This is a genomic window from Streptomyces galbus (assembly GCF_005280195.1).
Lineage (GTDB): Bacteria > Actinomycetota > Actinomycetes > Streptomycetales > Streptomycetaceae > Streptomyces > Streptomyces galbus.
This window is the reverse complement of sequence record NZ_SZPR01000012.1, coordinates 611,601-667,160: the sequence shown is the minus strand read 5'-3', so window position 1 is coordinate 667,160 and position 55,560 is coordinate 611,601. Positions and strand designations below refer to the sequence as shown.

Here is a 55,560-nt window from a genome sequence, read left to right as displayed (position 1 = left end):
GGTCATGACCAGGTCGTCGAGGCCCCAGTCCGCCACCTGGCGGGTCGCGAGGGCGCGCATCTCGGCGACGGCGGCCGGGTCGGCGGGCACGTCCCAGGACACGACCTGGTCGGCGCCCAGCACGTGGGTGCGGGCGAGCAGCAGGGCGACGTCGTCGGGCTGCGGCTCGGGCAGCAGCCGCCGTACCGCGGACGTGCACAGGGTCCGCAGGTCGGGCTCCGGGCGGGACAGGGCCTCGGCGAGGCGGGCCATGCCGTGCTCCATGTCGCGGTCGCCGCCCTCGACCAGGCCGTCGGTGTACAGGCCGAGCAGGCTGTTCTCGGCCAGTTCGATCGTGGCGGCCTCGAAGGCCATGCCGCCCAGGCCCAGCGGGGGGCCCGCGGGGGGCTCGGGGAAGGAGACCTGTCCGTCGGGGGCGACCACGACCGGCGGCGGGTGGCCGGCGCGGGCCATGGTGCAGGACCCGCTGACGGGGTCGTAGACGGCGTAGAGGCAGGTGGCGCCGAGGAAGGCGGCGGTGCTCTGCCGGGCCGCCTCGTCGTCGGTCATCTCCTCGCTCAGCCGGAGCACCAGGTCGTCGAGGTGGGCGAGCAGTTCGTCGGGGGGCAGTTCCATGTCGGCGAGGGTCTGCACCGCGGTGCGCAGCCGGCCCATGGTGGCCGCCGCCGTGATGCCGTGGCCGACGACGTCCCCGACGACCAGGCCGACGCGCGCCCCGGACAGCGGGATCACGTCGAACCAGTCGCCGCCGACGCCGCCGCGGGGGTCGGCCGGGAGGTAGGAGGAGGCCACCTCCAGGGCGGTGCCGCCCTGGAGGGCCTGCGGCAGGAGGCTGCGCTGGAGGGTGACGGCCGCGGTGTGCTCGCGGGTGTAGCGGCGGGCGTTGTCGACGCACAGCGCGGCCCGGGCCACCACCTCCCGGGCCGGCAGGACGTCGTCGGGCTGGAAGGAGACGGGGTTGAGCGACCGCATGAAGGTGGTCAGGCCGAGGACGGTGTTGCGGGCGCGCATCGGCACGCAGATCAGCGAGTGCAGCCCGAACGCCCGCAGCCGCTCCGCGCGTTCGGGCTGTTCGGTGACCCAGAGCTCGTCGGCGGGGTCGAGGACCGGCAGGAGGACCGGCTCGCCGTCGATGAGCAGCCGCGCGTCGTGCGGCGGCGGGAGGAAGTCCACCGTCTCCCCGAGTCGCGCCACGGCCTCCGGGCAGCCCTCGCGGATCGAGCGCAGGCCGGCCCGGCGCATCACGGGCCGGGTGGGTGCCGGGCCGGCGTCGGTCAGCCACGTCCCGTGCCCCTCGGTGCTCAGGACGTGTTCCAGGAGGTCCACGACGACGAAGTCGGCGAAGCGGGGCACCGCGAAGTCGGCCAGCTCCTGGGCGGTGCGCATCACGTCCAGGGTGGTGCCGACGCGGGTCCCGGCCTCGTTGACGAGGGACAGCAACTGGCGGGCGTTCCACCGCTCGGTGACGTCCAGGACCATGTAGCAGACGCCGGTGACGGTGTCGTCGGCGTCGACGAGCGGGAAGAACGACGTCGAATAGGCGTGCCGCCGGTGCGGGTCGGCCCAGCTCCAGCCGCCGTACTCGTAGTCGGTGACCGGTGCGCCCGTCTCCAGGACCTTGCGCATCAGGCCCTCCAGGGTCTCGGCCTGGAGGCCGGGCAGCAGGTCGCTGAGCCGCCGGCCCAGCCGCTGCTCGCGGGGCACGCCGCCGAGGCGTTCGAGGGTGTCGTTGAGCCAGACGAAGCGCAGGTCCCGGTCGACGACGGCCATGCCGACCGGGGAGCGGGTCAGGAACCCGTCCAGGAAGGACCGGTCCATCGTCCAGCGCTCGCGCCGCTCCCGCGCCGAGAGCAGGAAGCACTCCGCGCCGCCCACGCCGAACGAGGCCGAGACACGCAGGTCGACGTCGAGCCGGCGGCCGTCGCGGTGGCGCAGGGCGGCCGAGCCGCTCCAGCCCATGCCGGCCCGGCACCGCTCGGCGACGCCCGCGGCGCGCAGCGGGTCCGCGGGCGGGTCGAGCAGGTGCGCGGCGGGCCGGCCGACGACCTCGGCGGCCGGGCGGCCGAGGAGTGCCTCGGCCGCCCGGCTCCAGCCCAGCACGACGCCGGCCGTGTCCACCACGGCCGCCGCGTCGCTGGACGCGTCGAAGAACTCGTGCGGTCCGGCGGACGCCGGCGGGTCGCAGCCTTGTCGCGGAGCATCCATGGGCGCCGTCCCTCGCAGGACTGGTACAGGACCATGTTGCTGCCTGGCCGTCCGATCCGCACGGTTCGCCCCGCTCCCGCCCCCTTCCCGCCGTTCGCCTGGTCCCTGACTGGGCAGGGCGCGGCGGCGGGGGCAGCATGGAAGGACCGGCGGTCGGCCCCGGCCCGCGCGCGGCGCGACGGACGCGGGCGGCACGGGCCCGAGCCGGTGCGGGAGGTCGTCCATGGCAGCCGAATCCTTCGAGTACGGCGACGGCCCCGGCGGCCTCGCCGCGTCCCGGCCGACGGGGCTGCTGGACGTCCTCAGCGTCGCGGCGGTCGTGCTGGACAGCGAGGGGCGGATCGTCTTCTGGACCCCGCAGGCGGAGGAGCTGTTCGGCTACACCGCCCAGGAGGCGCTGGGCACGTACGCGGCCCGGCTGTTCGTCCACCCCGAGCACCTGCAGTCGGTGGTGAGCCTGTTCGCGGAGGTGCTGGAGACCGGCCGGAGCTGGGCCGGGACGTTCCCCGTCCGGCACAAGGACGGCAGCACCCGGCTGACGGAGTTCCGCAACATGCGGCTGCAGGACGACCTCGGGGACATGTACGCGCTGGGCATCGCCGCCGACCACGCGCTGCTCCAGCGCGTGGAGACCGACCTGGCCCTGTGCGAGCGGCTGATCAACCAGTCCCCCATCGGGCTGGCCCTGCTGGACCCGGACCTGCGCTACCTGCTGGTCAACCCGGCGCTGGAACGCATCGACGGCATCCCCGCCGAGGACCACGTCGGCCGTCACCTGAGGGAGACGCTGCGGTTCCCCGACATCGACACGATCGAGTCCGCGCTGCGCCAGGTGATCACCACCGGCACCCCGCTGCTCGACCAGTACCACGTGGGCCGGCCGGCCGCCGATCCCGACCAGGAGCGGGCCTGGTCGCTGTCGTTCTACCGGCTGGAGGACCCCGGGGGCCGGGTGCTGGGCGCGGCCGCGTCGGTGGTGGACGTCACCGAGCGGCACCGGGCGGCGGCCGAGGCGGACCGGGCGCGGCGCCGGCTGGCCCTCATCGCGGACGCCTCCACACGGGTGGGCACCACGCTGGAGGTCGACCGGACCGCGCACGAGCTGGCCGAGATCGCCGCCGCCGAGCTCGCCGACGTGGTCGCCGTGGACATCCTCGACTCGGCCCTGGCGTGCCGCACCTCCCGCCGGCCGGACAACGGTCCGGAGCTGTTCCGGGCGCTCGCCCTGACGGCGGCCCACCCGACGGTCGCGCTGGAAGCCGCCGACGCGCCCGGCGACCTGGCCGCCTACGACGGGGACCGGCTCGTGACGCTGTGCGTGCACACGGGCCGGCCGGTACTGGTCCGGCACGTCGGCGACCGGGACCTGGCCCGCATCGCCCGCGACGAGGAGGCGTCCGGGCTGCTCGCCCGGGCGGGCGTGCACTCCTACCTGGCGGTGCCGCTGATCGCGCACGGCGAGGTGCTGGGCGCCCTGGACCTGAAGCGCACCCGCAATCCCCTGCCGTTCGACCAGGACGACGTGGTGCTGGCCGGTGAGCTGGCCAGCCGGGCCGCCGTCGCCATCGACAACGCCCGCTGGTTCCAGAGCGTCCGCAACACCGCGCTCACCCTGCAGCGCAGCCTGCTGCCCGAGCACGCCCAGCACCGGACCGGCCTGGAACTGGCCTCCCGCTACCAGCCCGCGCAGGCCACCAGCGAGGTCGGTGGCGACTGGTACGACGTCATCCCGCTCACCGGCGACAAGACCGCGCTGGTCGTCGGCGACGTGATGGGCAACGGCATCGACGCCGCCGCCACGATGGGCAGGCTGCGCACCGCCACCTGCGCCTACGCCGACCTCGACCTCGAACCGGGCGCCGTCCTGGAGCACCTGGACCACATCACCTGCGACCTGGAGCACTACATCGTCACGTGCCTGTACGCGGTGTACGACCCGCACACCCGGCGGTGCTGCATCGCCAACGCCGGCCACATGCCGCCCGCGCTGGTCGGCCCCGGCCGCCCGCCCAGGCTGCTGCGGCTGCCGCCCGGGGCGCCGCTGGGGGTGGGCGGTGTGGGCTTCGAGGCGACGACGGTGGAACTGGAACGCGACGACCTGCTGGTCCTGTACACCGACGGCCTCGTGGAGACCCGGCAGCACTCGATCGACGACCGGCTGGACGTCATGCTGAGCTTCCTCGACGAACCGCGGCGGCCGCTGGAGGAGACGTGCGACCTGCTGCTGTACGGTCTGCGGCACCCGGACGACCACGACGACGTGGCGCTGCTCGTCGCGCGGGCCCTGTAGCAAGATCCGGGTGCGGCGGGAGGTTCCTGGACGAAATCCGCACCGTGCGGGTTTCCGGGCGCCGGCGGGTACGGTGGAGGAAATCGCACCGGGTCGGCGCCCCGCGCCGGTGACCGGGCGCGCACCCCGCCGGGCCGGACGGCCGCGGCCCCTCGCACACCCCTCGACGGAGCAGACATGCCGCACCCCTCCGCGGGGCCGGACAGCGGATCCGACGCCCTGTTCGACCTGGACGCCCTCGGGAACCCCGTCCCGGACGACAGCGGCGCCGGCCGGTCCCCGCAGCCAGCGGCCACGGACGGCACCCTGTTCCGGGACAGCGCCACGGCCCGCCGTCTGCTGCCCGTGCGGACCGTCTACGCCGAGCCGGCGGCCGCCGCGTCGCCGCGCGGCCGCGCGGTCCTCGCCCGCTTCCCGCAGGCGGAGGTCGTCGAGGTCGACTCGCACTGGCGCATCCCGGGGCTGTACGGCAACGAGGGCAACCTCGAGCGCTGGGTGCGCGTCAAGGGCGAGACGCTGGTGCTGGGCGAGCGCAAGTCCCTGGCCACGCGGCCCAACGGCCGCTCCGCGGACTGGATCGCCCCCGGCCCCTCCAACGGGTGCGCCCTCGCCTGCGCGTACTGCTACGTGCCGCGCCGCAAGGGCTACGCCAACCCGATCACCGTGTTCACCAACATCGACCGGATCATCGGGCACCTGGGCCGGCACCTCGCGCGCCTGGGACCCAAGCCCGAGCCGAACCAGTGCGACCCGGCGGCCTGGGTGTACGACATCGGCGAGAACGGCGACTGCTCGGTGGACGCCCTGATCTGCGACAACACCGCGGACCTCGTCCGGGCCTTCCGGCGGTGGCCCACCGCCAAGGCGTCCTTCGCCACCAAGTTCGTCAACCCCGACCTGCTCGCGCTGGACCCGCGCGGCCGCACCCGCATCCGCTTCTCCCTGATGCCGCCGCAGGACTCCCGCCTGCTCGACCTGCGCACCTCCCCCGTGGACGAGCGGATCGCCGCCGCGGCCGACTTCCTGGACGCCGGGTACGAGGTGCACTTCAACCTCTCCCCCGTCGTGCTGCGCCCCGGCTGGGAGGAGGACTGGGCCGAGCTGCTGCGCCGGCTCGACGACGTGCTCCCCGAGCGGGTCAAGCGGCAGGCGGCCGCCGAGGTCATCATGCTGACGCACAACCGGGAGCTGCACGAGGTCAACCTGGGCTGGCACCCGCGCGCCGAGGAGCTGCTGTGGCAGCCGGACCTCCAGCAGGGCAAGCGCTCGGAGAACGGCGCCCTGAACGTCCGCTACCGCAACCAGGTCAAGGCCGACGCCGTGCGCCGCGTGCGCGAGCTGGTCGCGGCCCACGCCCCGTGGCTGCGCATCCGGTACGCCTTCTGACGCGCCCGTGACCGGGGCCCGGGCCCACGGGGGCTCAGCGGTTCCAGGACTCCGGGCCGCCGCCCCGCCACTCGATCCACTCGGCGTCGGCGACGTCGCGCGGCTCCACGTCCTCCAGGCCGGCCGAGCGCAGGAATTCGACGACGTCGAGCGTCGTGTAGGCCATGCCGACGAAGTGCTCGCCGACCCGGACACGACGGCCGCCGTCGGCTGCGGGGGGATGCACGACCACCTGAGGCATGACGCCCACCCTCGCCCGGGCCGCGGCCCCACGCACGCGGGGCTCACCCGGACGGGTCGGCGGGCCCGGCGGGTGAGCGGCGGCGGGGAGGGTACCCCGGTCGCACGGTCGACGAGAGGGACACCATGAGCCGTGCGATCCGTCACGAGCACCTGCGCCGGCAGGGGCGGCCGCGGCGTCCGACGGGCGCCTGGGCGGCGGGCGCGGCCGCGGCCGGGTTCCGGGCGCTGGCCCGCCGGCGCGGCGGCCCCGCACTGCACCCGCACGGGCTGACCTGCACCGCCGACCTGGAGGTCGTCGCCGACGGAGGCGGGCCCTGGGGCGTGCGGTGGCTGGACTCCCCGGCGCGGTACGCCGCGACGGCGCGTCTGTCCCGGGCCGGCGGCCTGCCGGTACGGCTCCCGGACGGGCTCGGGCTGGCCGTGCGGGTCCAAGAGGGTGACGCCCTGGACGAGCCGGTGGACCTGCTGCTGACCAGCTGCGGCCGCGGCCGCCTCACCCGTCACCTGCCGCTCCCGCGCGCCGACGCGCTCGGCGGGCCCTACGGCAGCCTGCTGGCCTACAGGATCGGCGACCGCTTCGGCCTCCTGGCCGCCGTCCCCCGCCGCACCGGCCGCAGTGCGGGTGCGGCGCACGGCGACCCGGAGAGCCTGCGGGCGGCACTGCGACACGCTCCGCTGGTCTTCGACCTCCGCGCGCAGACACCGCGCGGCGCGTGGCGGACGTTCGCCGTGCTGACCGTACGCACGGCGCTCCCGCTGGGGCGGACGCAGAGCCTCGGCTTCGACCCGTACGAGCACAGCGCGCCCGGGTTCGCACCGGGCCCTGCGCTCGCCGCGGTCCGCCACGCCGCCTACCGTGGCTCCCGGGCGGGCCGGTCCCGGTCCACGTGACCCACCGGATCGCGGCGCGGGAGGACTGACATGCCCGGTACGGGATACGCACGGGCCACCACTGCCGCGCCGCGTGAGGACACCGATGGCCACACACACTGAACCGGTCGCCCCGGTACCGGCGGCCGCGCGCCCCGGGGGCAGCCCGGGCCGCATCGTCATCAGCTGGCTGACCACCACCGACCACAAGAAGATCGGGCACCTCTACCTGATCACGTCGTTCTCCTTCTTCCTGGTCGGCGGGCTGCTCGCCATGGCGATCAGGGCCGAACTCGCCCGGCCCGGGCTGCAGTTCCTGTCCCAGGAGCAGTACAACCAGGCGTTCACCATGCACGGCACGATCATGCTGCTGCTGTTCGCGACACCGACGTTCGCGGGGTTCGCCAACGCGGTCATGCCGTTGCAGATCGGCTCCCCGGACGTCGCCTTCCCGCGGCTGAACATGTTCTCGTACTGGCTGTTCCTGTTCGGCGGCCTGATCGTGCTGGCCAGTTTCCTCACCCCGCAGGGCGCGGCCGACTTCGGCTGGACCGCGTACACCCCGCTCAGCGGCGGGGAGCGCACCGCGTACGTCGGCGGTGACCTGTGGATCATGGGGCTGGCGCTGGCGGGGTTCGGGACGATCCTCGGCGCCGTCAACTTCATCACCACGATCATCTGCATGCGCGCCCCCGGCATGACCATGTTCCGCATGCCGATCTTCACCTGGAACGTGCTGCTCACGTCGGTCCTGGTGCTGCTCGCGTTCCCGGTGCTGGCCGCCGCCCTGTTCGCGCTGGAGGCCGACCGCAAGTTCGGCGCGCACGTCTTCGACCCCGAGAACGGCGGCGCGCTCCTGTGGCAGCACCTGTTCTGGTTCTTCGGGCACCCCGAGGTGTACATCCTGGCCCTGCCGTTCTTCGGGGTGATCACCGAGATCATCCCGGTGTTCTCCCGCAAGCCGATCTTCGGCTACATGGGCCTGGTCGGCGCCACCATCACCATCACGGGGCTGTCCGTCATGGTGTGGGCCCACCACATGTTCGCCACGCAGGCCGTGCTGCTGCCGTTCTTCTCCCTGCTGAGCTTCCTGATCGCGGTGCCGACGGGGGTGAAGTTCTTCAACTGGATCGGCACCATGTGGAAGGGGTCCGTGTCCTTCGAACCGCCCATGCTGTGGGCGTCCGGGTTCCTCGTCACGTTCCTGTTCGGCGGGCTGACCGGGGTGCTGCTGGCGTCCCCGCCGATGGACTTCCACGTCACCGACAGCTACTTCGTCGTCGCCCACTTCCACTACGTGCTGTTCGGCACCATCGTCTTCGCCATGTTCGGCGGCTTCAGCTTCTGGTGGCCCAAGATGACCGGCACCATGCTGGACCCGCGCCTGGAGAAGGTCCACTTCTGGACGCTGTTCGTGGGCTTCCACACGACGTTCCTCGTGCAGCACTGGCTGGGCGCCGAGGGCATGCCGCGCCGGTACGCCGACTACCTGGCCGCCGACGGCTTCACCGCGCTCAACACGGTCTCCTCCATCGGCGCGTTCCTGCTGGGCCTGTCCACGCTGCCGTTCCTGTACAACGTCTGGAAGACCGCCCGGCACGGGGAGCGGATCGAGGTCGACGACCCGTGGGGGTACGGCCGTTCGCTGGAGTGGGCCACCTCCTGCCCGCCGCCCCGGCACAACTTCACGGCGCTGCCGCGCATCCGCTCCGAGTCGCCGGCCTTCGACCTGCACCACCCGGAGATCGCGGACGCCGAGTACGGGGAGCACGGCGGCCGTCGGGACGCGGTGGACGCCGAGGGGCACCGGGGCAAGCCGCGCTGAGCACCCGGCACCGACCGACGGCCGACGGCCGACGACGAGAGGGCCCTGGCGGGAGTGCCCGCCAGGGCCTTCGGCGCGTGGTCGTCAGGGGGTCAGGTCAGGAGGAGCGGCCGTGTGCGCGGTGCGCGCCGGTGCCGCGGCCCTTGAAGTGCGGCCGCCACCCGTCGGCCGACCGCGGGTCGTCGCGGCGCAGGCGGATCTCGACGTGCCCGTCGACCTCCCGGGTGTCGAAGGCCGGCTGCGGGGCGGTCGCCGGACCGCGGACGTTCCAGCCGTCGGAGAGGCGGAAGACGCTCCCGTGCCAGGGGCAGGTGACGCAGCCGTCGGCCACCGTGCCCTCGGCCAGCGGCCCGGCGAGGTGGCTGCACCGCTCGGCCAGCGCGTGGACGGCCCCGCCCGCCTCCCGCACCAGCAGGACGGGCACGTCGTCGACGAGGCGGCGTTCGGGGCGCCCCACGGGAAGGTCGGCCACGGCCGCGACCCGGTGCCAGCCCTCGCGCACGACGTGCGGGACCTCTTCGGCGTGGTTGGCGCCGGACGCCTGCCGGTAGGCCAGGTGACCGCCCAGCAGGCCGCCGAGCGACACCGCGGTCATGCCGAGGAAGCCGAGGGTGCGGCCCGCGGCGTCCCGTCCCCGCAGCCGGCAGGTGAGCGAGGCGGCGTACAGGCCGACGCCCGCGACGTTGGCCAGCGCGTGCACCAGACCCACGCGGGCCTGCTCCGGGCGCAGCTCCGCCCAGTCCACGGCGCCCGCAGCGGCGGCGGGGGCCGCGGCGGCGAGGCCGACGCCGACCAGCAGGGTCGCCTCGCGCGAGCGGCCGGGCCGCACGTCCAGGACGGCCGCCGACAGCCAGCTCCCGATGGGCACCTGCACCATCAGCGGGTGGACGGGGTGCCCGAGCCACCGGCCGTGGAGCAGGTCCCGGCCGGCGCCGAGCGGCAGCTTGTGGACGCCCGACCGCAGTGTGTCGATCAGCGGGTCGGCGCGCGGCTGCCGTTCCAGGCGGTCCAACAGCCACAGCATGCGGTTCTGCTTCATCCGGCGGCGACGTACCGATGCGCTCATGCGCCCCTGGGTTCCCCGCCCGCCCTGTACAAAACGGGCGCGGGTGGAGACGTGCGTCCGGTGGGCGCGGGGGTGCGGGTGTGTCCGGTGAGGCGAGGGGGGCACTCGGCGGGCATGCAGACTCCCCGCCGCCCCTGGGCGGATCACACGCTGCCCCTGCTCGCCGAGGGCTACGCCTGGTTGCCCAACCGCATGCGGGAGAGCCCGGACCAGGTGGTCCGCACCCGTCTCATGGGCCGTCCCGCGCTGGCCGTGCGCGGTCCCGAGGCGGTGCGGTTCTTCTACGACGAACGGCACGTGCGCCGGCACGGCGCCCTCCCGGAGCCGGTGCGGGGCACGCTCTTCGGCAAGGGCGCGGTGCACACGCTGGACGGGGACGCGCACCGGGCGCGCAAGTCGCTGTTCCTGCCCCTGCTGCAGGTGGAGCGGATCGCCGGGCTGGTGGAGGAGGTCACCGCGGCGTGGGACGAGGCGGTGACCTCCTGGACCGGGCGACCCGGCGTCGTCCTCTTCGACGAGGCGGCCGTGGTGCTCACCCGCGGCGTGTGCCGCTGGGCCGGGGTGCCGCTGCGCGACGACGAGGCGGAGCCGCTGGCCCGCGATCTGGTCGCGCTGGTCGACGGGTTCGCCACGGCCGGCCCGCGGCACTGGCGGGCCCGGCGCGCCCGCGGCCGGCAGGAGGCGCGGCTGGCCGCGCTGGTGGAGGACGTCCGCTCCGGCGCCGTGTCCGCTCGCGAGGACTCCGTGCTCGACCGGGTGGCCCGGCACCGCGAGGCATCGGGCGAGCTGCTCGAACCGGGGACGGCGGCCGTGGAGCTGCTCAACGTCATCCGGCCCACCGTCGCCGTGAGCTGGTTCGTCGCGTTCGCGGCGCACGCGCTGCACCGGTGGCCGCAGCACCGGGAGCGGCTGCGGGCCGGCGACACCGCGTACGCCGCCGCGTTCGTGCACGAGGTGCGGCGCTTCTACCCGTTCGCCCCGTTCCTCGGCGGCCTGGCCGTGACCGACCTGACCTGGAACGGCGCGCACCTGCCGAAGGGCGGGCTCGTCCTGCTGGACGTCTATGGGCAGAATCACGACGAGAAGCTGTGGGAAGACCCGTACACGTTCCGTCCGCAGCGGTTCCTGGAGCATCCGGTGGGGGCCGACGAGCTGATCCCGCAGGGCGGCGGCGACCCGCGCACCGGGCACCGCTGCCCCGGCGAGGGACTGACCATCGGGCTGCTGGAGGCCCTGGCGGTCCGCCTGGCCCGCCTGGAGTACACGGTGCCCGCCCAGGACCTCACCATCTCGCTGCGGCGCATCCCGACACGGCCCCGCAGCGGTTTCGCGGTCACCGGCGTCCGTACCCCGGTGCCCACGGGCGGCTGAGGCGGCCCGTCGCGCGCCCCCCGTCCGCCTCCGGGCAGGCGGGGGGCGTCCGGCGCGCCCGTCCGCGCACGGCGCCTCCGGCGCGTCGCAGGCGGCGGCCGGCTGCCGTGTACCAGCCCACGGCCAGCACCAGCGCGAGGGCGACCTCCACGGCGTCGCCGCCGTAGTACATGACCTGTGCTCCGGCCCGCAGGTCGGCGGCGGTGAAGGCGGTGCCGGGCGGGCCCGTGGCGTACAGGGTCTTGGCCAGCACCGCGTGGGCCGTCCCGGCGACGAGCAGGGTGGTCGCGCGCAGGGCCGTGCTCCGGCGCCGCCGTACCGGGTCGAGCTGGCAGATCGCGGCGCCGAACAGCAGGCCCGCGGCTGCCATGTGCAGGTGCAGGGCGCCGTCCAGCCAGGGGTGGTGGTGGGCGGCGGCCGCCAGACCCGTCCGGTACAGCACCCACAGGCTGCCGACGTCCACGGCGGCGGCGACCGGCGGGAGCAGCAGCCAGGCGGCCGGCGGGGAGTGCGCCACCCTGAGCAGGCCGCGTCGCAAGCCCCCCGGCGGCAGGAGCCGCAGCGTCAGGGTGAGCGGCCGTGCGACCACGAGCAGCGCAGGGCCCGCCATCCCGACGCACACGTGCCGCAGCGCGTGCCCGGTGAACGGCCCGCCCGGCAGCGCGCCGGACAGTCCCCAGGCGAGCACCGCGGCACCGGCTGTGAACGCGCAGTCCCGCGGCCACGGCCAGGCGTCGCCCCGGCGCCGCAGCCGGAGCGCGCCCGACAGGTACGCGGCGCACGCCAGGGCGCAGGCGAGGACCGCCGCCGGCCCGAAGGGCGCGTCGCCGGCGGTCACGGGAGCCGCTCGCCCCGCGCACCGGCCCGGCCGGCCCGGACGACCAGCACCGCGCCGACCAGCAGCAGGGCGAGTCCGGCGAGGTTCCACGCCCAGTCGTACGGTGTCACGTCGACGCCGTAGCGGATCTGGTGCACCCGCAGCACCTTGTGGTCGACGAGCCCGTCGAAGACCTGGAAGGCGCCCAGGCCGAGGAACAGGCCGCTCCACGCGTGGGCCGGCGACAGGGCGCGGCGCCGTCGCAGATCGGCGAACAGGAAGAACCCGGCGACCAGCGCGAGCAGTTCGGCGGTGTGCAGCAGCCCGTCCGACACCAGGCCCGCGGCGGTCGTGGAGCGGTCGTAGAAGTGGTGCCAGTGCAGGATCTGGTGGAAGACGATCTCGTCGACGGCCGCCATGACGGCGGCCCCCAGCAGGGCGCACACCAGCAGCGACCGTCGTGCGTCGGGGTGCTGCGGGTCCGCGTCCCGCTCGGGTGTGCCCACGGTCGACCTCTCCTGCGACGGGTGACGGGCTTGCTGCGCCGCGGGCCCGGGGTGGGTCCGGACCCGCGCGCGGGCGGCCTCAGCCGTTCTTCATGGCCTTGCGGACGGCGTCCTTGGTGCGGTCCATGAGGGCGGCGACGGGGCCGAGGGCCACGTTGGCGGCGGCGGACTCGACTCCGGGGTGGGGCCGGGTGGGGGCCATGGCCTCGGCGGCCTTCACCGCCTTGGCCATGGTGGCGAGGTTGGTGACGTCGGTGCTGCGCCGGATGTGCGTGAACTCGTAGCGCTCCTCCGCCCGGGCGTGCTCCTGCACGTCCGTGCGCAGCGCCCGCAGCTTCGGCAGGAACTCCGGGTCGTCGGTGTCCAGGTCGTCCAGCGCGGAGAGGGTCTCCTTGGCCGCCCGCTCCTCGGCGAGGCGGTCCTCGACGACCTGCTCCCCGCCCTCGAACGCGCGCCGGGCGAAGGGGTGGACGACCTCCTCCTCGGCGGTCTCGTGCACGGCGAGCAGCCGCACCAGGCGGTGGAAGGCGTCGCGGCGCTCGTCGCCCTTGCTCTGCTCGACCTCGTCGAAGAGGTTGCGGATGTCGCCGTGCTGGCGCATCAGCAGGCCCACGACGTCGAGATCCGGGGCGTGGTCGTCGCCGGCCTGGGGGGTGTGGAGTTCGGACATGGTCGGCGGCCTCACTTCTCGCGCATCGCGGGGTCGGGGTGCTCGCCCTCGGACTGCACGCGGTACTCGCGGCCGAACATCTCGTCGTGCTCGGCCATGACCCGGTCGCTGGGCGGTTCCTCGCCGCCGTGGATCTGCTCCTGCATCTTCTCGAACCGCTCGTGGGCCTCGCGGACGTAGCCGGCGCCCAGCGTGGTCAGGTCCATCTGGGTGTCCAGCAAGTGCCGCAGGTACTGCTTGTTGGGCTCGAAGGTGAGCACGTTCGGCAGCTCCGGCGCCAGGACCTCCTGCGGCTCGCGCCCGTCGTGACGGCGCATCAGGTCGCAGGCGATGTGCAGGTGCTCCAGCTCCATGTTCAGGTGCAGCTCCCAGATGGCCTTCACCTTCGGGTCGCTCTCCTGCTCCATGAAGGAGTAGTACAGGTAGCACTCGTTGTACTCGTGGTTGACGAGCTGCTCCCACCACGTCTCCCCCGGGTCCACCAGGGACTCGTAGTGGGTGACGTGTTCCTCCTCGATGAGCCCGATCTCCTGGTAGAGCTGGCGGGCGATCGGCTCCATGTACTGCGGGCCGACGTTCATGTAGAAGTTCATGGTCTGCTGCTCGGCCGACATGATGGTCAGCGCGTGCAGCTTGGACAGCGGGTTGGTCGTGTCCTTGTCGTACGGGTCGCGCACGTTGTCGACGGGGTCGCGGTGGTGGAACCGGGTCGGCCGGCCCGGCATGACCTCGGTGAGGTTGTCGACGATCGACTCCGCCTTGCGGTGCTCGATCATCTCGTAGAGGTTGGCGTACCGGTACAGGTGGTCGAAGTCCTCCAGCACGCCGAACTCGTACGCCTGTTTGAGGTAGGGGTCCGGCTCCATCCGGGCCACCCAGCCGGTCAGGTCCACCGCGACCTGCTCGTAGGCGATGGTGGTCTCCAGGACCGAGGAGACGCCCGGCAGCAGCCAGTTGACGACCTTCTGCTGCTGGGCCTCGATGTACCGGGTCCGGGCGAGCTGCCGCTTGACCTCGGGGTCCACGGTGTTCCGGGCGAGCTGGTGGCTGAACATGATGGCTTCGACCTCGATGCCGTTCATCGTGATGATGCGACATCGGGTGTACGGGTCACAGCGGTCCGGGTCGATCGGCGGGACGTTCAGCTCCCGCCAGCTGCGGAGCTGGCGGTCCAGCGGGATGCCCCGCTGCTCGAGGGGATTGAAGGTCATGGGCGGTGCCTCCTGGGGGGGGTGGTGGAACTCGCGCGTCCGCGGAGTACCCCGCCGAGGACGACGAGCACAGGTCCGACACCGCAGTCTGTGCCGCTACGGCGTTTCCCAGCCACCGCACAGGGCCGTGGGCGACAGGGTTCCCCCTGCTGACCCGCCCGGCGTGACAGTGCGCACGGCATATGGCATGACCGAAAGACGCCCGTGCCCCTCACCCTTCCGCGCCCCCGCGAACAGCCGTACGCACCGGGCGCGGACGATCCCGAGGACGTATGACGCATACCGGGCCGGGTACCCGTCGTCCAGGCGGGTGACCGCACATCTGATCGGAGGCCGCGATGCTGTCCCACTCACTCGACCGGGACGTCCTCGTTCTCACCGTGCACGACGACGTGGACGCCGACGGCCGGGGCACGCTCTACACGCGCATCAGCGACCTGGTCCAGGGGTGCAGGCCGTCCGCCGTCGTCATCGTCCTCGACGGGCAGAGCGCGCTGAGCGCGACCGTCGGCGTCGTCCTGCGCGTGCAGCGCCTGTGCTGCCGGCTGGGCATCCTCCTCTCCGTGGCCGCGGCCAGCGCACCCGTGCGGCGTCTGCTGGAGACGAACGCCGAGGCGTGCGGCATCCGTCTGGTGATCCACGCGCGCGCCGACACCGCCGTGGCGACCGCGTACACGGCGGCCGCCTGACGGCGTGACCGGCCTGCGGCGCCCCGCGCGGCCTCCGGCTACGCCCGGCTACGCGGCGAACCGTACGGGCAGGCTCTGCGGGCCGCGGATCATCAGCCCCTGCCGCCAGGTCAGCGCGGCCGGGTGGACGTCCAGGGCGAGGTCGGGACAGCGTTCGAGCAGGGTCCTGACGACGATGCGGGCTTCCAGCCGGGCGAGGGGCGCTCCCAGGCAGTAGTGGATGCCGTGCCCGAAGGCCAGGTGGCCGCGGGCGTCGCGGGAGATGTCGAAGCGGTCGGGCGCGGCGAAGCGCGTCGTGTCCCGGTTGGCGTCGGCCAGCGCGACCAGGACGAGTTCGCCCCCGCCGGGGATCTCGGTCCCGCCGATGGTGACGGGTTCGGTGGTGAAGCGGTAGGTGGGGGTCTCCAGGGGCCCTTCGTAGCGCAGCATCTCCTCGACGGCCCGCTCGGTCAGGTCCAGGTCGGCGCGCAGCGCGGCGAGTTGGTCGGGGTGGGTGAGCAGGGCCAGGACACCGTTGGCGATGAGGTTGACCGTGGTCTCGTGCCCGGCCACCAGCAACAGCCAGGCCATGCCGACCAGTTCGTCCTCCGACAGGCCGTCCGGGTCATCGCGCGAGCCCTTGATCAGGGCGCTCATCAGGTCCTCGCCCGGGTGGCGGCCCTTCTCCTCCACCAGCTCCCGCATGTACTGGGCCATCGCCTCGGCGGCGGTCCTGCGCACCTCACGGTCGGTGGCGCTGAGCGCGTCGTTCGACCAGGCGCGGAACGGTGCCCGGTCCAGGTCGGGCACCCCGAGGAGGTCGCAGATCACGGTGATGGGCAGCGGGAAGGCCAGCGCCTCCACGAGGTCGGCCCGCCCGTCGGGCGCGGCGAGCATGCGGTCCAGGAGCAGGTCGGTGGTCTTCTGGACGCGCGGGGCGAGGTCGTCGACGCGGCGCGGGGTGAACTCGCGCGCGACGGCCTTGCGCAGGCGCGTGTGGTCCGGCGGGTCGGCCCGGAGCATGTGCCGGCCCGCCGAGACCGCGCCCAGTCCCAGGCGCGGGGACGCCGAGTCCCAGTCCTTGGACAGCCGCGGGTCGGTGAGCGCCGCGCGTCCGGCCTCGTGGCCCACGACGAGCCAGGCCTCGGTGCCTCCCTCGGGCATCCGGATCCGGTGCACGGGGCCGCGGGCCCGTAAGCGGGCGTAGACGGGGAACGGGTCGCGGGTGAAGGACTCACCGAGCGCGGCGAGATCGACGATGCTCATGCGCGGAATCACCTCTCGGGCGGGAATCTCCGCCCATGGTGCCTTTGTCGCGGCGCCGGTCCCGCTCGAACGGCGCACATCGGCCGACTCGGGACGAGGAGTTGGCCGATCAGCACCCTGCCCGGCGGACGACCGCGGTGCACGACCGGTCTCCGTACGCCCGGTCCGGCCCGCCGCACCGGTCGCACCACCGGCCTCCCCGCCCGGCCCCGCGCACCGGTGGCAGTACCGGCCTCCGTCCGCCGGGAGCGGCCCGCGCACCGGCTCCGGTGCTCCGTCCGGCCGAGCCCCGCTCCCCCCTTCGAGGCACGCGGCGGGGCCTCCCCCTGCCGACCCGGGCCGATGATCCGACGATCGTCAAGCAGCAGCCGTACCTGCCGCCCGGCGCCACGGCGTTCCTCGACGGGAGAGTCCATACGTGAAGTGGGTACAGATGGCCGCCGCGGCCGTCACCGGGGTGTTCGCCCTGCACGGAGCGCCCGGGCCGACGGTGCCGTCCGACGGCCCCCGCCCCGTCGCCGCGCACAGCCAGACGCGCGCGGTGCCCGTGGCCCCCGGTGAGCGCGACGCCTCCGTGAGCCTCTCCGAGACACGGCCCTTCAGCCTGCTCGGCGTGACCTGGGACGACCCGCGGGCCCGGCTCACCGGCACGGCCGAGTTCCGTACCCGCAGCGCCGTCTCGGGCCAGTGGTCGGGCTGGTCGCCGCTCGACGCGGACGACGGCCCCGGGGACGCCTCGGCCCGCCGCGGCGGTACGTCGGCGGTGTGGGCCGGGCCGTCCGACGGCGCCGAGGTCCGCATCGCGGCCGGCTCCGGCCCGACGGCCGCACTGCCCGCCGGACTGCGGCTGGACCTGATCGACCCCGGCCGGGACACGCCGGTCACCCCGGCCGCCGGCAGCCCGGCGCAGCCCGCCGGGGGCGGCACGGGGACGCTGGGCGCCGGGCGGCCGGCCATCACCTCACGGGCCGGATGGGGCGCGGACGAGTCGATCAGCCCGGCGGCGCCGCAGTACCTCCCGGGCGGCAAGGTCAAGGCCGTCGTGGTGCACCACACCGCCGGCAGCAACGCCTACTCCTGCGCCGAGGCACCCGCCGTCGTACGGGGCATCTACGCCTACCACGTGCAGCAGTTGGGCTGGCGGGACATCGGCTACAACTTCCTGGTCGACAAGTGCGGCACCCTCTACGAGGGCCGCAAGGGCGGTGTCGACAGGCCGGTGCTCGGCGCCCACGCGTACGGCTTCAACACCGAGACGTCCGGGATCGCGGTGCTCGGGACTTACACCACGGCCGCGCCGGGCGAGGCCGTGACGTCGGCGGTGGCCCGCCTCGCCGCCTGGAAGCTCGGCCAGTACGCCGTCAGCCCCACCGGCACCACGACCCTCACCGCGGGCGCCGACGGCACCAACTACTTCGGCAGGGCGTGGACCCTGGGCACCCGGATCAGCCTGCCGACCATCCACGGCCACCGCGACGGCTACAACACCCAGTGCCCCGGTGACGCGCTGTACGCCGAGCTCACCCACATCCGCACCCTGGCGGCACAGGCGGCGGGCTGACCCCCCGCCCTCAGGTGCTGCTGCCGCACGACGACGAACTCCCGCAGGACGAGGAACTGCTCCCGCACGACGACGAGCCGCTGCCGCACGACGAGATGCTCCCGCAGGACGACGGGGCGGAGCCGCACGAGGAGTGGTGCGAGGAGTCGTGCCCGTGGTGCCCGTGGTGGGACGAGTGGGAGGGCGAGCCGTGCCCGGACGTCTCCGCCACGTACCAGGACGTCGCGAGGATCGCCCCCGTGTCCCCGTCGGCCCCCGACCCCGCCGAGCCCGCCACCCGCGTGCCGTCCGACGGCCAGGTCCGCCCGCCGCGGCGGGCGCTCCCGGCGCCCGCCGGCCCTCCGGGCCGGGCGCGCTTCTTCCAGGCCCGCCGCCAGGACCTGCGCGCCGGCCACATGAGCCCGACGACGGCCGGCAGCACCAGGACCGCTCCCAGCAGTACGAGCGTGAGCACCATGACGTCTCCCCCTTCGCGCCGGGCGTCCGCACCGGCTGCTCCGAGGGTGCCCACCCCGGCTCCCGCCCCAAGCCCCTCTTGAGCAAGCCCAGAGGTTCAGGCGTCCTCAGGCGTCGTCGCCGCTCCCGGTCCCCGGCTCCGCCTGCTTGCGGTGCATCGCCGCCTTGGCGCTGTCCGGGAGGACCCGGCCGGCCAGACCCTGGGCCTTCGTCTTCAGGGAGCCCGTGACGATCTTCTTGCGGCCCTTCATGACGGCGTCGAACGCCTGCCGCGCCACCTGGGCCGGGTCGTCCTTCTCCATGGTCCCGATCTTGGTGTCCTCGTCCATGCCGGCCCGGCGGAAGAAGTCGGTGTCGGTGGGCCCCGGCATGAAGGACGTCACGGCGACGCCGGTGTCCTTCAGCTCGTTCTGCAGGGCCTCGGCGAAGGACTGCACGAAGGACTTGGAGGCGTTGTAGACGGGCTGGAAGGGGCCCGGCATGGTGGAGGCGATCGACGAGGTGAACACCAGGTGCCCCGCGTCGCGGGCGACCATCTCGCGCAGCAGCGGCTTGGCGAGCCGGACCGTGGCGGTCACGTTCAGGTCGATGACCGACTGGTCGTCGGCGAGGTCGGTGTCCACGAAGGCGCCGCCCTGGCCGACCCCGGCGTTCAGCGCGGCCACGTCGAGCCGCAGCCCGGTGGTGGCGGCGACGAGCCGGTCCACCTCGGCGGGGTCCCGCAGGTCCGCCCGTACGGCACGCACGGCGACGCCCGTCTCGCGCAGTCGCTCGGCGGCGAGCTCGAGACGGGCGTCCTCGGCGTTGATCACCAGGTCGTAGCCGTGCTCCGCGAACTGCCTGGCCAGTTCGTACCCGATTCCGCTGGATGCCCCGGTCACCAGGGCGAGGGGCTTGGTGTCGTCCATGGGACCGGGGTAACCACGAGGGGCGGGCCCAACCGCCCGGTGGCGCGGCGCGCGGACCTCACCGCGTGACGACGTGCCGTTCGTCGGGGACGCAGTGGGTCATCGTCAGGCCCTCCACGTCACGCGGCGGGTTCTCGCCCAGGTTGGCGAGCCGCTTGCGGTCGTCCTCGGAGAGGTCCTGGCTGGCCAGCGGCTCCAGGTGGGCGACGTCGGCGGGGGCGATGCCCAGGCCGTCGCCGACCCTGCGGCCCAGGTCGTTCTCGACCAGCAGGAAGTGCCAGACCATGCGCTCCTGCACGGGCCGGTCGCACTGGGACAGCATGGCCGTGAGGTTCTTGACCAGGTCGTCGCGCTCCCAGTCCTCCATCAGCAGGTAGCGCTGGCCGGCCTGGAGGTAGTCGTTGGTCAGCGGGATCCGCTTGCGGGTCAGCCGGCCCCGGATCTCCGGGCCCTGCTCGTCGTGCGTGGGGTACTGGGCCTCACGCAGCCCGCCGGTGATCGACGGCTCGTAGTTGACGATCGGGTTCTCGCCGCCGCCGTCGACGTGGTAGGTCATCTGGCCGTCGCGCTGGTTGGTGCGCACCTCGGAGTTCTTGGCCTGGTTGACGGGGAGCTGGAGGTAGTTGGGGCCGACCCGGTAGCGCTGGGTGTCGCTGTAGGAGAAGGTGCGGCCGACCAGCATCTTGTCGTCGGAGAAGTCCAGTCCGTCGACGAGGACGCCGGTGCCGAAGGAGATCTGCTCGTTCTCGGCGAAGAAGTTCTCCGGCATCCGGTCGAGCACCATCCGGCCCACGGCCTTGGGCGGGAAGTCCTGCTCGGGCCAGGTCTTGGTGTCGTCCAGCGGGTCGAAGTCCAGCTCCGGGTGCTCGCCGTCGTCCATCATCTGCACGAGCAGTTCCCACTCCGGGAAGTCGCCGCGCGCCACGGCCTCGTACAGGTCCTTCGTGGCGTGGCCGAGGGAGTCGGCCTGCACGTTCGCGGCGTCCTCCTCGGTCATGCTGCGCACGCCCTGCTTGGGCATCCAGTGGTACTTCACCAGCTTGGTCTCGCCCTGCTGATTGACCCACTTGTACGTGTTGACGCCGAAGCCCTGCATGTGGCGGTAGTCGGCGGGGATGCCGCGCGGGCTGAACAGGTTGACCAGCATGTGCATCGACTCGGGCGTCTGCGACATGAAGTCGAAGATGCGCCGGGGCTGCTGCTCGAAGGTCACCGGGTCGGGCTTGAGGGCGTGGATGACGTCCGGGAACTTGATCGCGTCCCGGATGAAGAAGACGCCCAGGTTGTTGCCGACCAGGTCCCAGTTGCCGTCCTCGGTGTAGAACTTCACCGCGAAGCCGCGGGGGTCGCGGGCGGCCTCGGAGGAGTCCCGGCCGCCGATCACGGTGGAGAAGCGGACGGCCAGGTCGGTGCGCTTGCCGCGCTCCTGGAAGAGCTTGGCGCGGGTGTAGCGGTCGATGGGCTCGTCGCCCCAGGCGCCGTACGCCTCGAAGTAGCCGTACGCGGTGACGCCGCGGGCGTGGACCACCCGCTCGGGGATGCGCTCGCGGTCGAAGTGGCTGATCTTCTCCAGGAACTGGTAGTTCTCCAGGGTGGCGGGGCCCCGGGCGCCGACGGTGCGCTGGTTCTGGTTGTCGTAGACGGGGTGTCCCTGCCGGTTGGTGAGCACCTTGCGGTCGTCGCCGTGGGCGGGACCCTGGCTAGATACGTCCGTCATGAGTGCGGACTCCTTCGGCTCGTCCCCACGGGCGCGGGGTGCGGGGCCACTGGGGCAGTGGCCGCCGCCTGGTCACAGCGGGAGTCACGGGTACCCGTTCGCCGCGCGCGAGTCACCTCGATCGGCATATTCCACGCGATCGGCGGGCGGTACGGGACCCGTCACGCCTCCAGCGCCTCGCTCACCGTGCGGTAGCTGGGGATGACGCTGTCCAGGCCGACGAGCTGCATGGTCCGCAGGACCGCCTCGGTGGGGGCGGCCAGGCGCAGCCAGCCCTGGGCACCGCGGGCCGCCTGGTCGGCGCCGATGAGGAGGTTGATGCCGGTGGAGTCCATGAACGTGACGCCGCTGAGGTCGACCACGGTCCTGGGGGCCGTCGCCTCCCGGGGCACCGCCAGGGCCTGCGCCAGGGGTGCGCAGCTCGTGAGGTCGATCTCCCCGTGGGCGGCGACGATCAGCACGCCGTCACGGCTCCGGCGGGAGACGGCCAGACCGTTCGCGTCTGACCCTTGGTGGTTGTCTGCCACACTTTCCTCGTCAACGACACTCGGTGAATCTCCGGCCAGTACGTGCCGGTCGTAAGACTGCCCGCATCGTAGAGGAGATGCACCTGAGTGGCCCCGCCATGTGCGCGGGACGTGACGGGAAACGTGCCAGGGACGTCGGCGGCAGGGAACGGGGTGACGAGGCGGTGGGGATGGAGCCGGTTCTGCTCGGAGGGGACAGGGCCCCGGAACCCGGTCCGCCGCGGATGACGGCCGCCCTCGAACCGGGCGGCGGACGCATCGCCCACGCCCGGCACCTCACGGCCGAGTTCCTCGACCGCGTGCGCGACGAGCACGGCGTGCCGGTGTCCCCGCGCGCCTCGCAGACCGCGGTGCTGGTGGTCAGCGAGCTGGTCACCAACGCGCACAAGTACGCGCCCGGACCCGTCCTGCTGGACCTGCGGGTCACCGGTGACGCGGTGGACGTTGCGGTGTGGGACAGCGACCCGGTGCTCCCGGTGGCCCGCGACGCCGACCCCGGCCGGGTGGGCCAGCACGGGCTGGAGATCGTACGGGCCGTCGCCGACGCCTTCGACGCACGGCGCGAAGGAGCCGGCAAGCGGGTCGTCGCCCGTGTCCGCCTGGTCGAGGACGCCGACGGGGGCGGGAACGGCGGCGCGCCCTGACGGGATGCGGCGCGCCCTGACGGGAGGCGACGAGCCCTCACGGTCGCACAGGACCCGTACGGCCCGAACGGCCCGTAGGGGCGCCTGCGGCCTGTGCCACGCGCCGCGCGGTGGGTACCCGGCGGTGAGCCCGGGGACCGGAACGGCCCCGCGGTCCGCCACGACGAAGGGGCACGCCATGACGGACGTGCAGACCTCCCGCACCGCCCACCGGGACCGCGCGCACGGCGGCGGTCCCGACCTGCTGGGCATCTACCTCAACGACCACCTCATGGGCGCCACCGCCGGCGTGGAGCGCGTCCACCGGCTGGCCCGCACGGCGCGCGGAACGGACCTGGGCGCCGCGCTGGAGCCGGTCGCCGCGGAGTTCGCCGAGGACCGGGCGGCGCTCCTGGCGATCATGCGGGACCTGGACGTCCCCGTCCGGCGCCACAAGGTCGTCGCGGGCTGGGCGGCCGAGAAGGCGGGCCTGCTGAAGACCAACGGCCGCCTCGTCCGCCGGTCCCCGCTCAGCACGGTCCTGGAACTGGAGGTGCTGCGCGCGGCGGTGGAGGGCAAGGCGGCCGGCTGGCAGGTCCTGCGCCGGCTGGCCGAGTCCGACGCCCGCCTGGACGCGCACCGCCTGGACACCCTCCTGGGACGCGCGGCACGCCAGCGGGAGACCCTGGAGGAGTGGCGGGTCCGCCGCGCTGTGGAGGTCTTCGGCTAGACCGTGTCCGCAAAGTCGCTCCCCCCGGAGGGGCCCCAGCCCCGCGACGCCCGGCACGCGCGCTCCCTGCAGGATCCGTGACGTCTCGACCGCGTGGGCGACGAGCGGTCGGTCCTCATGATCGTCGAGCTTGCGAACGGTAGCCGGCGCCTCCGGCAGGTTGCGTCCCTTGGCGCCAGCCCTGCGGAACCGGAACGGTCGGGGGTCAGAGGGCCGACTACGACGCTGACGATGACGCCCGACAAGGGCAAGACCGACGTCCAGCGCGATGAGGAGGGTCGAATCGTCGGCGTCGGCGCAGAGGGAGCCGGCGAGGACCGCGAGCAGGACGACACCGACGCCGCTGCCGAGTCCGCCCTGCTGCACTTCTCCAACCCGCGCGACGCGGCGCCAATCGATCACGCCGCAGGAGCCAGGAAGTTCGGGTTCGGACGCCTGCTCCGGGCCTCCCCTGCCCTGTCAGGTGCCGCCCACGACATCAAGGCGCGCACCCACGGCATCATCGCCCACCCTGGAGAGTTGGCGGCTCCCGCGCAAACTCCGTTGCGGTACCACCCGCATCACCGACATCGTCAACGTCGTCCTGACCCTGCACCGCATCACGGCAACCTGAGATCGCTGCGGTCGAGGGCATCGACGAAGCAGCGCCACCATCAGCGACAGCAAGGAAGACCCCTCGTTATGACAGATGTCAGAGTCACCTATGACAAGACTGTCAACGCAGCGTACGTATACCTGACCGAACCGCGAGCGCGCGTGAAGTCCGCGCGCATGTACCCCTGCAATCCGGTGGATGTCGACGGCATGATCAACCTCGACTTCGACGAGCAGGGCCGCCTCATCGGCATCGAGGTGTTGGCGGCCAGTTCGAAGCTGCCCGAGTACCTGCTCCGGTCCGCGGAGCGACTTGACGCCGAAGGTGCATGACCAGCCGAGCACCACGCTCGCGGCGAAGAGGTCGGAGGCCCGGAGCCACAACCCCGCCCCACCGCTCGTCCGTTCACCCCCACACGCCATAATGATCACCTCATCAGCAGCTCCCAGGGGGGATCATGGGCTTCATCAACAACGCCAAGGCCAACGAGGCGACCAGAGCAGCCGAACAGGCATACACCGAAGGCCGACAGGTACTGACCTTCAAGATCATCGAAGCGAACTCCTCGAGCCGCCACACCGGTGTCATGACCGGTGTCGGTGAGCAGATCGAAGCCATCGAAGCCCAAGGCTGGACGCTGACCAACATGGCCGCAGCAGAGAGCAAGGCGCTGACCGGCGAACGCACCGGCCTCATCTGCCTGTTCCGCCGACGCTGACCACCCCCACCCGTACGGACAGGGCCCGCTGCAGCGCAAGAACGGCTGGACGCACCGAAAACTCCCAGATCAGCGTCTTCCTCGCCTACGCCACGAGACGTGTCCAGGATGCCGAGGGCGCCGTTCGGGAGCGAGCGGCAGCAGCGGGATCCTGCAACGGCTTGGCCAGGGCGACGAAACTGAGCCCGTCCGGGTCCGGGCCCTCTTAGGCCGCCAATGCCTCGAACAGCGGCCTCACTCTCTCCCAGCCAGGACCCGATGTGATGGTGCAGCTCCTGGATGCCGGGGAGCGAACCGAACGGACTCTGCGCCGGCTTCATGCGGGTGTCGGCCCCGACGTGGGGGTGGATCAGCTGCCCCTCCGCGCCACCGGGTGCGGCTGGGCGCCGCCGGTGAAGCGGACGGAATCCGGCGAACCTGCCTGGCAATCGGTCCAGCTTCAGTGTGAGAGGACACCGCGGCCCCATAGCGGGCCGGTCAGCCAGGACGAAGACGAACAGGCACACCCAGAAGGTGTGCACCCGACCAGGTCCACGCCGAGAGCGTCAGCACTTCTCTTTCCGCGCCTGCTGGATCAGCGGCTCGGCTTTGTCCAGCGTGAAGGTGACCTGCCAGGTCTGGGCCGCGCGATGCAGGGTGTCGGCGAACTCCTGGTAGCCCTGATCCTGTTCAGCCGCGTCGCCGGCGCGGTTGATCGCCGTATACAAGTACTGCTCGGCGGTCTGGTAGTAGGGATCGGTCAGATTGGACGGCCGGGGGCGGGCGAGTTGATCGGTCAGCTGCTGCAGGGAGGCGCAGGCGGACTTGGCAGACTCGCGCGCCGCCACCGTGGCCTTGGAGGGCGTCGAGTCGCAGGCCGCCAGGGTGAGCGTGGACGCCAACACCAGGTGCAGGGGCAGTAACAAGCGATGTATCAGCCGACGTCGACTAGTCATGGGTCAATGCTAGTCAGCATGACGGCCTGATCATCCGGATATCGGGTGGGCTCGCAGCCCCCAGCCCGCCTCTAAGCCTTGTCTGCTCTGGCCTGGTGTGCTCTGGCCTGCAACGCGGCCATCGACCACGGCACCGCTTCCGCCCACTCTCGCCTCAACGCCCGCGCACCTCGGCGGGTTCGTCACCCGCGACGGTAGGAGCCAGCTACACGATCCCCTGCCAAAACCCCCGCGTAGCACCCCAGCGAGGAACCACGCCCACCTAAATTCACCCGGATGCACTGGGCCGGACGGTCCCCCCCGTTCCCCCTCCTCCCCGGCGGCCGCTTGAGTGATGCGTCCCCGCGACCACGCGGGACCCAGCCCGTCATCCGGCGCCACTGGGCGCCGTCAGGACGGCCGCCAGGCGCACAAGAGGGTGTCCGTGGCGGAGGAGTTCCAGCTGCCGACTCTGACCTGCGGACGGGTTAGCCCCACAACCTTCGGGAGCGTCCGTGCAAGGTCGCACCGGGGCGTCGGCCGACACGTGCCTCGCGCTCAACCGTCTTGACCTCCCTACAACCGGTCCCCCGCGCTGGGTGGTTCCGGCGGATGCATCCCGCCACCGTCCTTGACGTCCACTTCACAGGTGCGTCGGTCGTACGACTGATCATTGGGGATCAGCAACACTCCGGCCACCTGCTCAGGGTGCTCAACGGCGAGCCAGTCGTCGCCCGTCAGGGGACCGTCGGCCGGCCCGAACGCTTGTGACGAGGAGATCGTCTGACACCCCAACGCCACACGCTCCCTATCCACCGCGCAGGCGTCCACTGCGGGGTCGGAATACCCGTCGGCGCCCTCGAAGCGGAAGTGGAAATGGACCCGGTCGCCCTCGGAGGGCACCTGCGGGTGAGGCCCAAGGCTCCAGTCAGCAATCGCAGCGGTGACGCCGAGAGGCTGCCCATCCGTGTCCACGACCTGCACCCTGTCAGCCGCCTCACCGCGCTCCGCCATCGTGTCGGTGCAGCCCCAGGAAGCGCAGCCGGAGAGGGCGAGGATCATCGTAGCCAGCGGGGCAATGGCGAATACCCGTGCGGGGAACACTGAGATGACCTCCGGTGGGGCGGGGCGGGGAAGTCTATCCCGGGGTCTGACAGCTACGGTGACGGCGGCGATGCCGTAGCGTGCTCTCTGGCCGCCGTGCACGGGTACCTTCTCAGCCGTACCGTACGCGTGCCCCATCGATGCCCAGTCGATGCGATGAAGTCCCTTGAACGGCCCGGCGCATGCTGAGAGGCACGGCGGACCGTGCAGTCCGGAGAAGCCCCGGCTTCTGCGGCGGACGGTCGCCGCGCTTCGACCCGGCGGACTAGAGATCGCCGTCCGCTGTGACACGAACGACCGTCCTGTTTGCCGCCGTCAGCGAGTAAGTGTGGCCCTCGGTCGTCGCACGACGGGATCCACGCTCCACCTCGCGGGCGTCTCCGCCTCACCGTACGGTGTCAGCACGCTGGTCCCTCGTACACGGTTCCTCCGAGATATGGGACAAGCCGCAGACGATGGCTTGATCGGCGTTGTCCGTAGGCTGTGCCCACGGGCCTCAGGGTTGACACGGTCTGGCGGATCTGTGGGCTGGATGTCGGCGAGGGGCGGTTCGACGGGGACGGCTTGTCGTTGTTCGTGGTGTGCGCGTGCTGCGGCAGCGAGGCCGGGATCGAAGACAGCACCGCGACGGCGGTCCGTCGGTACAGCGAATCTCAGATCCTAAGGCGTCCGTGCGGCGGTCGTCGCCGTCGGCCGGCCGCCGGGCGGGGAGCTGAGTGCTCGCTTCCTCAGATCGGCCAGCTCGGCCACCTGCCGGCGCGCGGACGCGGGCAGGGCGGCCTCCGCACGTTTCTGGGCGGCGCGCACGGCCCCGGCCAGGTCGCTCCGGCGTTGGCAGGCCGCGTCCCGCTCGGCGAGCCGGAGTTCACGGCGGCCGACGGCCTGCAGAGCGACCCGGTCGCTCCCGGCCCTGTTCGCGGAGTCCTGGATCGCCCCGCGCGCATCCTGCAGCGTCGCGAACGGCTCGCCGTCGGCCCGCAGGCAGTCGGCCCAGGTCCGCTGCGCCCGGCGGAACCCGGGGTCGGCGAGGACTCGGTCGATCACCCGCGCGGTCAGCCCCGTGACGGTGAGTCGGGCCTGCTCCCACTCACTGCCGTACATCGCCCGCCGTCCGAGGTACACGCAGCCGTCCGTGTTGATCCGCAGGTCGGGGCTGTTCGGTGCGCTGAGCGTGCGCACCTGCTTGCCCGTTCCCGTCAGCGCGTCGCGCCAGGCGGCGCGGCGCCCGGGATCCAAGCGGGCCAGGAGCTGCGCGTTGGGATCGGGGGGCGGACCGGCCAGGAGGTCGGCGGTGAGGCCGTACCCGTCCCTCGCGGCCTGCTCCTCGGTCAGCAGTCCGTACGGGTTGTCCGCCACCGTGCGACCGACGGGAACCTCGCGGTAAGGGAAGCCCCGCTGCCGCATGCAGGCGGCGACGGCCCGCTCCTCGGACCGGTGGAGGGACTTCGCCTGCTCCACGGAGGCAACGGCCGCCCCGCCGAACGGCGCGGGCGGCGGGTCGTCGCCCCGGTGGGCGGGTGCCGGTGAGCACCCGCCCACCGCCAGCAGGCACAGAGCGATCACGACCGCTGGTCGGGCGCGCATGCCATCAACACCAGTGGTTGGAGGCGATGTTCTTGTAGAACGGGGTGCCGGAAAGGTTGCCGTTGCCGTAGCCGCGGGGAATGTCCATATGGCTGCCGGACCTGCTGAGACCGCTGTAAATGGTCACCGTGCACTGGGTACCGGAGTTGGACACCGACACCGCGTTGTTGAACTTGGTGTACTGGAGCAGGTTGTCGTTGTTGCCGTACACCGTGCCCGGGTCGCCCGCATAGTTCGCGGACAGGTACGCGCAGAGCGCACCGGAGGGGCACGTGTCGGCGGTGGCCGTCGTGGCTGATCCCACGGCCAGGCCCAGGGCGGCTGCCGCGATCGCGGCTCCGCTCGCCATGACCTTTTTGAACATGCTCATCTCCCGTTTTTCCGCCGGGACTTCCGCCCGGCCGAGCGGTCAGAACGGAGCCATCATGTGCGCACAATTCTTACGTGTACCAGTCAATTACCGGTCACTCGCTCAGCACCCTCGAGTACCGGCCATCTGCTTCTATTCCAGCCGCTCCCCGGGCGGTCTTTTCCTGCGGTATTCCAGCCAGAACGGCTGGACCCCGCGGTCCGAAACGAGCCGCCGCCTAATGCGAGCGAAGCCCCCCCGGGGCTCCCCGGGCGGACTGCCACCCGACCTCCCCACCCGACCCTTGTTGCGCATAGTATGCAACAGCTTTCGATCATCAATAAGGGTGGGACGTCATGACGGTTCGACGGATACGGACAGCCGCCGCCACGGCGGCGATACTCACGGGTGTCTCAGCGTGCTCGGCCCCCGGCAGCAGCACCGGCAGCGGTGCGGGGGCCGATTCCGTCGTGATCGGGGTGGCCTCCGAGCCGGACACGCTCAGCCCGCTGCTCGGCTACGGCAAGGACGGCAACTCGAAGATCTTCGACGGCCTGCTCGCCCGCGACGCCGGCCTGGAGTTGAGACCGGCCCTGGCAAAGGCGCTGCCCGAGGTCGCCGCCGACGGCCTGACCTACACGTACACCCTGCGCCAAGGCGTGAAGTTCAGCGACGGCGAGCCGCTGACCTCCGCCGACGTCGTCTTCACGTACGACAAGGTCCTCGACGCGAAGACCAACAACACCTACCGCAGCGAACTGGACGCCATCGAGGACGTACGGGCGGACGGCGACGACAAGGTCGTCTTCACCCTGAAGTACCCGTACGCGCCCTTCGCCGGGCGGACGGTGCTGCCCATCGTCCCCGAGCACGTCGCGGGCGAGCAGGACCCCAACACCGGCTCCTTCCACACCGAGCCGATCGGCACCGGCCCCTACCTGCTCACCTCCTGGAGCAGGGGCGAGAAGCTCACCTTCGAGGCCAACCCCGGCTACTGGGGCGGTGCGCCGGAGGTCAAGAAGGTGACCATGGCGATCGTCAAGGACGACGACGTGCGGGCCACCCGGCTGCGCTCCGGCGACCTCGACGGCGCGGTCCTGCCGCCCCGCCTCGCCGCCACCTTCAGGAACGACGAGTCGAGGAAGACGTACGACGCGAAGACGTACGACTTCCGCGCGGTCGCCCTCCCCCAAGCGAACGAAGTCACCGGTGACCGCGCCGTCCGCCAGGCCCTGGACGCGGCCGTGGACCGGCAGGCCATGGTCGCCGAGATCCTCGACGGCGCCGGGCGTCCGGCGTACGGGCCGCTGCCCGTCGACGACCCATGGTTCGCCCGGGGCATCCAGCGCGGGCAGGACCTCGCCGAGGCCCGGCGCATCCTGGACCGGGCGGGCTGGCGGAGCAGCAGCGAGGGAGGCATCCGCGCCAAGGACGGGCGGCGGGCGTCGTTCACCCTGCTCTACCCCTCCGGCGACAAGGTCCGCCAGGACCACGCCCTCGCCTACGCCTCCGACGCCAAGAAGGCCGGGATCGAGGTGAAGGTGGAGAGCGCCACCTGGGAGGTCATCGAGCCGCGGATGAGGACGGACGCGGTGCTGGCCGGCTTCGGCAGCAGCGGCGACCCCGACTACGGCCTCTACACCCTGCTGCACTCCTCCCTCGCCGGCGACGGCTTCAACAACATGGCCCGTTACGACGACCCGGCCGTGGACGAGGCGCTCGACACCGGCCGCCGCACCTCGGACGAGGCGACCCGCAAGGCCGCCTACGACGGCCTCCAGCGCGAGCTGGTGAAGGACCCCGGCTACACCTTCCTCACCCACATCGACCACGTGTACGTCCTCGCCGACCGTTGGCAGGCCCTGGCCACCCAGGTCGAACCGCACGAACACGGCTTCTCCTCCGGGCCGTGGTGGAACCTCCAGGCCTGGCGGCCGAAGAAGTGAACATCTCCCTCCCCTGGGCGGCGATGGCACGACTGGTGGGGCGACGGCTGCTGTTCGCCGCCCCGATCCTGCTCGTCGTCACCTTCGGCGTCTTCGCGATCGCCGCCGCGTCCCCCTTCGACCCGGTCAAGGCGTACGCCGGCACGGCCGCCCTCGGCGCGGACGCGGACACGCTGGCACGGCTGCGGGAGAACCTGGGCGTGGACCGGCCGTTCACCTCGCGCTGGTGGCACTGGGTGACCGCAGCGGTCACGGGCGACCTCGGGCACTCCAGCGTGATGCGGCAGCCGGTCTCCCAGGTCATCGGCGAACGGCTCGCCTGGTCCACGCTGTTGTGCGCGGTCGCGTTCGCGGTGGCCGTGTCGGCGGGCACGGTCCTGGGCGTGCTGGCTGCCCGGCGCCCGGGATCGCTGTTGGACCGGGCCGTGACGTCGCTGGCCTACTCGCTGGAGGCGGCGCCCGTCTTCTGGCTGGCCCTGCTGGTCGTCTGGCTGTTCGCCCTGCGGCTGGGCGTGCTGCCGGCCGGTGGCCTCACCGACACCGCGAGCGAGCAGGTCTCAGCCGCCCAAGTGGTCCGTCACCTCGTGCTGCCGGCCGGAGTCCTCGCCGTCTCCCAACTGCCCTGGTTCACCCTGTACGTCCGTCAGGGCGTCGGCGACGCCCTCGTCGAGGACCCCGTACGCGGAGCCCGCGCACGGGGGGTGAGCGAGCGCACGGTCCTGCTCGGCCACGCCCTGCGCTCCGGCCTGCTGCCGGTCCTCACCCTGGTCGGCTCCCGGGTGCCCGAACTCATCACCGGCGCACTGCTGGTGGAGAGCGTCTTCAGCTGGCCCGGTATCGCGGCGGCCACCGTCCAGGCGGCCACCGCCGTGGACTTCCCGCTGCTGGCCGCCCTCACCACGCTCGCCACCGCCGCGGTGCTCGCCGGCAACCTCCTCGCCGACCTCCTCTACGGCCTGTTCGACCCGAGGGTGACGTTCGATGACATGTGACCCCGCGACCACGGCCGAACCCGCCTGGCGGTCCCACGGCACCGAGCGCCGCTCCACCCGGGCGGTGCGCGTACGCGTCTGCGTCGTCCTGGTGGCCGCGACCGTACTGGCCGTGCTCCTCGTCCCGCCCCTGGTGCGGCTCGACCAGCAGGCCGTCGACCTGTCCTCCAGACTGCTGCCGCCGAGCCGGTCGCATCCCTTCGGCACCGACGACCTCGGCCGCGACCTCCTCCTGCGCTGCGTCTACGGCCTGCGGGTGTCCCTGCTGGTCGGGGTCGCGGCGGCGCTCACGGCCACCGTCATCGGCACCGCCGTCGGAGCGACCGCCGGTGCGCTGGGGGGCTGGGCCGACCGCGGTCTGATGCGGGTCGTCGACACGTTCTCCTCCGTGCCGCACCTGCTGATGGGCATCTTCATCGTGGCCATGTTCCGGCCCGGGGTGTGGCCGGTGATCGTGTCCGTCGCGCTCACCCACTGGCTGTCCACCGCCCGGATCGTGCGCGCCGAGGTGCTGTCCCTGCGCGCCCGCCCGTACATCGACGCCGCCGTCTCCGGTGGCGCGTCCCGGTGGCGGGTGACGGTACGGCACCTGCTGCCCGCCGTCCTCCCGCAGGCCGCGCTGGCCGCCGTCCTGATGGTGCCGCACGCCATGTGGCACGAGTCGGCGCTGTCGTTCCTGGGGCTCGGCCTGCCCACCCACCTGGCCAGTCTCGGCAACCTCATCCAGGCAGCGCGGGGATCGCTGCTCGCCGGGCAGTGGTGGCCGACCCTCTTCCCGGGCCTGCTCATCATCGTCCCCACGCTCGCCGTCGCCGGCCTCGCCGGTGCCTGGCGGGAACGGATCAACCCGCGCCGCCGATCGGAGCTGATGCTGTGACCGACCGAGAAGCGGTCCTGTCGGTACGGGGGCTGTCCGTGCGCTTCCTGATGCCGGGCGGGCGGCGGATCGCCGCCGTCACCGACGCGCACTTCGACGTGGCGGCCGGCGAGTGCCTCGCCCTGATCGGCGAGAGCGGCTGCGGCAAGTCGGTCCTCGCCTCCGCCCTGCTCGGCCTGCTGCCCGCCAACGCCCGGACGGCGGGCGAGGCCCGGCTCGGCGACCTGGACCTGCTCGCCGCCGGCGAACGGACACTGGCCCGGACGGTACGGGGTCGCCTGGTCGGCCTCATCCCGCAGAGCCCCGCCGCCCACCTCACGCCCGTGCGCACGGTCTGCTCCCACCTGCGGGAGACCGTGGCCGCCCTGACCGGGACGCGAGGACGGGCCGCCCTGCGCGCGGCGGCCGAGGCAGCCGCCGCACGCGCCGCCTTCCCCGCCGATCACCTCGACCGCCACCCGCACCGACTCTCCGGCGGCCTCGCCCAGCGCGCCGCCACCGCCCTCGCCCTCGTCGGCGACGCGCCGCTGCTCCTGGCCGACGAACCCACGACCGGCCTCGACCGCGACCTGGTCGACCCCACCGTGGACGAACTGCGCCGCCACGTCGACACCGGCCGTCGGAGCCTGCTCGTGATCACCCACGACCTCGCCGCCGCCCGGCGCATCGCCGACCGCGTGGCGGTGATGTACGCGGGCCGGATCGTCGAACTGACCGACGCGCGGACCTTCTTCGGCACGCCGGGCCCCCGCCACCCGTACAGCCGGGGTCTCCTCGAGGCCCTCCCCGACCGTGCCTTCGCTCCCCTGCCCGGCATGCCGCCAGAACTCGGCAGCCTCCCCCGAGGCTGTGCGTTCGCACCCCGCTGCGACCGGGCGACCGACGCCTGCACCGCCCTCCCCCGGCTCGCCGACGGCGTCGCCTGCCACCACCCGCACCTTCCGGAGGGCCTCCGTGCTTGAACTGCGCGACATCACCGCCGGATACGACCCGGCCGCCCCCGTCGTGCGCCACGCCACGCTGTCCCTCGCCCCCGGCGAGAGCGTCGGCCTCCTGGGCCCCAGCGGCTGCGGCAAGTCCACCCTCGCCCGGGTCGCCGCCCTGCTGCACCGCCCCGACACCGGTACCGTGACGCTCGACGGCAGCCCCGTACGCGGCTGGCGCCACCGCGCCCCCCGCGCCCAGCGCACCGCCGTCGGCGTGGTCTTCCAGCAGCCCCGCCTCTCCGCCGACCCGCGGCTGCGGCTCACCGAGCTGATCACCGAGCCCCTGCGCGCCACCCACCGCCGGGACGAGATACCCCGGCGGCTGGCCGAACTGGCCCCGGCCGTCGGCCTGACACCCGACCTCCTGGACCGCCGGCCCCACGAGGTCAGTGACGGCCAGCTCCAACGCGCCTGCCTCGCCCGTGCCCTCGTGCTGCGGCCCCGCTGGCTGGTCTGCGACGAGATGACCGCCATGCTGGACGCCTCCACCACCGCCGCCCTGGTGGCAGCCGTCGAGGACTACCGCGCCGCCACGGGCGCCGGTCTGCTCGCCGTCGGTCACGACCACGTGCTCCTGCAGCGCTGGTGCGAACGCACACTGCACTGGAACGACGTCACCAGGACACGGGACCCAGCACCGCTGTGACACCGGGGCGGGAGACCGACGGCAGCCCGCCGTCCGGCCCCGCGGCGGTGGACGCGCGGCAGGTCACCGCGTGGATTCCTGTCGGCCGTCACACTCGGCGTCCCGCCGCACGGGAAGCGCCTGCTCGATGTGTCGGGCCAGGCTCTCGGGGTCGTGGGCGTGCGCGAGGTGGCCCTGGCCGGGCATCGTCACCACGCGGGCCCGGGGCAGGGCCGAAGCGAACGAGGCGAAGGCGTCACCGTACGGCGGGACGCCCTCGTTCTCGCCGCCGAGCAGGAGTGTGACGGGCACGTCGAGCGTGCCCAGCTCCGGCAGGTCGGCGTGGTGCCGGTCGAGGGCCGTCAGCTCCCGGGCCAGCGGGACAGCCAGTCGCCGCAGCACGTCCCACACCGCGCTGCGGCGCAGTTGCGCTACGTATTCCGCGGAGAACCCCGACACGTCGCGGTTCACGATCTCCACGGCCCGGTCCAGGTCACCGGCCTGGTCGGCTTCCCACAGCGCGGGGAGCACGTGACGGCCGAAGGGCCGTACGACAGGCTCGTAGAGGGTGAGCGAGTGCATGGCCGAGGGGCGTCGCGCCGCAGCCTCCAGCGCGACGAGCCCCCCGAAGCTCCAGCCGAACAGGTCCAGCCCGCGCTGCGCACCCTCGGCGGTCATGATCTTCTCGACGACGTGGTCCAGGTCGTCGATCTCGGTGCGCACCGAGTAGTCCGCACCGAGCTCACCGCTGGGCCGACGTCCGCGCCGGTTCAGTACGTAGACCGGTCCGGCCACCTCCAAGGCGTCCACGACCGGCTGCCAGGCTGCGGCATCGGCCATGACCCCCGGCACGATGAGCAGTGGCCGGCCCGCGCCCTCCCGCCGGGTGAGAGTGATCCGGACGCCGTCGCGTTCCACCTCGAGCACGGTGCTGTGCCTCCCAGCTCGCCGACTGGCCGTAACTCTGACAAGGCGTAACTGCCGCACGGGCCCCCCGACTTCAGCCGTGCCGGGTCCCCTCGCGCCGTCCGATGTGTGCCGGCACAGGGGTGTCCGGGGGCAGCAGCGGGTCGGGGACGGGGGCGCCCCAGACCTGGGTGAGGGGGAGGGTTCCGGCCCACAGACCCAGCTCGGCGTCGGGGCCGTCGCCGTCGTCGGGCGCGCCGGTGCGGATCTTGACGGAGGCCTCCTCCAGGGAGACGGCGAGCAGGGTCGTGGCAGCCAGTTCCTTGCGGTTGGGGCGGCGCGCGTACGACCACTGGCCCGGTGTGGCGTGCTCGGCGAGCCGGCGCAGGCCCTCCAGCTTCTCGTCGGGGTCGGCGACGGTGCGGGCCTCGCCGTGGATCACGGCGCTGCGGTAGTTGACACCGTGCTCGAAGACGGAGCGGGCGAGGACCAGGCCGTCCACGTGGGTGACGGTGACGCACACGGGAGCGGGGCCGGCGAGGCTGCGGCTGGCGACGGAACCGTGGACGTACAGCCACCGCTCGTCGCGGCCGTAGACGGTCGGTACGACGAGCGGCCGTCCGTCGATCACCACCCCCAGGTGGCAGATGAACCCGGCGTCCAGGATCGCGTCGAGATCCGCCCGGGCCAGGCTGCCCTGCTCCCGGAGACGGCGATGCCGGGTGCGATCGGTGAGCGGGAGGGCGGAGGGAAGCGGCTGTGGCGTCATACGAGGAAACTACCGAATGCGCATGCCTTCGACGACACTTGCGACTAAATCTGTGGTTCGACAACCGACGAACAACGAAATCAGTAGCGCAGGCCGCCCTCGGCGCGCGTCACCAGCACGAGCCTCAGGAGCCGACGGGCAGTTCCTGGTCCAGGGCGTGGAGGAAGTCCGTGAGGATCCGGGTGTACTCCTCGGGGCGTTCGAGGTTGGGGAAGTGCGCGGCGTCATCGATCACGGCCGTCCGGCCCCGTGGCGCACTGCGGGCGATGGACTCGGCCATGGCTCGCAACTCGGGTGTGTCCTGTGCGCCGTTGAGGGCGAGGACGGGGACGGCGATCCGGTCGGCCCGGGCAGCGAGGTCCTCGACCGCGACGTGGTGGTCGGGTTCACCGGGAGTGTGCTTGCCGATGGTGCGCTGACGCATCTCGCGAAGACGGGTGTAGATCTCGGGCCGGACGGCTTCCCGCGGTCGCTCGGGGCCGTGCGCCCAGGCGTCGCTCGCCCGGTGCCACGCCTCGATGTCACCGGCAGCCAGGGCCCGGAACTGCGCGGCCCCGGCTTGCCTGGCCCACGGCTCGGTGAGTTCGCGTTCGCCCGTGCCGCCGCCGGAGATGACCAGGGCCCGGACCAGATCGGGGTGTTCCAGCGCGGCCCCGACGGCGATCACCGCACCCATGGAGACGCCGACGAGCACGGCGGGTCCCACGCCCAGGTGTCGGAGCAGCTCGGCGAGGTCGTCCTCCTGACGGAACGGGCGGCTCGCGTTGGCGGACCGTCCGTGACCGCGAACGTCGGGCGCGATGACGCGGAACTCCCGCGCGAGGGCCGGGATGCACTCGTCCCACATGGTGTGGTCGAGGAAACCCGCGTGCAGCAGCACGACGGGGGCGCCCGGGCCACCGGTGTCGCGGTAGGCGAGCCGACCGTCGGCGGACGCGAAAGAACGGAGATCGGAAGCTTCTCTCATGACAACCAGGTTGTCATGAGAACGAAAGGATGACAACTCGATTGTCATTTATCATCGGTGGATGAGTGATGGAGAACGCCTGCTGCCTCCCGACGAGGCGGGCCCGCGGCTCATGGAGGTCTTCGCCCTCGTGGGACCGCTCTACCGGCGGGTGCAACGCAAGATCGAGCAGGACGCCCCGCGGCAGGGTCTGTCGGTGGGAGTGCGCGCGGTGCTCGATCTGCTGCGCGAGCACGGACCGATGACGGTCCCCCAGATGGGCCGAGCGCAGTCGATCAGCCGTCAGTTCGTCCAGCGGATGGTCAACGACGCCGCGGCGGACGGCTTGGTGGAGGCCGTGCCGAACCCCGCGCACGCCCGGTCCTCGCTGATCCGCCTGACCGACGCCGGCCGCACCGCGATCGAGGCCGTCGTCGCCCGCGAACACGCGCTGCTGCGCGAGGCGGCGGACGTCCTCACCGCAGCGGATGTGGACGCGTGCGTCCGGGTGCTCAGCCGGATGCTCGCCCTGTTCGCAGATGCCGAGGACAACAGCTAGCCGACAGCTCGGGCCGGATCAGGCCGGCGCGTGGGCCTCGGCCCGGGTGAGCGCCTCTCCCCGCCCCGTCCTCACCGGGTGCCGATGCCGAACTAGTCTTCGGGCCATGGCCTTGCGACCTGACGAGTTCCACGACCACGCGCTGACCGCTGCGGACGGTGAGCGTCGGCTCCCGCTCGCGCGCATGACGGGGTGGGACATCAGCCCGTTCGAACCGGACGGCCTGCGCGTCGCGCCGCTGCGCCCTCCCGTTCTGCCCGAGCCGCCGCGACACGGCGAGGACCCCTCGAACTGCGACGCGTGCCGTGACCGGGGCGACGGAATCTGGTTCAACGACCAGTGGCGGCTCACCCGGATCACGGGTGTCGGTGTGCCGCTGGTGCTCATGCTGTATCCGCTCGAGCACCATGACATGGCCGACCTGCCCGACGAACTGGCAGCGGAGCTGGGGGTCCTGTCCGCTCACATCGTCCGTCACGTGCAGGGCCTGCCCCACATCTCGCGAGCCCACATCTACCGCATCGGAGACGGAGCCGCACACCTGCACATCTGGTTCTTCGCCCGGCCCGAGGGACAGAGCCAGCTCCGCGGGTCATGGTTGCCCGTCTGGGACGACCTGCTGCCGGAGTACCCGGCGGAGGCCGCAGAGGCGGACGCGGCGGTCGTGGCGGACGCACTGGTCGCCTCCGTCGGAGGCCGTCGCTCGGCCACCGGTGCGTCGCCACGCGACTGAGCGACGGTCAGCAGGTGCGCCGGACAACCCCGCAGCGCTTCTGCGTCGTGCGCGTCGATGCAGGGAAGAGGACCATGTGTCGCCGGCCCGGACGGCCAGGGCGGCACCCCAGGCGAGGACACACGAGGGTGCGCCCCCGCCCCGAACGCAAGACAGGAGGCCGTCAGTGACCGCCGTTCCCGAGGGCCGCGACTGGACCCGTATGAGGCGGGCCGACTTCGACGACTGCGCCCCGCTCGACCTGGTCGACGAGGAGGACGCGGCGCTCGGCCGTCCCGTGCCCGCCGTGCCCGACGCGTGCGGGACGCAGGCGCTGTTCGGGAAGGCCCCGCAGCCGCCGCGCCCCCGCCGCACCCGCGCGCCGGCCCCCGCTCCGGCCGAGGACACCGACCCCCTGTTCTGAGGCCCGGGGTCCCGCACCCGGTCCGCCCAGGGCCTCGGACCCAAGTCGCGGTCCCCCTCGAAGACTTGCGTCTGGAGACGCGTCCGCCGGGCATACGGGTCTCACGCGAACGACCTTCACTCCCCTACCCGTTCGCGTGGAAGGAGCCCGAGATGCTCGGCATCGTGGCCGCAGTCCTGTTCTTCGTCAGCTTCCTCGTCAACGCCGCGGACATCAGCACCAACGACACCTTCTCCTCGGTGAACATCATGCTGCTGGGGCTGACCGCGCTCGCCCTGCACGTCGCGGGGATCGGTTCCGGCTGGGCCCGCAGACGGTGACCCGGCGTGCAACGGCGGCCCGGGTGTGCACCACCCGGGCCGCCGTTCCACGTCGTGCCGCGCGGTGTCGTGACGCGCGGTGTCGTGACGCGTGGGTCAGCGTCGTCCCGACGCCGCCTCGGTCGCCCGGTAGAGGCGTCCGGACGTGGTGATCAGGTCCTGCTGCTCCTGCTTCGAGCCGACCATCGGCTGCGAGCCCTTCAGCGGCACCTGGGCGCTCTCCGGCAGGAAGCGGACCGTCACCAGCCCGATGACGCCGGCCGCGATCAGGTAGTACGCGGGCACCAGGTCGTTGCCGGTGGCGTCGACCAGGGCCGCCGTGAACAGCGGGGTGGTGCCGCCGAACGCGGCGACCGCGATGTTGAAGCCGATGCCCATGGCGGCGTAGCGCACCGCGGTGGGGAACAGCGCGGGCAGCGTCGCGGCGCTCGGCGCGGCGAAGCCGGCCAGCAGCGTGGCGAGGATCAGCACGCCGAGGATCGGCAGCCACGTCCCGTGCGCCTTGAGCAGCAGGAACGACGGGACGGCGAGGAGGATCATGCCGATCGCCGAGACCGCGTACACCGGACGCCGTCCGACGCGGTCGCTGAGCCGGCCGACGAAGGTGATGAGCACCACGATCCAGACCATCGCCACCAGCACCAGCACGTCGGCGGAGCCGCTGGAGCGGCCCAGGGTCTCCGTCTGGTACGTGGGCAGGTAGCCGGTGACCATGTAGTTGGTCACGTTGTAGAGGAGCACCAGCCCCATGCAGACCAGCAGGGGCCGCCAGTGCTCCTTGACGATCGACCGCAGCTCGCTGCCCGCGGACGCCTGGGCCAGGCTCTTCTCGTGGCTGTCGAGCTGCTGCTGGAAGGCAGGCGACTCCTCCAGCTTGAGCCGCATGTAGAGGCCGATCACGCCCAGCGGTCCGGCGATGAGGAAGGGCACGCGCCAGCCCCAGGCCAGCATCTGGTCGTCGGTGAGCGCGGCGTTCAGCGCGGTGACCAGGGCCGAGCCGAGCGCGTAGCCGACGAAGGTGCCGAAGTCGAGCCAGCTCGACAGGAAGCCGCGCCGCCGGTCCGGCGAGTACTCGGCGACGAAGGTGGTCGCGCCGCCGTACTCACCGCCGGTGGAGAAGCCCTGCACCATGCGGGCGACCAGCAGGAGGATCGGCGCGGCCACGCCGATCGTGGCGTAGCTGGGGATCAGGCCGATGGCGAAGGTGCCGACCGCCATCATGATCATGGTGGTGGCGAGGACCTTCTGCCGGCCCAGCTTGTCGCCGAGCGGCCCGAAGACGAGACCGCCGAGCGGGCGCACCACGAACGCCGCGGCGAACGTGGCGAAGGACGAGATCACCTGGGCGGCGGGGGACGCCCCGGGGAAGAACACCTTGCCGAGGGTGGCGGCCAGGTAGCTGTACACCCCGAAGTCGAACCACTCCATGCAGTTGCCGAGCGCCGAGGCGCCGACCGCACGGCGCAGCAGGGGGCGCTCCACGACCTGCACGTCGTCCTCGCGGAAGGCGCGCTTGTTGCGCCTCAGCCTCCGCAGGAGGTCGGTGCGTACCTGTTCGGGGAGTTCCGCCGGATGTGCGTCGGCCACAGCATGGCGCCTTTCGTGTGGGGTCAGGTGCACGTCGGCGCGGGCCGTGGCACCGGCGGGGGGGCCGGTACGGGCCGCGGGGCACGCGGGACCGCGTGCGCGCCGACAAACAACGGGGGCGGCGCAGACCTCCCCAGGCAGCGCCGCCCCCATCTCCGTTCGTGCGTGTGCCCACCCTTACCCGGACCACACCTGTGTCTGTGGTCACATGATCCAGGTCACCTCACACGGCCGCCGGGAAGCGTTCCCAGACCCGGTGCGCGCCGAGCAGGCGGAGGACCTGCTGGAACGCGTCCGTGCCGCTGTCGGCCAGGACCACACCGGGCGCGTCGGCGGGCACCCGCGCCGCCTCCAGCGCGGCCTCGGCCCCGTGCCAGGCGCCGATGGCCTTGCCGTGCCGGAAGGCCTCCGACAGCAGCAGCCCCACCCGCGGGTCGGTCACGCCGACCGCGCCGATGCCGAAGCCCGCCTTGGCGTCCCGCGCGCCGTACGCGTCGGCTCCCGCGCCGGGCAGGCCCGCGACCAGCAGCGCGTCGAACTCCACGGACCGCGCGGTGGCGTAGGTGCGCTGCACGGTCAGGGCGTCCTCGCCGGTGCCGAGCTTGCCGCCGGCCGGGGCGATGACCAGGGGCACCATGTCCGCGGCGAGGACGGCCTCGCGCACGGCGCGCACGCCCTCCAGGTCCCCGTCGGGTCCGGCGACGATGCCGACGATCCGGCCGTCGACCGGCCAGGTCTGCCCGAGCTGCGACAGGGCCGGGCTCGGCTCGACGTCGGCGAGCGGGACGGTGGGCTCGGGCGCCGGCAGGCCGAGGCCCGCGGCGACCTCGGAGCACAGCACCGGGTCGATGTTGGCGAGGACCTGCAGGGTGCGCTCCTTGACGGCCTGCTCGTAGCATTTGCCCAGCTCGAAGGTGTAGGCGGCGATGATGTGCTCGCGCTCCACCGGGGTCATGCTGAGCCAGAACCGGCGCGGCTGGCTGAAGTGGTCCGCGAACGACTCCGGCGCCGCGCGGACCTTGGTCGCCTCGGGCACCGGGACCGGCGTCTCGACGTACGCGCCCGTGTCGGCGCCGGCGGTGAACGGGCAGCCGCCGTCGAGCGAGTTGGGCCGGTAGGGGGCGACGCCGCGGTGGACGGCGGTCTGGTGCATCCCGTCGCGCAGCATGTCGTTGACCGGCGCGTGCGGGCGGTTGATCGGCAGCTGCGGGAAGTTGGGCCCGCCGAGCCGGGTGATCTGGGTGTCGAGGTAGGAGAAGAGGCGGCCGGCCAGCAGGGGGTCGTCGGTGACGTCGATGCCGGGCACCAGGTGGCCGACGTGGAAGGCGACCTGCTCGGTCTCGGCGAAGTAGTTCGACGGGTTGCGGTTCAGGGTGAGCAGGCCCACCGGCTGCACCGGCGCCAGCTCCTCCGGCACGAGGTTCGTGGGGTCGAGGAGGTCGATGCCCTCGAACGTCTGGTCGGGCGTGTCCGGGAACGTCTGGATGCCCAGTTCCCACTGCGGGTAGGCGCCCGCCTCGATGGCGTCCGCGAGGTCACGGCGGTGGTAGTCCGGGTCCACGCCGTTGATGATCTGGGCCTCCTCCCACACCAGGGAGTGCACGCCCAGCTTGGGCTTCCAGTGGAACTTCACCAGCGTGGTGCCGCCCTCGGCGTCCACCAGCCGGAAGGTGTGGACGCCGAAGCCCTCCATCGTGCGGTACGACCGGGGGATGCCCCGGTCGGACATGTTCCACAGGGTGTGGTGGGTGGCCTCGGTGTGCAGGCTGACGAAGTCCCAGAACGTGTCGTGGGCGCTCTGCGCCTGGGGGATCTCCCGGTCGGGGTGCGGCTTGCCGGCGTGCACGATGTCCGGGAACTTGATCGCGTCCTGGACGAAGAACACCGGGATGTTGTTGCCGACCAGGTCGAAGACGCCCTCGCTGGTGTAGAACTTCGTGGCGAACCCGCGGGTGTCGCGGACGGTGTCGGACGAGCCGCGCGAACCGAGGACCGTGGAGAACCGGACGAACACCGGCGTCTCGGCGTCGGGGGCCAGGAACGCCGCCCGGGTCACGGAGGAGGCCGTGCCGTAGCTCTGGAACACACCGTGCGCGGCGGCGCCCCGGGCGTGGACGACCCGCTCCGGGATGCGCTCGTGGTCGAAGTGCATGACCTTCTCGCGCAGGTGGTGGTCCTGCAGCAGCACGGGGCCGCGCGGCCCGGCCTTCAGCGAGTGGTCGGTGTCGTACAGGCGGGTGCCCTGGGCGGTGGTGAGCCGGCTACCGGACTGGGCGACGTCGGCCTGGTCGGCGCCGGTCGGGTGGCCGGTCGGCGACATGGTGGCCGGGCCGCTCTGGTCGGGCTTGGGCGGCAGCGGTTCGCGCGGTTCGGTGGGCTCCGTCACCGACGGCGACTGCGGTCCCGGCTTGCCCGGGACCCCCTCCTCCGGCGCGGCCATGCCCTGCAGGGTGTCCGAGACCTTCCGTACGGCTCGCTTGAGGGGGTTCTCTTCCGTCATGACCGTCGTTTCCTCGCATCGGATCCGGGGGCGGGTGGGCGGATCCGCTCGGCACGGGACGCCGCACGTCACGGCGGGCACCGGGCGAGCGGCGCGAACGCCCCCGCCGGAGCACGCACGGCGCGGGCCCGGTCCTCACGGACCCGCGACGCGTACCCAGGCTCCGATGATCAAAGCCTCGGGGGGACGGAATCACCCGGCCGCCCGGCCCGACTTGCGCACCCGCCCTCCATATTCGGCCGTGCCGACCCCTGGCTCTCGCGACCTACCGGCCGGTATACATGCGCAGTCGAGCGTGCGCGGCCCGCCCCCGCGTCCCGGGGGCGTGCCGCGCCGCGACCCGATCGAGGGGGAGGACTGCCATGGCAGACGGCACAGCGGACACGGGCGGACGGAGACGGGGCCGACGGGCCGCCACCTGGACGGCCGCGCTCGGGGGGTGCGTCCTCGTGGCGGCCTCCACCGCTCCGGCGGCGGCCCACGGCCCCGGCCGGACCACCGACTACACGGCCCTCGGCGACTCCTACACCTCCGGGCCGCTCATCCCCCGCCAGGTGGACGCCGACTGCGCGCGCTCGGACCACAACTACCCCTCGCTGGCGGCCGCGACGCTGCCCGGCGTGGTGCTCAAGGACGTGAGCTGCGCGGGCGCCACGACCGAGCACATGGGGAAGGCACAGGGCACCAACGGCCCCCAGCTCGACGCCGTGGGGCGCGACACCGACCTGGTGACGGTGCAGATCGGCGGCAACGACGTGGGGTTCGGCTCCATCATCGCCACCTGCGCGCAGGTCGCCGCCCAGGACCCGACGGGCGACCCCTGCCGCCGGCACTACGGCGCCGGCGGCGTCGACGAGCTGACCGTGGCCGTCGCCCGGACCGCGCCCAAGGTCGCCCGCGTCCTGCGGGCCGTCCACGCCCGCGCGCCGCACGCCCGGGTGCTGGTCGTGGGCTACCCGGACCTGCTGCCCGACGACGGCAGCGGCTGCGCCCCCACGGTGCCGTTCGCCACGGGCGACTTCCCCTACCTGCGCGACACCGGCAAGCGCCTGAACCTGATGCTCCGGCTGGTGGCGTCCTGGAACGGCGCCGAGTACGTCGACACCTACGGCCCCACGGTCGGCCACGACATGTGCAAGGACCCCGCCGACCGCTGGATCGAGCCGCTGCGGCCGGCCTCGCCCGCCGCTCCCGCCCACCCGAACGCCAAGGGCGAGGAGGCGATGGCGGGCGCCGTGCTGGACCGCCTGCGCACGGGCCGCGGGCACCACTGACCGGGCCGTCCGCGCGCCGGGGCGGCCGCAGCGCCCCGGCACCGGCTCACCCTGCCGGGTGGTGGGCGCGTCCCCCTGACGTGCCCCTCCCGTCACGCCGGCACCGCTCGACGATAGGTTGGGCGGCATGAGCGAGAACGTCTACTTCGACATCACCATCAACGACGAGCCGGCCGGCCGGATCACCTTCAAGCTGTTCGACGACGTGGTGCCCAAGACCACGCGGAACTTCCGCGAGCTGGCCACCGGCCAGCACGGCTTCGGCTACGCCGGCTCCTCGTTCCACCGGATCATCCCCCAGTTCATGCTGCAGGGCGGCGACTTCACCGCGGGCAACGGCACCGGTGGCAAGAGCATCTACGGCGAGAAGTTCGAGGACGAGAACTTCACCCTCAAGCACGACCGCCCCTACCTGCTGAGCATGGCCAACGCCGGCCGCAACACCAACGGCTCGCAGTTCTTCATCACCACGGTCGTGACGAGCTGGCTGGACGGCAAGCACGTCGTCTTCGGAGAGGTCGTCGAGGGGTCGGACATCGTCGACCGCATCGAGTCCCTCGGTTCCAGCAGCGGCTCCCCGAAGGCGAAGGTCACCATCGCGGCCAGCGGCACAGTCTGAGCAACGGCCGCCGGGGGGCGTGACGGGGACTACCGCTCCTCGTCCGCCTCCCGGCACCCCAGCGCGCGGAAGAGGCGCAGGGCCTCCTCGCACAGCGCCCGGCCGGTACGGGCGGCACCCCGGCGCAGTTCCGCGGTGCCAAGGTCGCGCAGGGTGCGGGCGCGCCACTGCGGCAGCTCCAGCTTCTCCCACAGGCCGAGCGCCCCGCGCAGGTCCTCGGTCGCGGACCCCTCGTCGTGCACGGCCAGGTGCCACTCCCCGCGGGTGCGCAGCACCAGGGCCTCGCCGAACAGGTCCCGGCGCTCCCGGGTCACCTCCAGGCAGCGGTCCAGGCGGGCACGGGCCGGGGCCGTGCGGCCCCGCCGCAGCTCGACCTTGGCGAGCGCCTGCTCGGCGTACACGACCCCGAAGGCGTCGCCGGTCTCCTCGAACAGGTCCAGCGCCTGCCGCAGCAGCCGCTCCGCGGCGGGCAGGTCGCCGCGCGCCCGGTGGCACAGGCCCAGCCCGCGCAGGGCGAGCGCCTCGCCGTGCCGGTCACCGGCGGCCACGTACAGCCGGTGGGCGCGGGCCAGGGTGTCCCACGCCTCCTGGTGGCGCCCCTGGTCCCGGTACACGCTCCCGACGCCGTACAGGACGTACGCCGTCGCGGCGCCGTCCTCCGGCTCCCGGTACAGGGCGCGAGCGGACTCCAGCAGGGTCAGGGCCTCGTCGAAGCGCGCCTGCTCACGGCGGGCGGAGCCCATTCCGGCCAGCGCCTGTGCCCGGCCCAGGCGTACGTCCCGCTCCTCGAACAGCCGCAGCGCCGCGGCGAAGAAGGCGTGGGCCTCGTCGAACCGGTCCTGTTCCAGGCGGAGTTGGCCGAGCCCGTGCAGCAGCCACGCCTCGCCCTCCACGTCGCCGCCACGGCGGACCGCGGCGAGGGCCACCTCGTGGGAGCGGGACCAGGCCTCGAACTCGTTGTACAGCGCGGCGGAGGCGGCCATCAGGGCGGCGGCCAGCTCGCGGGCGGCCTCGAACAGGCCGTGTTCCGCGCAGTGGGTCACTGCGGCGAGCAGACAGCCCTGTTCGGCGGCGAACCAGGCGATCGGCTCGTCCTCCAGGGCGCCGGGTCCTTCGGCGCCCGCGGCCGGCAGCAGGCGGGACGCGCCCCCGGGGCCCCGGGCGGCGGCGGTGCGGGCCATCTCCCGCCAGCGGTCGACCAGTCGCAGTATCGCCGCGTGGCGCTCGTCGCGGTCCTCGTCGGCGAGGCCGCGCTCGCGGGCGTACTCGCGGGCCAGGTCGTGGATGCGGTAGCGGGTGCGCCCGGTCTCGTCGGTGTGCACGACCTCGACGAAGTGGCAGTCGACGAGGCGTTCCACGGCCTCCTCCGCCTCCTCGGGGGTGATGCCGAGGAGCGGGGCGGCCACCCAGGCGGCGAAGTCGGGCAGGTCCATCAGGGCCAGGCGCCGCAGCGCGCGCTGCTCCTGCGCGCCGAGCTCGGCGTAGCCGAGCCGCAGGCTGGCCCGCACCTCCAGGTCGCCGGCGCGGAGTTCGTCGAGGCGGCGGTGCTCGTCGCGCAGCCGTGCGGCCAGCCGCGAGGGGGGCCAGTGGGGGCGGGCGGCGAGGCGGGCGCCGGCGATGCGGACGGCCAGCGGGAGCCGTCCGCACAGGGTGACGATCTCGGCGGCCCGGGCGGGCTCGTCGGTGGGGCGGTCCGGCCCGGCCACCCGGGCCAGCAGGTCCAGGGACTCGGCCAGGGACGGGACGTCCAGGTCGAGGTGGGCGGCGCCTTCCAGTGCGACGAGCCTGCGGCGGCTGGTGACCAGGGCGGCCGAGCCGCCGCCCGGGGGCAGCAGGGGGCGCAGCAGGGCCTCGTTGACAGCGTTATCGAGGATCAGCAGGACGCGGCGGCGCGCGATGTGGGTGCGGTAGAGGCCCAGCAGGTCCTCCTCGTCGCGGGGCGACGGGTCGGGGTCCACGCCGAGGGCGCGCAGCAGCCGGGCGAGGGCGTCGGCGGTGCGCACCGGGGCGGAGTCGGAGGCGCGCAGGTCCACGAAGAGCCGGCCGTCGGGGAACAGGCCGGCGGTGCGGTGGGCGACGTGGACGGCGAGCGCGGTCTTGCCGGTCCCGGAGCGGCCGGAGATGACGCCGATGGGCGGGGCCGTGCGCCGCGGGTCGCGGACCTCCCCCAGCAGGGCGGTCGCCCAGTCGATCTGCTCGGCGCGTCCGACGAAGTCGGCCACGTCGGGCGGCAGGTGGGACGGTGCGGGAGGGTGGGCGGTGAGGTCCGGCGGGTGGTCGATGGCCCTGCGCGGCGCGGGCAGCACCGCGGTGATGTCCCCGCCGGGCCCGGCAGGGGGCTCCGGGGGCGGGTCCGTGGAGCGGGGGGCGGGGTGCGGCCCGGAGGGCGGACCGCCCGGGGTGCCGAGCACGGCGGTGTCGGAGCGCAGCAGGGCCAGGTGCAGGGCGCGCAGTTCGGGGCCCGGGTCGACCCCCAGTTCCGCCCGCAGCAGCCGGCGGCCCTCCTCGTAGCAGCGCAGGGCCTCCGCGACCCGGCCGGTACGGAACAGCGCGGTCATGAGCTGGCCGCGCGGGCGCTCGCGCAGGGGGTGGGCGGCGACGTGCGCGAGGAGTTCGGCGACGAGGTCCGCGCGGCGGTCCAGGTCGAGTTCGGCGGCGAAGCGGAACTCCTGTGCTTCCAGGCGCAGTTCCGCCAGGCGCAGGGCCTCGACCCGGGCGAAGGACTGGTCGAGTCCCTCGAGCGCGCCGCGTCCGCGCCACAGGCCGAGCGCCGCGTCCAGGAGGTCGACGGCGTCCTCGGCGCGTCCGGCGAGCACGGCCTCGCGCCCGGCGGTGAACGCCGCCTCGAAGCGGCGGGCGTCCACGGCCGACGGGGGCAGGTCCGCGACGTAGCCGGGGGAACGGGTGCGGACCAGGTGCTCGGCCTCGGTGCCCGCGAGGGCGCGGCGCAGCCCGGACACGTGGGAGGCGACGAGGGCGCGGGCGGTGGCCGGGGGGTCCTCCTCCCACACGAGGTCCACCAGGCGGTCCGCGGACAGCACTTCGCCGAGGTGCACCACGAGGGCCGCGAGGATCGCCGTCGGCCGGGCGCCGTTCAGCGGGAGGCGGCGGCCCTCGCTCGCCACCTCGACCGGTCCCAGAAGGCGAACGTCCACCGTGTCCCCCGCATGTCGCGTTGCCGCACGTCGGGGCCAAGATACCGGCGCCCGCGGACCGCCACGCGCGGCGGCGGACCGCTCCCTCGTGCGGCGGCCCGGCAGGCGTGGCGACGTGGCCGGAACGCGTCCGGCGTGCGGTGGGCGGTCCCGCGTGCGACGCGGCGGGCGCACGCCTCCCGTCCCCGGGACGGGGCGCGGCGGGTCGCCGTAGGAGGGGGTGTGGAAGGAACCGCCGTCGTCCGCCACCCGATCGAGTGACGGGCAGATTGGCGTGAAAACCCGTCACCGGTGCGGGTGAACGGGCCTCTCCCCCGGCGGACGTCCGTTCTGCAGTGCGGCCGTGTCGCGCCTGCAGGGGATCTGCGTCGTTCCTGCAGCGGCCCGGCCCACGCTGGTGCGAGACGGACACCATGCGTCCGGCAGCGGGCGGGACCCGCTACGACAAGTCGCCGGCGCGACCACGCCGCGCGACGGAGCAACGGGGGAAGCACACCGTGGAGAGCACCTGTGCCACGGCGACCACGACCACGTCGCCGACACCTGAACCGACCTCACCGACCTCAACCACCTCACCGACCTCATCGACCGGGCGGTGCGCGTCGTTCGCCGTGCGCGCGGACCTGAGCGTCGACGAGTTCGACGCCGCGTTCACCGCCCTCATGCCGAGGCTGCGGCGCCGGCTGCTGGCCCTGGCCGGCAACCCGCACGACGCCGACGACCTCCTCCAGGAGACCTACCTGCGGCTGTCCCGGCGGGCCCGCGCCCGCACGCTCACCCGCCAGCAACAGCCGTACGCCTACACCTGCGCGACCGCGCTGAACCTGCTGCGGGACCACTGGCGCCACCCCGCGCGCCGGGAGCGCTGCACCGACCGGCTGCCCGAGCCCAGTTGGGACGGCGGCTTCGCGGGCAAGGAAGCCGAGGCGGTGGCGACCGCGCTGCTGCGGGCGCTGTCGCCCAAGGAGGCCGCCGCGGTGATCCTCGTCGACCTCGAAGGGCTCACCCACGACATGGCGGGGGAACGGCTCGGCACCCACCGCGGCACCGTGCAGCGCAACCGCATGCGCGGCCTCGCCAAGATCCGTGCCGCGGTCGGCGCACCTGAGGACGACCCCGCGGCCGTCTCCCCCACGCGGGCCGAGGACATCGGCCCGCGTCCGCCCGCCTGACGGTGCGTCAGTCGCGGGCCACCACGCGCAGGGTCTTCACCGTCGGGTCCGCAGCGTCCGAGATGAGGAAGCCGTGGTCGACGCCGCTGCGCAGGTAGTCCACCACCTCGGCGGTGATCACCTCGCCGGGGGCCACCACGGGCACGCCGGGCGGGTAGGGGCTGATCGTCTCCGCGGCGATGCGCCCCACGGCCCGCTCGGCGGGCACCTGCTCCACCGTCGCGAAGAAGGCGTCCCGGGGCAGCATGGCCTGCTCCAGTTCGAGGGCGCCCGGCTGCGGCAGCCGTACCTCGGGCAGCTTCTCCATCTCGCCCGCGTGCTCGGTCAGCGTGCGCAGGGCGTCGGTGAGCCGCTTCTCGGTGATGTCGTCGTCCGCGAAGGTGATCGACGCGCTGATCCGGCAGGTGTCCGAACCGCCCACGTCGGTGTGGCAGTTGGCGCGCAGCCATTCGGCGGCCTGCATGCCGCTCACGCCGAGCTCGCGCACGTCGATGACGATCTTCAGCGGGTCGAAGGAGGCGGCGAGGCCCTCGTCCACGACCTCCTGGCCCATCACGCGCAGGCCGGGCAGGGCGTCGGCCAGCTCGCGGACCCGCTTCGCCCGCACGATGGCCCCCTCCAGCAGGTCGTGGCCCTGCTCGACCATCTGGCGCCGCCAGCCGTCGAGCGACGCGTAGACCAGCGAGGAGGCGCTGGTGGTGCCGAGCAGGTCCTCGCGCTGCTTGAGCACCTCGGGCGCCACCCGGTCGTACTGGAGGTGGAAGACGGAGCTCTGCTCGATGGCCCCGCCCATCTTGTGGACGCTGGTCACCACGAGGTCCGCGCCCGCGTACATGCCCCAGGGCGGCAGCTCGGGGTGGAAGGGCAGGTGGGCGCCCCACGCCTCGTCCACGATGAGGGGCACGTCGAAGGCGTGGCACGCCTCGGCCACCCCGGCGACGTCCGCGCAGGTGCCCCAGTCGGTGGGTGTGATCAGCAACATGCCCTTGGCGTCGGGGTGTTCACGCAGCCGCCGGCGTACGTCCTCCGGCTCGGGCGGGTGGGCCAGGTGCCGTTCGCCGTCGAACTTGGGGTGGACCCAGATCGGTTCGACGCCGTTGATGATGACCGCCGCGATCACCGCCTTGTGGGCGTTGCGCGACAGCAGCAGCTTCTCCCCGGGCCCGGCCACCGACAGCATCGCCGTCTTGACCGAGAGGGAGCTGCCGCAGGTGGAGAAGAACGCCTGCTCGGCGCCCACCGCGTCGGCCATCAGCTCCTGCGCCTGGGAGAGCACCCCCTGCGACTGGCGCCGGTCGTCCAGGCCGTTGAGGCTGAGCACGTCGGAGCGGAAGACGTCGATGCCGAGGACCTCGGCCACGCGGGGGTCCGTGCCCCGGCCCTGCTTGTGTCCCGGCGGCCCGTAGGCGATGTCGCCCCGGCGCCGGAACTCCTCCAGGGCCTCGAGTACGGGTACGCGTGAATGATCCATGGTGCCTCCCGGGGCGGACTCCGTCGTGGGCCGCACCGCCCCATCGGGGGCGGCTCGGCCCAGCCACCGTGTTGCACCGGGCGCGCGGTCCAAACCCCGGGGCGGTGTCGGTGCGGCGTTGTGTCGGTGCGGCGTTGTGTCGGTGCCGCGTTGTGTCGGTGCCGCGTTCGGTGGAACCCGGACGGTGCCGGAGCAGCCGACCCGAGGAGGCCCGTGTGCCGTCCACGCCCGATGCCGTGCACCGCCGCGTCCGCCACGAAGTGGCCGACCGGATGGACCTGTTGTGGGGGGTGGCGAGCGCGCTGCACGCCGACCCCGAGTGCGCCTTCGCCGAGCACCGGGCGGCGGCCCTGCTGACCGGCGAGCTGCGCCGGGCCGGGTTCGACGTGCGCCAGGACGTGCCCGGCCTGCCTACGGCGTTCACGGCCCGCGCGGGCGAGGGGCGGCCCACGGTGGCGCTGCTGCTGGAGTACGACGCCCTGCCCGGCCTCGGGCACGCCTGCGGCCACCACCTCATCGCCGCCGCCGGGCTGGGCGCCGCGCTCGCGGCCCACGCGGCACGGGACGGCGCCCCGGGGACGGTGCTGGCGGTGGGCACGCCCGCGGAGGAGGGCGGCGGGGGCAAGGCCCTGGAGGCGGAGGCGGGCGTCTTCGACGAGGTGGACGCCGCGCTGATGTTCCACCCGGGCGTGCACGACTGGGTGCGCGCGCCGCTCACCGCCCAGGAGCAGTACCGGGTCGGTTTCCACGGCCGGGCCGCGCACCCGACGGGCAACCCCACCGAGGGCATCGACGCGCTCGCGGCGCTGATCGAGCTGTTCAACGTGCTGGCGGGCCTCACCCACCGGCTGCCGGAGGCGTCCCACGTCCAGGGCATCATCACCCACGGCGGCACCGCCACCAACATCGTCCCGGAGTACGCCGAGGGTGTGTTCGGGCTGAGGGCGGCGACCACCGGGGCGCTGGACGACCTCGCCGACCGGCTGCGCACGGCGGCCACCGGGGTCGCCCAGGCCACCGGCACCACGGTGACCGTCGAGCGCGCGACCGTCCGCTACGAGCACTTCCGCGACAGCGAGCCGCTGTCCGCCCGTTTCGCGGCACACCTCTCGCGCGCCGGGATCGACCTGACCCCGCCGGCACCCGGCGTGTACCTGGGCTCCTCGGACATCGGGAACGTCAGCGGGCTGATGCCGGCCATCCACCCGTTCGTCGCGATCATGGGCGCGGACGGCTCCGACCACACGCCCGAGTTCGCCGAGGCCGGCCTGTCGCAGCGGGCCCGGGGCGTGCTGGCGTCGGTCACCGAGGCTCTGGCCTGCACGGCCGTCGACGTCCTCGCCGACGACACCCTGCGCACCGCCGCGTGGCGGGCGCACGGGTCCGCGCCCGTGCCCGCACACTGAGCGGTCCGCGTGGACCGGCCGCAGTCTGGAGGGAGCACGGGGCGACCCGACCCGGAGGTGGACACCGTGGAAGGCAAGCAGTGGACCGTGCGGGTCCACATCACCGAGGACGGCGACGAGACGCGGGCGCGGGCCGTGCTGTCGGGCCGTGACACGTCGAGCGTCGCGGGGACGGGCGTCGCGCACCGCAACCCGGACGACCCGCCCGCACCCGAGGTCGGCGACGAACTCGCCGCCTGCCGGGCCCTGGAGGACCTCGCGGCCCGGCTGCGCGACCTGGCCGCCGACGGCGCCGGCCGGCCGCCCGCCCCCGCCCGGGCGTGGAGCGTCGACTGACCCGCACGCGGGACCCCGGCCCGCGGGCGGACGCCACGCTGCAACCGCGCCCGCCGAAAGCGTGTCTTCCTCCCCGTGGTCCACCGCGCCACGCACCACGCGGCGGTGGCGCGCCACGGCAGGGGGGACGGCTGTGAACGGATGGGCGGTACCGGGGTACTTCGAGTCGCTGGAACTCGGCTCCGGGGCGAGCGGGCGGGTGGTGCTCGCCGTGCACGAGGAGACCGGTGTGCCGGTCGCCGTGAAGTACCTGAGCGAGGCGCTGCGCACCCGGCCGGGGTTCGTGCACGGCTTCCGCGCCGAGGCGGAACTCCTCGGCGGCCTGGAGAGCCCGTACGTGGCCGGCTTCTACGAGTACGTCGAGGCGCCCTCGGGTGCGGCGATCGTGATGGAGCTGGTCGACGGCGTCTCCCTGCGCACGCTGCTGGCCCGGCAGGGCCCGCTGGCGCCGGAGGCGGCGCTGGTCGTGCTGAAGGGCTCGCTGCTCGGGCTGGCCGACGCGCACCGGCTGGGCGTCGTGCACCGCGACTACAAGCCGGACAACGTGCTGGTCACCGCCGACGGTTCGTCCAAGCTGGTCGACTTCGGCATCGCCGTCGACCACGGCGCCCGGGCGGGGATCGCCGGGACGCCCGCCTACATGGCGCCCGAGCAGTGGACCGGCGCGCCCGCCTCGCCCGCCGGTGACGTGTACGCCGCGACGGCCACCTTCTTCGAGTGCCTCACCGGCCGCAAGCCCTACCCGGGCGGCAACCTCGCCGAACTGGCGCTCCAGCACCTCGAACACCCCGTCCCGGCCGACGAGGTGCCCCCGGCCCTGCGGCCCCTGCTGCGCCGGGGGCTGGCCAAGGCACCCGGGGAGCGGCCCACGGACGCCGCCGCGTTCGTCGCGGACCTGGAGCGGGCCGCCGTCGGCCGGTACGGGCCCGACTGGGAGACGCGCGGCCGCGCCCGGCTGGCCTCGCTCGTCGCGCTGCTGCTGTTCCTGCTGCCGCCCCGGCACCGGCGGACGGCGCGCACCACCACCGACACCGCCCGCACCGTCCTCGGGACGGGGAGCGGCCGGCTCGCCGCGTGGCGGCCCACCTGGCCCGGTGTCGCGGTGGGCGCGGCCGCGCTGCTCCTGGCCGTCCTGGAGACGCAGGGCATCGGTCCGATCGCCGGTGCGGACACCGCCGGGCGGGTGACGGACGTCCTCGCCACCACCAGCGCGGGCCCCGCCGTCACGAGCGCGGGTCCGACACCGACCGGGCCGGCGACCCCGTCGCCTGCCGCGTCCGGTACGGCCACCGCCACGCCCTCGCCGACCGAGTCGCTCCCGGGCCCCTCCCCCTCGCCGGCGGCGTCCGGGCCGGACACCGCGTCCCCGCCGGCCGGGCCCACCGCGAGCCCGAGCACCGGCGCGCCCTCCGCGCCCGGCTCCCCCAGCCCCTCCGCCGACGCGTCCTCCGCACCGGCCGCGCCCGCGGTGAAGGACGTGTCCGTCACGGCGTTCCGGCAGACCGGCCCCACCACGGCGACCGCGACCCTGACCGTCGCCACCGACGGCACCGGCCCGGTCACCCTGACCGTCGCCTGGTCGGCGGGCGACAGCGGCGGACAGCCCGGGACGGCCGACGGGACCGCCACCTCGTTCCGGCGCAGCGGCGCCACGCAGTACACGGTCACCGTCGACCACGCCTTCCGGTCCACCGGTTGCTACTGGACCGTGCAGGCCACCACGAGCCCCGCCTCCGCCGACGGCGGTGCCGGACAGCAGCTCCTCACCCGGCAGTGCGAGATCCGATGACCGCTCCCCAGGACCCCCGTGCCCTGCCCGGCCCCACGGCGCCGGGCGACGACGACTACAGCGCGACCGTGCTGGCCAGCCACTGGATCCGGCGGCCGGTGACGGACCCGCCGCCGCAGGACGCCACGCCGGCCGACGCCACGGTGCCGGCCGTGCCGTCCGGGGCCGGCGAGGAGACCGTGCTGCGCTTCGGGCCGGGGGTCACCACGGCCCTGGCCCACCGCCCCGACGTCACGGCGGCCGTCGGGGCGACACCCCGGCGGCGGCCGAGGGGCCGGTGGCGCCGGTACGTCGTACCGGTGTGCGTGCTGGCCGTGGTGCTGGTGTTCCTGTGGTGGCGGGACCACTCCTCGGCGCCGCTGTCCGTGCGCGCGGTCGCGGTGCGGGCCGACCGGACGCACCTGGTCTGCGACGGCACCGCCGACGTGGTCGGCGTCGTGCGGACCGACGGGCACGAGGGCACCGTCACCTACCGGTGGGTGCGCGGCGACGGGACCGCCTCCCCCGTACGGCACACCTCGCTGGACCGGGGACGGCGCACCGTGCGCGTGCACCTGCGGTGGACGTTCCAGGGGCACGGGCGGCAGAGCACCACCGCCACGCTGCGCGTGCTGTCCCCCGCCCCGCACACGGCGAGCCTGCGCCTGTCCTACGACTGCCCCTGACCGGGGCCGCCGCCCTGGAGCCGCTCCAGGTCCGAGGGGCGCACCTGGATGACGAGCAGCGCGATGACCGCGGCGACCGCGGCGAGCACGGCGGCCGTGACGAAGGCCCCGGAGACGCCGGCCGTCAGGACCTCGTCCGACCAGGGGTCGGGCAGCACGCCGGTGCGCTGGAAGCGCAGGCGTTCCAGCGGGGTCGCCTGGGACAGGAACGCCGGGATCTGGCGGTGTGCCTCGTCGGTGCTGGCCGTGCCGAACACGGTGACCAGGATCGACAGGCCGAGGGAACCGCCCACCTGCTGGGTGGCGTTGAGCAGCCCCGAGGCGGCGCCGGACTCGTGCACGGGCACGTTGGACAGGGCCATCAGCGTCAGCGACACGAACTCCATGCCCATGCCGAAGCTGAACACCAGCATCGGGCCGAGGATGCTGCCCGCGTAGGTGGAGTGGACGTCGGTGAGCGTGAGCCAGGCCAGGCCGGCGGCCGCCAGCAGCGCCCCGACGACCATGAAGGGTTTCGGGCCGTACACCGGCAGGAAGCGGGAGGCGAGGCCCGCGCCGACCGCGATCACCGCGCTCACCGGGAGGAACGCGAAGCCTGCCCGCAGCGGGCTGAAGTTCAGCACGTCCTGCACGAAGAGGGTCAGGAAGAAGAACATCCCGAACATGGCCGCGGCCAGGCAGAGCATCATGCCGTAGGTGCCGGCGCGGTTGCGGTCGGCGAACATGTGCAGCGGCGTGATGGGCTGCCTGGAGCGCCGCTCGGTGAGCACGAACAGGCCGAGCATGACGATCGCGGCCGCGAACGACGCCAGCGTCCAGGCGTCCCGCCAGCCCTCCTGGGCGGCCCGGATGAAGCCGTAGACGAGCAGGACCATGCCCGCCGTCGAGGTGAGGGCGCCGGCGACGTCGAAGTGGCCCGGGTGGCGTTCGGACTCCTTGATCCAGCGCGGGGTGGCCAGGGCGATGAGGACGCCGATGGGGACGTTGACGAAGAGCACCCACCGCCAGTTCAGCCACTCGACGAGCATTCCGCCGGCCATCAGTCCGATCGCCCCGCCGCCCGCCGATACGGCCGCGAACACCCCGAACGCCCGGTTGCGCGCCGGGCCTTCGCGGAACGTGGTGCTGATCAGCGCGAGGGACGTCGGTGACGCGATGGCCCCGCCGACGCCCTGCAGGGCGCGGGCCGCGAGGAGCTGGCCGCTGTTCTGCGCGAGTCCGCCGAGCAGGGAGGCGACGACGAACAGCAGCACGCCGAAGACGAAGACGCGGCGCCGGCCGAGGATGTCACCGGCCCGGCCGCCGAGCAGCAGCAGACCGCCGAAGGTCAGGGTGTAGGCGTTG

51 protein-coding genes and 1 pseudogene (2 of these 52 running past the window's edge) are annotated in these 55,560 nt (G+C 73.4%); 29 read left to right on the top strand and 23 right to left on the bottom strand.

Annotation, left to right across the window (positions count from 1 at the left end):
• Window positions 1-2,205, bottom strand: the 5' portion of a protein-coding gene (locus tag E4U92_RS16025; RefSeq protein ID WP_137301033.1) for a SpoIIE family protein phosphatase. Its footprint begins 258 nt before the window's first position; the window shows 2,205 of its 2,463 coding nt (coding positions 1-2,205); its start codon is at window positions 2,203-2,205; the stop codon falls past the left edge of the window.
• Window positions 2,206-2,428: 223 nt separating this feature from the next.
• Here E4U92_RS16025 and E4U92_RS16020 point away from each other — a divergent pair, with 223 nt between their 5' ends.
• A complete protein-coding gene (locus E4U92_RS16020) occupies window positions 2,429-4,495 on the top strand; it encodes a SpoIIE family protein phosphatase (RefSeq protein WP_137301032.1) in 2,067 nt (688 codons plus the stop codon).
• Between the two features lie 177 nt (window positions 4,496-4,672).
• The gene (locus tag E4U92_RS16015; RefSeq protein ID WP_137301031.1) at window positions 4,673-5,881 is read left to right on the top strand and encodes a spore photoproduct lyase family protein; all 1,209 of its coding nucleotides are present in this window, start codon (window positions 4,673-4,675) and stop codon (window positions 5,879-5,881) included.
• A gap of 34 nt (window positions 5,882-5,915) precedes the next feature.
• Here E4U92_RS16015 and E4U92_RS16010 read toward each other — a convergent pair whose 3' ends face one another.
• Window positions 5,916-6,122 (bottom strand): hypothetical protein, encoded by a 207-nt coding sequence (locus tag E4U92_RS16010; RefSeq protein ID WP_137301030.1) that lies wholly within the window; start codon window positions 6,120-6,122, stop codon window positions 5,916-5,918.
• Between the two features lie 125 nt (window positions 6,123-6,247).
• Between E4U92_RS16010 and E4U92_RS16005 the strand changes: the two genes are divergently transcribed.
• Window positions 6,248-7,015 (top strand): catalase family protein, encoded by a 768-nt coding sequence (locus tag E4U92_RS16005; RefSeq protein WP_137301029.1) that lies wholly within the window; start codon window positions 6,248-6,250, stop codon window positions 7,013-7,015.
• Window positions 7,016-7,100: 85 nt separating this feature from the next.
• Window positions 7,101-8,819 carry an aa3-type cytochrome oxidase subunit I gene (ctaD, locus tag E4U92_RS16000; protein WP_137301028.1) on the top strand — a complete coding sequence of 573 codons (1,719 nt, stop codon included), beginning with the start codon at window positions 7,101-7,103 and terminating at the stop codon, window positions 8,817-8,819.
• 97 nt (window positions 8,820-8,916) lie between these two features.
• On the opposite strand, the gene E4U92_RS15995 is transcribed toward ctaD, so the two are convergent.
• Window positions 8,917-9,858: a Rieske (2Fe-2S) protein gene (locus tag E4U92_RS15995; protein ID WP_137301146.1), complete on the bottom strand. Its 942-nt coding sequence runs from the start codon at window positions 9,856-9,858 to the stop codon at window positions 8,917-8,919.
• A 141-nt stretch (window positions 9,859-9,999) separates the two neighbouring features.
• Here E4U92_RS15995 and E4U92_RS15990 point away from each other — a divergent pair, with 141 nt between their 5' ends.
• Window positions 10,000-11,256 (top strand): cytochrome P450, encoded by a 1,257-nt coding sequence (locus E4U92_RS15990; RefSeq protein ID WP_137301027.1) that lies wholly within the window; start codon window positions 10,000-10,002, stop codon window positions 11,254-11,256.
• On the opposite strand, the gene E4U92_RS15985 is transcribed toward E4U92_RS15990, so the two are convergent.
• The 4 genes from E4U92_RS15985 to E4U92_RS15970 all read right to left on the bottom strand — a co-directional run bounded on the left by E4U92_RS15985 (window position 11,219) and on the right by E4U92_RS15970 (window position 14,460).
• The gene (locus E4U92_RS15985) at window positions 11,219-12,094 is read right to left on the bottom strand and encodes a cytochrome c oxidase assembly protein (RefSeq protein ID WP_137301026.1); all 876 of its coding nucleotides are present in this window, start codon (window positions 12,092-12,094) and stop codon (window positions 11,219-11,221) included. The two genes, E4U92_RS15990 and E4U92_RS15985, sit on opposite strands and share 38 nt — an antisense overlap.
• Window positions 12,091-12,492 carry a DUF2243 domain-containing protein gene (locus E4U92_RS15980; RefSeq protein WP_137301145.1) on the bottom strand — a complete coding sequence of 134 codons (402 nt, stop codon included), beginning with the start codon at window positions 12,490-12,492 and terminating at the stop codon, window positions 12,091-12,093. Before E4U92_RS15980 ends, E4U92_RS15985 begins: the two co-directional genes overlap by 4 nt.
• 166 nt (window positions 12,493-12,658) lie before the next feature.
• Window positions 12,659-13,249 carry a hemerythrin domain-containing protein gene (locus E4U92_RS15975; RefSeq protein WP_137301025.1) on the bottom strand — a complete coding sequence of 197 codons (591 nt, stop codon included), beginning with the start codon at window positions 13,247-13,249 and terminating at the stop codon, window positions 12,659-12,661.
• An 11-nt stretch (window positions 13,250-13,260) separates the two neighbouring features.
• Complete coding sequence (locus E4U92_RS15970; protein ID WP_137301024.1) at window positions 13,261-14,460, bottom strand: hypothetical protein; 1,200 nt, start codon at window positions 14,458-14,460, stop codon at window positions 13,261-13,263.
• 338 nt (window positions 14,461-14,798) lie between these two features.
• On the opposite strand from E4U92_RS15970, the gene E4U92_RS15965 reads away from it, so the two are divergent.
• A complete protein-coding gene (locus E4U92_RS15965) occupies window positions 14,799-15,149 on the top strand; it encodes an STAS domain-containing protein (protein ID WP_137301023.1) in 351 nt (116 codons plus the stop codon).
• Between the two features lie 48 nt (window positions 15,150-15,197).
• On the opposite strand, the gene E4U92_RS15960 is transcribed toward E4U92_RS15965, so the two are convergent.
• On the bottom strand, window positions 15,198-16,394 hold the full coding sequence (locus E4U92_RS15960; protein ID WP_137301022.1) for a cytochrome P450 family protein: 1,197 nt from the start codon (window positions 16,392-16,394) through the stop codon (window positions 15,198-15,200).
• 418 nt (window positions 16,395-16,812) lie between these two features.
• Here E4U92_RS15960 and E4U92_RS15955 point away from each other — a divergent pair, with 418 nt between their 5' ends.
• Complete coding sequence (locus E4U92_RS15955; RefSeq protein ID WP_229862090.1) at window positions 16,813-17,955, top strand: peptidoglycan recognition protein family protein; 1,143 nt, start codon at window positions 16,813-16,815, stop codon at window positions 17,953-17,955.
• A 14-nt stretch (window positions 17,956-17,969) separates the two neighbouring features.
• Complete coding sequence (locus tag E4U92_RS36255; RefSeq protein ID WP_174863875.1) at window positions 17,970-18,494, top strand: hypothetical protein; 525 nt, start codon at window positions 17,970-17,972, stop codon at window positions 18,492-18,494.
• 24 nt (window positions 18,495-18,518) lie between these two features.
• On the opposite strand, the gene E4U92_RS15945 is transcribed toward E4U92_RS36255, so the two are convergent.
• The 3 genes from E4U92_RS15945 to E4U92_RS15935 form a co-directional block, all read right to left on the bottom strand.
• Window positions 18,519-19,319: an SDR family NAD(P)-dependent oxidoreductase gene (locus tag E4U92_RS15945; protein WP_137301020.1), complete on the bottom strand. Its 801-nt coding sequence runs from the start codon at window positions 19,317-19,319 to the stop codon at window positions 18,519-18,521.
• A 58-nt stretch (window positions 19,320-19,377) separates the two neighbouring features.
• Window positions 19,378-21,036, bottom strand: a complete 1,659-nt coding sequence (locus tag E4U92_RS15940) for a catalase (protein ID WP_137301019.1) — start codon at window positions 21,034-21,036, stop codon at window positions 19,378-19,380.
• 161 nt (window positions 21,037-21,197) lie between these two features.
• Window positions 21,198-21,563 carry an STAS domain-containing protein gene (locus tag E4U92_RS15935; protein ID WP_229862088.1) on the bottom strand — a complete coding sequence of 122 codons (366 nt, stop codon included), beginning with the start codon at window positions 21,561-21,563 and terminating at the stop codon, window positions 21,198-21,200.
• A 224-nt stretch (window positions 21,564-21,787) separates the two neighbouring features.
• On the opposite strand from E4U92_RS15935, the gene E4U92_RS15930 reads away from it, so the two are divergent.
• The 5 genes and pseudogenes from E4U92_RS15930 to E4U92_RS15905 all read left to right on the top strand — a co-directional run bounded on the left by E4U92_RS15930 (window position 21,788) and on the right by E4U92_RS15905 (window position 24,229).
• Window positions 21,788-22,207 (top strand): ATP-binding protein, encoded by a 420-nt coding sequence (locus E4U92_RS15930; RefSeq protein WP_229862086.1) that lies wholly within the window; start codon window positions 21,788-21,790, stop codon window positions 22,205-22,207.
• Between the two features lie 178 nt (window positions 22,208-22,385).
• Window positions 22,386-22,916, top strand: coding sequence for a hypothetical protein (locus E4U92_RS15925; protein ID WP_137301017.1), 531 nt, complete (start codon window positions 22,386-22,388; stop codon window positions 22,914-22,916).
• A gap of 426 nt (window positions 22,917-23,342) precedes the next feature.
• A pseudogene (locus E4U92_RS15915) lies at window positions 23,343-23,529 on the top strand (IS5/IS1182 family transposase); the annotation flags it as partial.
• Window positions 23,530-23,597: 68 nt separating this feature from the next.
• Window positions 23,598-23,843, top strand: coding sequence for a DUF2283 domain-containing protein (locus tag E4U92_RS15910; RefSeq protein WP_137301016.1), 246 nt, complete (start codon window positions 23,598-23,600; stop codon window positions 23,841-23,843).
• A 125-nt stretch (window positions 23,844-23,968) separates the two neighbouring features.
• The gene (locus tag E4U92_RS15905; protein ID WP_137301015.1) at window positions 23,969-24,229 is read left to right on the top strand and encodes a hypothetical protein; all 261 of its coding nucleotides are present in this window, start codon (window positions 23,969-23,971) and stop codon (window positions 24,227-24,229) included.
• Between the two features lie 545 nt (window positions 24,230-24,774).
• Here the strand turns inward: E4U92_RS15905 and E4U92_RS15900 are convergent.
• The 4 genes from E4U92_RS15900 to E4U92_RS15885 form a co-directional block, all read right to left on the bottom strand.
• On the bottom strand, window positions 24,775-25,164 hold the full coding sequence (locus E4U92_RS15900; RefSeq protein ID WP_137301014.1) for a hypothetical protein: 390 nt from the start codon (window positions 25,162-25,164) through the stop codon (window positions 24,775-24,777).
• Window positions 25,165-25,719: 555 nt separating this feature from the next.
• Window positions 25,720-26,205: a hypothetical protein gene (locus tag E4U92_RS15895; RefSeq protein ID WP_137301013.1), complete on the bottom strand. Its 486-nt coding sequence runs from the start codon at window positions 26,203-26,205 to the stop codon at window positions 25,720-25,722.
• Between the two features lie 702 nt (window positions 26,206-26,907).
• Window positions 26,908-27,831: a hypothetical protein gene (locus tag E4U92_RS15890; RefSeq protein WP_137301012.1), complete on the bottom strand. Its 924-nt coding sequence runs from the start codon at window positions 27,829-27,831 to the stop codon at window positions 26,908-26,910.
• Between the two features lie 4 nt (window positions 27,832-27,835).
• On the bottom strand, window positions 27,836-28,201 hold the full coding sequence (locus tag E4U92_RS15885; RefSeq protein WP_229862083.1) for a peptidase inhibitor family I36 protein: 366 nt from the start codon (window positions 28,199-28,201) through the stop codon (window positions 27,836-27,838).
• A gap of 335 nt (window positions 28,202-28,536) precedes the next feature.
• Between E4U92_RS15885 and E4U92_RS15880 the strand changes: the two genes are divergently transcribed.
• Genes E4U92_RS15880 through E4U92_RS15860 form a run of 5 tightly spaced genes read left to right on the top strand, consistent with a single transcriptional unit; the run spans window position 28,537 to window position 33,627 of the window.
• Window positions 28,537-30,126, top strand: a complete 1,590-nt coding sequence (locus E4U92_RS15880; RefSeq protein WP_137301011.1) for an ABC transporter substrate-binding protein — start codon at window positions 28,537-28,539, stop codon at window positions 30,124-30,126.
• A 23-nt stretch (window positions 30,127-30,149) separates the two neighbouring features.
• Window positions 30,150-31,118, top strand: coding sequence for an ABC transporter permease (locus tag E4U92_RS15875; RefSeq protein WP_137301141.1), 969 nt, complete (start codon window positions 30,150-30,152; stop codon window positions 31,116-31,118).
• Window positions 31,108-31,995, top strand: a complete 888-nt coding sequence (locus E4U92_RS15870; RefSeq protein ID WP_137301010.1) for an ABC transporter permease — start codon at window positions 31,108-31,110, stop codon at window positions 31,993-31,995. Before E4U92_RS15875 ends, E4U92_RS15870 begins: the two co-directional genes overlap by 11 nt.
• Window positions 31,992-32,957: an ABC transporter ATP-binding protein gene (locus E4U92_RS15865; RefSeq protein WP_137301009.1), complete on the top strand. Its 966-nt coding sequence runs from the start codon at window positions 31,992-31,994 to the stop codon at window positions 32,955-32,957. Before E4U92_RS15870 ends, E4U92_RS15865 begins: the two co-directional genes overlap by 4 nt.
• Window positions 32,950-33,627 carry an ABC transporter ATP-binding protein gene (locus tag E4U92_RS15860; protein ID WP_137301008.1) on the top strand — a complete coding sequence of 226 codons (678 nt, stop codon included), beginning with the start codon at window positions 32,950-32,952 and terminating at the stop codon, window positions 33,625-33,627. The genes E4U92_RS15865 and E4U92_RS15860 overlap by 8 nt, the downstream gene beginning before the upstream one ends.
• A 63-nt stretch (window positions 33,628-33,690) precedes the next feature.
• Here E4U92_RS15860 and E4U92_RS15855 read toward each other — a convergent pair whose 3' ends face one another.
• The 3 genes from E4U92_RS15855 to E4U92_RS15845 all read right to left on the bottom strand — a co-directional run bounded on the left by E4U92_RS15855 (window position 33,691) and on the right by E4U92_RS15845 (window position 36,248).
• Window positions 33,691-34,458 (bottom strand): alpha/beta fold hydrolase, encoded by a 768-nt coding sequence (locus tag E4U92_RS15855; protein ID WP_268253517.1) that lies wholly within the window; start codon window positions 34,456-34,458, stop codon window positions 33,691-33,693.
• Window positions 34,459-34,606: 148 nt separating this feature from the next.
• Complete coding sequence (locus tag E4U92_RS15850) at window positions 34,607-35,281, bottom strand: pyridoxamine 5'-phosphate oxidase family protein (RefSeq protein WP_137301007.1); 675 nt, start codon at window positions 35,279-35,281, stop codon at window positions 34,607-34,609.
• A 124-nt stretch (window positions 35,282-35,405) separates the two neighbouring features.
• Window positions 35,406-36,248 (bottom strand): alpha/beta fold hydrolase, encoded by an 843-nt coding sequence (locus E4U92_RS15845; RefSeq protein WP_137301006.1) that lies wholly within the window; start codon window positions 36,246-36,248, stop codon window positions 35,406-35,408.
• A 61-nt stretch (window positions 36,249-36,309) separates the two neighbouring features.
• Between E4U92_RS15845 and E4U92_RS15840 the strand changes: the two genes are divergently transcribed.
• From E4U92_RS15840 to E4U92_RS35920, 4 genes are all read left to right on the top strand, one after another.
• A complete protein-coding gene (locus tag E4U92_RS15840) occupies window positions 36,310-36,786 on the top strand; it encodes a MarR family winged helix-turn-helix transcriptional regulator (RefSeq protein ID WP_137301005.1) in 477 nt (158 codons plus the stop codon).
• Between the two features lie 106 nt (window positions 36,787-36,892).
• The gene (locus E4U92_RS15835; protein WP_137301004.1) at window positions 36,893-37,519 is read left to right on the top strand and encodes a hypothetical protein; all 627 of its coding nucleotides are present in this window, start codon (window positions 36,893-36,895) and stop codon (window positions 37,517-37,519) included.
• 166 nt (window positions 37,520-37,685) lie between these two features.
• Window positions 37,686-37,922, top strand: coding sequence for a hypothetical protein (locus E4U92_RS15830; protein ID WP_137301003.1), 237 nt, complete (start codon window positions 37,686-37,688; stop codon window positions 37,920-37,922).
• A 152-nt stretch (window positions 37,923-38,074) separates the two neighbouring features.
• Window positions 38,075-38,242: a hypothetical protein gene (locus E4U92_RS35920; protein WP_168725128.1), complete on the top strand. Its 168-nt coding sequence runs from the start codon at window positions 38,075-38,077 to the stop codon at window positions 38,240-38,242.
• 96 nt (window positions 38,243-38,338) lie between these two features.
• Here E4U92_RS35920 and E4U92_RS15825 read toward each other — a convergent pair whose 3' ends face one another.
• On the bottom strand, window positions 38,339-39,829 hold the full coding sequence (locus E4U92_RS15825; protein ID WP_229862080.1) for an MFS transporter: 1,491 nt from the start codon (window positions 39,827-39,829) through the stop codon (window positions 38,339-38,341).
• A 223-nt stretch (window positions 39,830-40,052) separates the two neighbouring features.
• Entirely contained in the window at window positions 40,053-42,329 is a 2,277-nt protein-coding gene (locus tag E4U92_RS15820; protein WP_137301001.1) for a catalase, read from the bottom strand.
• Window positions 42,330-42,691: 362 nt separating this feature from the next.
• On the opposite strand from E4U92_RS15820, the gene E4U92_RS15815 reads away from it, so the two are divergent.
• Both E4U92_RS15815 and E4U92_RS15810 read left to right on the top strand, forming a co-directional pair.
• Window positions 42,692-43,603 (top strand): SGNH/GDSL hydrolase family protein, encoded by a 912-nt coding sequence (locus E4U92_RS15815; RefSeq protein WP_137301000.1) that lies wholly within the window; start codon window positions 42,692-42,694, stop codon window positions 43,601-43,603.
• A gap of 127 nt (window positions 43,604-43,730) precedes the next feature.
• Window positions 43,731-44,222: a peptidylprolyl isomerase gene (locus tag E4U92_RS15810; RefSeq protein WP_137300999.1), complete on the top strand. Its 492-nt coding sequence runs from the start codon at window positions 43,731-43,733 to the stop codon at window positions 44,220-44,222.
• A gap of 29 nt (window positions 44,223-44,251) precedes the next feature.
• Here the strand turns inward: E4U92_RS15810 and E4U92_RS15805 are convergent, their stop codons facing one another.
• Window positions 44,252-47,377: an AfsR/SARP family transcriptional regulator gene (locus E4U92_RS15805; protein ID WP_137300998.1), complete on the bottom strand. Its 3,126-nt coding sequence runs from the start codon at window positions 47,375-47,377 to the stop codon at window positions 44,252-44,254.
• 611 nt (window positions 47,378-47,988) lie between these two features.
• On the opposite strand from E4U92_RS15805, the gene E4U92_RS15800 reads away from it, so the two are divergent.
• Window positions 47,989-48,549, top strand: coding sequence for an RNA polymerase sigma factor (locus E4U92_RS15800; protein ID WP_268253514.1), 561 nt, complete (start codon window positions 47,989-47,991; stop codon window positions 48,547-48,549).
• Window positions 48,550-48,556: 7 nt separating this feature from the next.
• Here the strand turns inward: E4U92_RS15800 and E4U92_RS15795 are convergent, their stop codons facing one another.
• Window positions 48,557-50,020, bottom strand: a complete 1,464-nt coding sequence (locus tag E4U92_RS15795; protein ID WP_137300996.1) for an aminotransferase class I/II-fold pyridoxal phosphate-dependent enzyme — start codon at window positions 50,018-50,020, stop codon at window positions 48,557-48,559.
• Window positions 50,021-50,292: 272 nt separating this feature from the next.
• Here E4U92_RS15795 and E4U92_RS15790 point away from each other — a divergent pair, with 272 nt between their 5' ends.
• From E4U92_RS15790 to E4U92_RS15775, 4 genes are all read left to right on the top strand, one after another.
• On the top strand, window positions 50,293-51,426 hold the full coding sequence (locus tag E4U92_RS15790; protein WP_137301139.1) for an amidohydrolase: 1,134 nt from the start codon (window positions 50,293-50,295) through the stop codon (window positions 51,424-51,426).
• Between the two features lie 66 nt (window positions 51,427-51,492).
• The gene (locus tag E4U92_RS15785) at window positions 51,493-51,762 is read left to right on the top strand and encodes a DUF1876 domain-containing protein (RefSeq protein WP_168376015.1); all 270 of its coding nucleotides are present in this window, start codon (window positions 51,493-51,495) and stop codon (window positions 51,760-51,762) included.
• 133 nt (window positions 51,763-51,895) lie between these two features.
• Window positions 51,896-53,551 (top strand): serine/threonine-protein kinase, encoded by a 1,656-nt coding sequence (locus E4U92_RS15780; protein ID WP_137300994.1) that lies wholly within the window; start codon window positions 51,896-51,898, stop codon window positions 53,549-53,551.
• Window positions 53,548-54,216, top strand: coding sequence for a hypothetical protein (locus tag E4U92_RS15775; protein WP_137300993.1), 669 nt, complete (start codon window positions 53,548-53,550; stop codon window positions 54,214-54,216). Before E4U92_RS15780 ends, E4U92_RS15775 begins: the two co-directional genes overlap by 4 nt.
• Here E4U92_RS15775 and E4U92_RS15770 read toward each other — a convergent pair.
• Window positions 54,201-55,560, bottom strand: the 3' portion of a protein-coding gene (locus E4U92_RS15770; RefSeq protein ID WP_137300992.1) for an MFS transporter. It continues 197 nt past the right edge of the window; only the last 1,360 of its 1,557 coding nucleotides appear in the window; its start codon lies beyond the right edge, outside the window; the stop codon is at window positions 54,201-54,203. The two genes, E4U92_RS15775 and E4U92_RS15770, sit on opposite strands and share 16 nt — an antisense overlap.

What these genes read in the sequence shown, in the direction of transcription:
- E4U92_RS15970 (WP_137301024.1), bottom strand. Translation starts at nt 14,460, where the DNA reads ATGACCTTCAATCCCCTCGAGCAGCGGGGCATCCCGCTGGACCGCCAG.
- E4U92_RS15790 (WP_137301139.1), top strand. Translation starts at nt 50,293, where the DNA reads ATGGACCTGTTGTGGGGGGTGGCGAGCGCGCTGCACGCCGACCCCGAG.
- E4U92_RS15775 (WP_137300993.1), top strand. Translation starts at nt 53,548, where the DNA reads ATGACCGCTCCCCAGGACCCCCGTGCCCTGCCCGGCCCCACGGCGCCG.
- E4U92_RS15980 (WP_137301145.1), bottom strand. Translation starts at nt 12,492, where the DNA reads ATGGCGGCCGTCGACGAGATCGTCTTCCACCAGATCCTGCACTGGCAC.
- E4U92_RS15945 (WP_137301020.1), bottom strand. Translation starts at nt 19,319, where the DNA reads ATGGACGACACCAAGCCCCTCGCCCTGGTGACCGGGGCATCCAGCGGA.
- E4U92_RS15835 (WP_137301004.1), top strand. Translation starts at nt 36,893, where the DNA reads ATGGCCTTGCGACCTGACGAGTTCCACGACCACGCGCTGACCGCTGCG.
- E4U92_RS16010 (WP_137301030.1), bottom strand. Translation starts at nt 6,122, where the DNA reads ATGCCTCAGGTGGTCGTGCATCCCCCCGCAGCCGACGGCGGCCGTCGT.
- E4U92_RS15845 (WP_137301006.1), bottom strand. Translation starts at nt 36,248, where the DNA reads ATGAGAGAAGCTTCCGATCTCCGTTCTTTCGCGTCCGCCGACGGTCGG.
- E4U92_RS15905 (WP_137301015.1), top strand. Translation starts at nt 23,969, where the DNA reads ATGGGCTTCATCAACAACGCCAAGGCCAACGAGGCGACCAGAGCAGCC.
- E4U92_RS15870 (WP_137301010.1), top strand. Translation starts at nt 31,108, where the DNA reads ATGACATGTGACCCCGCGACCACGGCCGAACCCGCCTGGCGGTCCCAC.
- E4U92_RS15875 (WP_137301141.1), top strand. Translation starts at nt 30,150, where the DNA reads ATGGCACGACTGGTGGGGCGACGGCTGCTGTTCGCCGCCCCGATCCTG.
- E4U92_RS15930 (WP_229862086.1), top strand. Translation starts at nt 21,788, where the DNA reads ATGACGGCCGCCCTCGAACCGGGCGGCGGACGCATCGCCCACGCCCGG.
- E4U92_RS16015 (WP_137301031.1), top strand. Translation starts at nt 4,673, where the DNA reads ATGCCGCACCCCTCCGCGGGGCCGGACAGCGGATCCGACGCCCTGTTC.
- E4U92_RS15890 (WP_137301012.1), bottom strand. Translation starts at nt 27,831, where the DNA reads ATGCGCGCCCGACCAGCGGTCGTGATCGCTCTGTGCCTGCTGGCGGTG.
- E4U92_RS15820 (WP_137301001.1), bottom strand. Translation starts at nt 42,329, where the DNA reads ATGACGGAAGAGAACCCCCTCAAGCGAGCCGTACGGAAGGTCTCGGAC.
- E4U92_RS15850 (WP_137301007.1), bottom strand. Translation starts at nt 35,281, where the DNA reads ATGACGCCACAGCCGCTTCCCTCCGCCCTCCCGCTCACCGATCGCACC.
- E4U92_RS15995 (WP_137301146.1), bottom strand. Translation starts at nt 9,858, where the DNA reads ATGAAGCAGAACCGCATGCTGTGGCTGTTGGACCGCCTGGAACGGCAG.
- E4U92_RS15795 (WP_137300996.1), bottom strand. Translation starts at nt 50,020, where the DNA reads ATGGATCATTCACGCGTACCCGTACTCGAGGCCCTGGAGGAGTTCCGG.
- E4U92_RS15840 (WP_137301005.1), top strand. Translation starts at nt 36,310, where the DNA reads ATGAGTGATGGAGAACGCCTGCTGCCTCCCGACGAGGCGGGCCCGCGG.
- E4U92_RS15990 (WP_137301027.1), top strand. Translation starts at nt 10,000, where the DNA reads ATGCAGACTCCCCGCCGCCCCTGGGCGGATCACACGCTGCCCCTGCTC.
- E4U92_RS15940 (WP_137301019.1), bottom strand. Translation starts at nt 21,036, where the DNA reads ATGACGGACGTATCTAGCCAGGGTCCCGCCCACGGCGACGACCGCAAG.
- ctaD (WP_137301028.1), top strand. Translation starts at nt 7,101, where the DNA reads ATGGCCACACACACTGAACCGGTCGCCCCGGTACCGGCGGCCGCGCGC.
- E4U92_RS16005 (WP_137301029.1), top strand. Translation starts at nt 6,248, where the DNA reads ATGAGCCGTGCGATCCGTCACGAGCACCTGCGCCGGCAGGGGCGGCCG.
- E4U92_RS15810 (WP_137300999.1), top strand. Translation starts at nt 43,731, where the DNA reads ATGAGCGAGAACGTCTACTTCGACATCACCATCAACGACGAGCCGGCC.
- E4U92_RS15895 (WP_137301013.1), bottom strand. Translation starts at nt 26,205, where the DNA reads ATGATCCTCGCCCTCTCCGGCTGCGCTTCCTGGGGCTGCACCGACACG.
- E4U92_RS15900 (WP_137301014.1), bottom strand. Translation starts at nt 25,164, where the DNA reads ATGACTAGTCGACGTCGGCTGATACATCGCTTGTTACTGCCCCTGCAC.
- E4U92_RS16020 (WP_137301032.1), top strand. Translation starts at nt 2,429, where the DNA reads ATGGCAGCCGAATCCTTCGAGTACGGCGACGGCCCCGGCGGCCTCGCC.
- E4U92_RS15960 (WP_137301022.1), bottom strand. Translation starts at nt 16,394, where the DNA reads ATGAGCATCGTCGATCTCGCCGCGCTCGGTGAGTCCTTCACCCGCGAC.
- E4U92_RS15925 (WP_137301017.1), top strand. Translation starts at nt 22,386, where the DNA reads ATGACGGACGTGCAGACCTCCCGCACCGCCCACCGGGACCGCGCGCAC.
- E4U92_RS15885 (WP_229862083.1), bottom strand. Translation starts at nt 28,201, where the DNA reads ATGAGCATGTTCAAAAAGGTCATGGCGAGCGGAGCCGCGATCGCGGCA.
- E4U92_RS15880 (WP_137301011.1), top strand. Translation starts at nt 28,537, where the DNA reads ATGACGGTTCGACGGATACGGACAGCCGCCGCCACGGCGGCGATACTC.
- E4U92_RS15975 (WP_137301025.1), bottom strand. Translation starts at nt 13,249, where the DNA reads ATGTCCGAACTCCACACCCCCCAGGCCGGCGACGACCACGCCCCGGAT.
- E4U92_RS35920 (WP_168725128.1), top strand. Translation starts at nt 38,075, where the DNA reads ATGCTCGGCATCGTGGCCGCAGTCCTGTTCTTCGTCAGCTTCCTCGTC.
- E4U92_RS15815 (WP_137301000.1), top strand. Translation starts at nt 42,692, where the DNA reads ATGGCAGACGGCACAGCGGACACGGGCGGACGGAGACGGGGCCGACGG.
- E4U92_RS15965 (WP_137301023.1), top strand. Translation starts at nt 14,799, where the DNA reads ATGCTGTCCCACTCACTCGACCGGGACGTCCTCGTTCTCACCGTGCAC.
- E4U92_RS15910 (WP_137301016.1), top strand. Translation starts at nt 23,598, where the DNA reads ATGACAGATGTCAGAGTCACCTATGACAAGACTGTCAACGCAGCGTAC.